Source organism: Allobosea sp. LjRoot9 (assembly GCF_964252745.1).
Lineage (GTDB): Bacteria > Pseudomonadota > Alphaproteobacteria > Rhizobiales > Beijerinckiaceae > Allobosea.
The window spans coordinates 1-56,577 of the sequence record NZ_CAXUPC020000008.1 but is presented as its reverse complement, the minus strand read 5'-3'; the positions used below and the strand labels follow the sequence as shown (position 1 = coordinate 56,577).

General features: G+C 64.6%; 51 protein-coding genes (1 of these 51 only partly in view). 24 read left to right on the top strand and 27 right to left on the bottom strand.

Translation table 11 applies throughout. The features are described from left to right. Both ACSQ3P_RS24595 and ACSQ3P_RS24590 read right to left on the bottom strand, forming a co-directional pair. On the bottom strand, window positions 1-128 hold the start of the coding sequence (locus ACSQ3P_RS24595; RefSeq protein WP_436168095.1) for a hypothetical protein. 274 nt of this gene lie to the left of the window's left edge; only the first 128 of its 402 coding nucleotides appear in the window; its start codon is at window positions 126-128; its stop codon lies off the left edge, out of view. A gap of 145 nt (window positions 129-273) precedes the next feature. Then, window positions 274-948, bottom strand: a complete 675-nt coding sequence (locus tag ACSQ3P_RS24590; protein WP_436168094.1) for an alpha/beta fold hydrolase — start codon at window positions 946-948, stop codon at window positions 274-276. Window positions 949-1,064: 116 nt separating this feature from the next. Between ACSQ3P_RS24590 and ACSQ3P_RS24585 the strand changes: the two genes are divergently transcribed. Beyond that, window positions 1,065-1,877: an AraC family transcriptional regulator gene (locus tag ACSQ3P_RS24585; protein WP_436168277.1), complete on the top strand. Its 813-nt coding sequence runs from the start codon at window positions 1,065-1,067 to the stop codon at window positions 1,875-1,877. A gap of 98 nt (window positions 1,878-1,975) precedes the next feature. On the opposite strand, the gene ACSQ3P_RS24580 is transcribed toward ACSQ3P_RS24585, so the two are convergent. Together ACSQ3P_RS24580 and ACSQ3P_RS24575 are read right to left on the bottom strand one after the other, a co-directional pair. Continuing rightward, window positions 1,976-2,278, bottom strand: coding sequence for a type II toxin-antitoxin system RelE/ParE family toxin (locus tag ACSQ3P_RS24580; RefSeq protein WP_436168093.1), 303 nt, complete (start codon window positions 2,276-2,278; stop codon window positions 1,976-1,978). A gap of 2 nt (window positions 2,279-2,280) precedes the next feature. After that, window positions 2,281-2,562, bottom strand: coding sequence for a type II toxin-antitoxin system ParD family antitoxin (locus tag ACSQ3P_RS24575; protein ID WP_436168092.1), 282 nt, complete (start codon window positions 2,560-2,562; stop codon window positions 2,281-2,283). A gap of 334 nt (window positions 2,563-2,896) precedes the next feature. On the opposite strand from ACSQ3P_RS24575, the gene ACSQ3P_RS24570 reads away from it, so the two are divergent. Further along, a complete protein-coding gene (locus tag ACSQ3P_RS24570) occupies window positions 2,897-4,747 on the top strand; it encodes an ABC transporter ATP-binding protein (RefSeq protein WP_436168091.1) in 1,851 nt (616 codons plus the stop codon). A 257-nt stretch (window positions 4,748-5,004) separates the two neighbouring features. Next, window positions 5,005-5,664, top strand: a complete 660-nt coding sequence (locus tag ACSQ3P_RS24565) for an NAD(P)-binding oxidoreductase (RefSeq protein WP_436168090.1) — start codon at window positions 5,005-5,007, stop codon at window positions 5,662-5,664. 130 nt (window positions 5,665-5,794) lie between these two features. Here ACSQ3P_RS24565 and ACSQ3P_RS24560 read toward each other — a convergent pair whose 3' ends face one another. The 11 genes from ACSQ3P_RS24560 to ACSQ3P_RS24510 all read right to left on the bottom strand — a co-directional run bounded on the left by ACSQ3P_RS24560 (window position 5,795) and on the right by ACSQ3P_RS24510 (window position 18,665). Continuing rightward, entirely contained in the window at window positions 5,795-6,238 is a 444-nt protein-coding gene (locus ACSQ3P_RS24560) for a DUF2809 domain-containing protein (protein WP_436168089.1), read from the bottom strand. Next, window positions 6,231-7,784, bottom strand: a complete 1,554-nt coding sequence (locus ACSQ3P_RS24555; RefSeq protein ID WP_436168276.1) for a HAMP domain-containing sensor histidine kinase — start codon at window positions 7,782-7,784, stop codon at window positions 6,231-6,233. Before ACSQ3P_RS24555 ends, ACSQ3P_RS24560 begins: the two co-directional genes overlap by 8 nt. A gap of 86 nt (window positions 7,785-7,870) precedes the next feature. After that, complete coding sequence (locus ACSQ3P_RS24550) at window positions 7,871-8,575, bottom strand: response regulator (protein ID WP_436168088.1); 705 nt, start codon at window positions 8,573-8,575, stop codon at window positions 7,871-7,873. 13 nt (window positions 8,576-8,588) lie between these two features. Further along, on the bottom strand, window positions 8,589-10,208 hold the full coding sequence (locus tag ACSQ3P_RS24545) for a DUF4153 domain-containing protein (protein WP_436168087.1): 1,620 nt from the start codon (window positions 10,206-10,208) through the stop codon (window positions 8,589-8,591). A gap of 456 nt (window positions 10,209-10,664) precedes the next feature. Then, complete coding sequence (locus ACSQ3P_RS24540; protein WP_436168086.1) at window positions 10,665-11,756, bottom strand: asparaginase; 1,092 nt, start codon at window positions 11,754-11,756, stop codon at window positions 10,665-10,667. A 20-nt stretch (window positions 11,757-11,776) separates the two neighbouring features. Further along, window positions 11,777-12,946, bottom strand: coding sequence for an aminotransferase class V-fold PLP-dependent enzyme (locus ACSQ3P_RS24535; RefSeq protein WP_436168085.1), 1,170 nt, complete (start codon window positions 12,944-12,946; stop codon window positions 11,777-11,779). 106 nt (window positions 12,947-13,052) lie between these two features. Next, window positions 13,053-14,354: a serine hydroxymethyltransferase gene (glyA, locus tag ACSQ3P_RS24530; protein ID WP_436168084.1), complete on the bottom strand. Its 1,302-nt coding sequence runs from the start codon at window positions 14,352-14,354 to the stop codon at window positions 13,053-13,055. A gap of 65 nt (window positions 14,355-14,419) precedes the next feature. Beyond that, window positions 14,420-15,214 carry an amino acid ABC transporter ATP-binding protein gene (locus ACSQ3P_RS24525; RefSeq protein WP_436168083.1) on the bottom strand — a complete coding sequence of 265 codons (795 nt, stop codon included), beginning with the start codon at window positions 15,212-15,214 and terminating at the stop codon, window positions 14,420-14,422. Then, window positions 15,211-16,344: an amino acid ABC transporter permease gene (locus ACSQ3P_RS24520; protein WP_436168082.1), complete on the bottom strand. Its 1,134-nt coding sequence runs from the start codon at window positions 16,342-16,344 to the stop codon at window positions 15,211-15,213. Before ACSQ3P_RS24520 ends, ACSQ3P_RS24525 begins: the two co-directional genes overlap by 4 nt. Further along, window positions 16,341-17,537, bottom strand: a complete 1,197-nt coding sequence (locus ACSQ3P_RS24515) for an ABC transporter permease subunit (protein WP_436168081.1) — start codon at window positions 17,535-17,537, stop codon at window positions 16,341-16,343. The genes ACSQ3P_RS24520 and ACSQ3P_RS24515 overlap by 4 nt, the downstream gene beginning before the upstream one ends. Before the next feature lie 66 nt (window positions 17,538-17,603). Continuing rightward, window positions 17,604-18,665, bottom strand: coding sequence for a transporter substrate-binding domain-containing protein (locus ACSQ3P_RS24510; RefSeq protein WP_436168080.1), 1,062 nt, complete (start codon window positions 18,663-18,665; stop codon window positions 17,604-17,606). Window positions 18,666-18,979: 314 nt separating this feature from the next. Here ACSQ3P_RS24510 and ACSQ3P_RS24505 point away from each other — a divergent pair, with 314 nt between their 5' ends. The 4 genes from ACSQ3P_RS24505 to ACSQ3P_RS24490 all read left to right on the top strand — a co-directional run bounded on the left by ACSQ3P_RS24505 (window position 18,980) and on the right by ACSQ3P_RS24490 (window position 23,366). Continuing rightward, window positions 18,980-19,909: a LysR substrate-binding domain-containing protein gene (locus ACSQ3P_RS24505; protein ID WP_436168079.1), complete on the top strand. Its 930-nt coding sequence runs from the start codon at window positions 18,980-18,982 to the stop codon at window positions 19,907-19,909. Window positions 19,910-20,222: 313 nt separating this feature from the next. After that, window positions 20,223-21,008 carry a hypothetical protein gene (locus ACSQ3P_RS24500; protein ID WP_436168078.1) on the top strand — a complete coding sequence of 262 codons (786 nt, stop codon included), beginning with the start codon at window positions 20,223-20,225 and terminating at the stop codon, window positions 21,006-21,008. Between the two features lie 242 nt (window positions 21,009-21,250). After that, window positions 21,251-22,939 (top strand): serine/threonine protein kinase, encoded by a 1,689-nt coding sequence (locus ACSQ3P_RS24495; protein ID WP_436168077.1) that lies wholly within the window; start codon window positions 21,251-21,253, stop codon window positions 22,937-22,939. 304 nt (window positions 22,940-23,243) lie between these two features. Further along, window positions 23,244-23,366 (top strand): hypothetical protein, encoded by a 123-nt coding sequence (locus tag ACSQ3P_RS24490; RefSeq protein ID WP_436168076.1) that lies wholly within the window; start codon window positions 23,244-23,246, stop codon window positions 23,364-23,366. Between the two features lie 424 nt (window positions 23,367-23,790). Here ACSQ3P_RS24490 and ACSQ3P_RS24485 read toward each other — a convergent pair whose 3' ends face one another. The 3 genes from ACSQ3P_RS24485 to ACSQ3P_RS24475 all read right to left on the bottom strand — a co-directional run bounded on the left by ACSQ3P_RS24485 (window position 23,791) and on the right by ACSQ3P_RS24475 (window position 31,344). Continuing rightward, on the bottom strand, window positions 23,791-29,889 hold the full coding sequence (locus ACSQ3P_RS24485; protein ID WP_436168075.1) for a DUF3320 domain-containing protein: 6,099 nt from the start codon (window positions 29,887-29,889) through the stop codon (window positions 23,791-23,793). A 370-nt stretch (window positions 29,890-30,259) separates the two neighbouring features. Further along, window positions 30,260-30,418: a hypothetical protein gene (locus tag ACSQ3P_RS24480; protein WP_436168074.1), complete on the bottom strand. Its 159-nt coding sequence runs from the start codon at window positions 30,416-30,418 to the stop codon at window positions 30,260-30,262. Window positions 30,419-30,450: 32 nt separating this feature from the next. Next, a complete protein-coding gene (locus ACSQ3P_RS24475; RefSeq protein ID WP_436168073.1) occupies window positions 30,451-31,344 on the bottom strand; it encodes a LysR substrate-binding domain-containing protein in 894 nt (297 codons plus the stop codon). 213 nt (window positions 31,345-31,557) lie between these two features. Between ACSQ3P_RS24475 and ACSQ3P_RS24470 the strand changes: the two genes are divergently transcribed. Then, window positions 31,558-32,403, top strand: coding sequence for an arylamine N-acetyltransferase family protein (locus tag ACSQ3P_RS24470; protein ID WP_436168072.1), 846 nt, complete (start codon window positions 31,558-31,560; stop codon window positions 32,401-32,403). A gap of 46 nt (window positions 32,404-32,449) precedes the next feature. Here the strand turns inward: ACSQ3P_RS24470 and ACSQ3P_RS24465 are convergent, their stop codons facing one another. Together ACSQ3P_RS24465 and ACSQ3P_RS24460 are read right to left on the bottom strand one after the other, a co-directional pair. Further along, window positions 32,450-32,629: a hypothetical protein gene (locus ACSQ3P_RS24465; protein WP_092177151.1), complete on the bottom strand. Its 180-nt coding sequence runs from the start codon at window positions 32,627-32,629 to the stop codon at window positions 32,450-32,452. Between the two features lie 300 nt (window positions 32,630-32,929). Further along, complete coding sequence (locus ACSQ3P_RS24460; RefSeq protein WP_436168275.1) at window positions 32,930-33,373, bottom strand: MarR family winged helix-turn-helix transcriptional regulator; 444 nt, start codon at window positions 33,371-33,373, stop codon at window positions 32,930-32,932. A 146-nt stretch (window positions 33,374-33,519) separates the two neighbouring features. Here ACSQ3P_RS24460 and ACSQ3P_RS24455 point away from each other — a divergent pair, with 146 nt between their 5' ends. From ACSQ3P_RS24455 to ACSQ3P_RS24445, 3 genes are all read left to right on the top strand, one after another. After that, the gene (locus ACSQ3P_RS24455) at window positions 33,520-33,963 is read left to right on the top strand and encodes a VOC family protein (protein ID WP_436168071.1); all 444 of its coding nucleotides are present in this window, start codon (window positions 33,520-33,522) and stop codon (window positions 33,961-33,963) included. Between the two features lie 342 nt (window positions 33,964-34,305). Continuing rightward, a complete protein-coding gene (locus tag ACSQ3P_RS24450; protein WP_436168070.1) occupies window positions 34,306-35,517 on the top strand; it encodes an MFS transporter in 1,212 nt (403 codons plus the stop codon). Between the two features lie 119 nt (window positions 35,518-35,636). Continuing rightward, window positions 35,637-36,110 carry a VOC family protein gene (locus ACSQ3P_RS24445; RefSeq protein WP_436168069.1) on the top strand — a complete coding sequence of 158 codons (474 nt, stop codon included), beginning with the start codon at window positions 35,637-35,639 and terminating at the stop codon, window positions 36,108-36,110. 71 nt (window positions 36,111-36,181) lie between these two features. On the opposite strand, the gene ACSQ3P_RS24440 is transcribed toward ACSQ3P_RS24445, so the two are convergent. Further along, the gene (locus ACSQ3P_RS24440; RefSeq protein ID WP_436168068.1) at window positions 36,182-37,255 is read right to left on the bottom strand and encodes a Cj0069 family protein; all 1,074 of its coding nucleotides are present in this window, start codon (window positions 37,253-37,255) and stop codon (window positions 36,182-36,184) included. 640 nt (window positions 37,256-37,895) lie between these two features. On the opposite strand from ACSQ3P_RS24440, the gene ACSQ3P_RS24435 reads away from it, so the two are divergent. Both ACSQ3P_RS24435 and ACSQ3P_RS24430 read left to right on the top strand, forming a co-directional pair. Then, on the top strand, window positions 37,896-38,876 hold the full coding sequence (locus tag ACSQ3P_RS24435) for an NADP-dependent oxidoreductase (RefSeq protein ID WP_436168067.1): 981 nt from the start codon (window positions 37,896-37,898) through the stop codon (window positions 38,874-38,876). A 31-nt stretch (window positions 38,877-38,907) separates the two neighbouring features. After that, window positions 38,908-39,969: an alkene reductase gene (locus tag ACSQ3P_RS24430; RefSeq protein WP_436168066.1), complete on the top strand. Its 1,062-nt coding sequence runs from the start codon at window positions 38,908-38,910 to the stop codon at window positions 39,967-39,969. A gap of 131 nt (window positions 39,970-40,100) precedes the next feature. On the opposite strand, the gene ACSQ3P_RS24425 is transcribed toward ACSQ3P_RS24430, so the two are convergent. After that, window positions 40,101-40,994, bottom strand: a complete 894-nt coding sequence (locus ACSQ3P_RS24425; RefSeq protein ID WP_436168065.1) for a LysR family transcriptional regulator — start codon at window positions 40,992-40,994, stop codon at window positions 40,101-40,103. A gap of 272 nt (window positions 40,995-41,266) precedes the next feature. Then, window positions 41,267-42,304, bottom strand: coding sequence for a substrate-binding domain-containing protein (locus ACSQ3P_RS24420; protein WP_436168064.1), 1,038 nt, complete (start codon window positions 42,302-42,304; stop codon window positions 41,267-41,269). Window positions 42,305-42,470: 166 nt separating this feature from the next. Here ACSQ3P_RS24420 and ACSQ3P_RS24415 point away from each other — a divergent pair, with 166 nt between their 5' ends. From ACSQ3P_RS24415 to ACSQ3P_RS24395, 5 genes are read left to right on the top strand one after another with little or no spacing between them, the layout of a single operon-like run. After that, complete coding sequence (locus tag ACSQ3P_RS24415) at window positions 42,471-43,754, top strand: extracellular solute-binding protein (protein ID WP_436168063.1); 1,284 nt, start codon at window positions 42,471-42,473, stop codon at window positions 43,752-43,754. Between the two features lie 40 nt (window positions 43,755-43,794). Next, window positions 43,795-44,724 (top strand): carbohydrate ABC transporter permease, encoded by a 930-nt coding sequence (locus ACSQ3P_RS24410; protein ID WP_436168062.1) that lies wholly within the window; start codon window positions 43,795-43,797, stop codon window positions 44,722-44,724. A gap of 1 nt (window position 44,725) precedes the next feature. Further along, on the top strand, window positions 44,726-45,574 hold the full coding sequence (locus ACSQ3P_RS24405; protein WP_436168061.1) for a carbohydrate ABC transporter permease: 849 nt from the start codon (window positions 44,726-44,728) through the stop codon (window positions 45,572-45,574). 3 nt (window positions 45,575-45,577) lie between these two features. Then, window positions 45,578-47,086: an argininosuccinate lyase gene (locus tag ACSQ3P_RS24400; protein WP_436168060.1), complete on the top strand. Its 1,509-nt coding sequence runs from the start codon at window positions 45,578-45,580 to the stop codon at window positions 47,084-47,086. Beyond that, window positions 47,086-48,180, top strand: coding sequence for an ABC transporter ATP-binding protein (locus ACSQ3P_RS24395; protein ID WP_436168059.1), 1,095 nt, complete (start codon window positions 47,086-47,088; stop codon window positions 48,178-48,180). Before ACSQ3P_RS24400 ends, ACSQ3P_RS24395 begins: the two co-directional genes overlap by 1 nt. A gap of 24 nt (window positions 48,181-48,204) precedes the next feature. Here the strand turns inward: ACSQ3P_RS24395 and ACSQ3P_RS24390 are convergent, their stop codons facing one another. After that, entirely contained in the window at window positions 48,205-49,005 is an 801-nt protein-coding gene (locus tag ACSQ3P_RS24390) for a helix-turn-helix domain-containing protein (RefSeq protein ID WP_436168058.1), read from the bottom strand. A gap of 57 nt (window positions 49,006-49,062) precedes the next feature. Between ACSQ3P_RS24390 and ACSQ3P_RS24385 the strand changes: the two genes are divergently transcribed. Beyond that, window positions 49,063-49,599 (top strand): peroxiredoxin-like family protein, encoded by a 537-nt coding sequence (locus ACSQ3P_RS24385; protein WP_436168274.1) that lies wholly within the window; start codon window positions 49,063-49,065, stop codon window positions 49,597-49,599. A 2-nt stretch (window positions 49,600-49,601) separates the two neighbouring features. Here ACSQ3P_RS24385 and ACSQ3P_RS24380 read toward each other — a convergent pair whose 3' ends face one another. The 3 genes from ACSQ3P_RS24380 to ACSQ3P_RS24370 form a co-directional block, all read right to left on the bottom strand. Continuing rightward, entirely contained in the window at window positions 49,602-50,228 is a 627-nt protein-coding gene (locus tag ACSQ3P_RS24380; RefSeq protein WP_436168057.1) for a DNA-3-methyladenine glycosylase I, read from the bottom strand. Next, window positions 50,225-50,518: a YciI family protein gene (locus ACSQ3P_RS24375; RefSeq protein ID WP_436168056.1), complete on the bottom strand. Its 294-nt coding sequence runs from the start codon at window positions 50,516-50,518 to the stop codon at window positions 50,225-50,227. Before ACSQ3P_RS24375 ends, ACSQ3P_RS24380 begins: the two co-directional genes overlap by 4 nt. A 75-nt stretch (window positions 50,519-50,593) precedes the next feature. Next, window positions 50,594-51,199: a TetR/AcrR family transcriptional regulator gene (locus ACSQ3P_RS24370; RefSeq protein WP_436168055.1), complete on the bottom strand. Its 606-nt coding sequence runs from the start codon at window positions 51,197-51,199 to the stop codon at window positions 50,594-50,596. 343 nt (window positions 51,200-51,542) lie between these two features. On the opposite strand from ACSQ3P_RS24370, the gene ACSQ3P_RS24365 reads away from it, so the two are divergent. From ACSQ3P_RS24365 to ACSQ3P_RS24345, 5 genes are all read left to right on the top strand, one after another. Next, window positions 51,543-52,340, top strand: a complete 798-nt coding sequence (locus ACSQ3P_RS24365; RefSeq protein ID WP_436168054.1) for a FadR/GntR family transcriptional regulator — start codon at window positions 51,543-51,545, stop codon at window positions 52,338-52,340. A 37-nt stretch (window positions 52,341-52,377) separates the two neighbouring features. Then, the gene (locus ACSQ3P_RS24360; protein ID WP_436168053.1) at window positions 52,378-53,364 is read left to right on the top strand and encodes a sialic acid TRAP transporter substrate-binding protein SiaP; all 987 of its coding nucleotides are present in this window, start codon (window positions 52,378-52,380) and stop codon (window positions 53,362-53,364) included. A gap of 187 nt (window positions 53,365-53,551) precedes the next feature. After that, window positions 53,552-54,130, top strand: coding sequence for a TRAP transporter small permease (locus tag ACSQ3P_RS24355; RefSeq protein ID WP_436168052.1), 579 nt, complete (start codon window positions 53,552-53,554; stop codon window positions 54,128-54,130). Between the two features lie 7 nt (window positions 54,131-54,137). Continuing rightward, window positions 54,138-55,544 (top strand): TRAP transporter large permease, encoded by a 1,407-nt coding sequence (locus ACSQ3P_RS24350; RefSeq protein ID WP_436168051.1) that lies wholly within the window; start codon window positions 54,138-54,140, stop codon window positions 55,542-55,544. A 226-nt stretch (window positions 55,545-55,770) separates the two neighbouring features. Continuing rightward, a partial coding sequence (locus tag ACSQ3P_RS24345) for a mandelate racemase/muconate lactonizing enzyme family protein (RefSeq protein ID WP_436168050.1) occupies window positions 55,771-56,577 on the top strand: 807 nt, incomplete at its 3' end.

The following is a 56,577-nucleotide window of genomic DNA, read 5'->3' as shown; positions in this document are numbered from 1 at the left end:
GCCATGACGAGGGCAAGTTCACGTCCGGTCCCGATATGTTCGAATGGTGTCATGCTCCTCTCCTTTCCCAGCCCTTGGGATCCTTTCCTGGCTCTTCGGATTTCTGGCTCTTCGGATTTCTGGGCCATCGCAGAGGCAACACTTGCTGGCCCGCCTGGTTCCAAGATCGAAAGCTCGCAAGATCGAAAGCGCGCAAAATCGAAAACGCGACAGGGGGAAACCTGGTTTCGTGGCGGCGAAAGGGGCCTGACGCGACTGAGGGGCTAATGCCGACTATTGCATGGCCTCGAGCCTGGTCAGGATTGCCAGGAACTGATCAGGCGCCGCGGCGATGATGTTGTGCCTGGTGGGCATCTCCTCGATCCGCCAGTCCGCGAGCTTTCTGAGGCGCTCGACCGTTGCAGGGAACGGGCTGTCGGCCCAGCCGGTGGCGTAGACAAAGAGCTTCTCGCGAACCTCTTTGCAGCGCCCGGCCAATCGGATCTTCTGGAGAAACGACGCTAAGGGATGCGGCCGGCAACGCGGGTCCATATGCGCGGGCGGTCGAACGCCAAAGCCGTCCTCGTCGGCCCCCTCAATGGCGATCGCCCGGAAGTGGTCGTTGACCAGGCTCCACCAGGTATCGCCATCCTCGGGCACAAGCGCGTCGATGTAGACGAGCGCGGCTATGCGCTCGGGCATGCGATCCGCCACCCCCGTTATCACCATCCCGCCATAGCTGTGCGCGCACAGAACGACATCGGAGAGATCCTCGAATTCGAGCAGATTGGCCACATCGAGAATATGTGTGTCGAGGTTGGGTCGCGCCGCCGCGAGGTGCACCCGTTCGCCCAATCCGGTGAGTGTCGGCGTAAACACCTCATGTCCAAGCGCACGCAGCCTGCGCGCGAAAGGCGTGAGCTCGCAGCCGCCATGCCAGCCGCCCGCCACGATAACGACGTTCGCCATCCGCCAACTCCTCATCAATGCCCGGCTCGATCACGCCGCATTCGGGGAATTTTAGCGCTTTTGGGCATGCAGGAATTTGGATATTCTGCCAATTCATTATCAAAATCAGTCAATCCATGCGGCAGCCACTTCACTATCCATGGCCGGATTTCGATGTGGACGGGACCATCGCTCCGGCGATTGCGGTACGCGTCGACGTCAGCGAAACGGGAGCGGAGGTTGCCGCTCACCAGCACCGCAAGGGCCAGCTCGTCTTTGCGCTGACTGGGGGCGTAAGCTGTCGCGTTCCCAGCGGCTTATGGATGGTGCCGACGCATTGCGCGGTCTGGATTCCAGGCGGCATGAAACACAGCAATATCGCGACCGCCAATGCGAAGCTGTTCTTCGTTTACATCGAACCCGGCGCTGCCGATCTTCCGGTCCGATGCTGCACCGTTTCCATCTCGCCATTATTGCGCGAACTCATCGTCGCGCTGTCCGAACGCTCCGATACGGATGACGCTGACGCGCTTCTGGCCAGGCTGTTGCTCGCCGAATTGCCGCGCATGCCTGTCCAGCAGCTCTATCTGCCGATCTCGTCGGAACCGCGGCTGCGCCGGATTGCCGATGCCTTGGCCGCAAACCCTGCCGACCGGACCGGCTTAAGCGCCTGGGCCAGTCGCGTCGCGCTCAGCGAGAGCAGCCTCAGCCGCCTGGTGATCAAGGAAACCGGGTTGAGCTTCGGGCGCTGGCGACAACAGCTGCACCTGATCGTCGCCATCAGGGAGTTGTCCAACGGCGCGACAGTCCAGCAGGTTTCGGCCGAGCTGGGCTACGAATCCGTCGCGGCCTTCATCACCATGTTCAAGAAGGCGCTGGGCAAGCCGCCGGCGAAATACCTTGCCAGTGTGAAATACCCGGCAAGCGTTATGCATGATGACCGCACATAGAGCATTTTCGAGCGAAGTGGACACCGGTTCGCGTGAAGAAAACGCGTTAAAACAAGGAGCTAGAGTTATTGAACGATCTCATCAGATCGAAAACTGCTCTAGCCGCCTGTCTCTTCCGGCAATGCCCGCCCGCCATAGAGAACGTTCGACACGACAACTTCGTCACCCTCCACCAGGAAGGCGATCGTCACGCGGCGCTCGAACCCGATGATGCGCAGACCCGGGCGGATGTCGTCGCGGCGCGTTCCGCGCTCGGGGAAGGTATCAAACCCTGCCAGATAGGCCATGATGCGCTGGACATAGCCTTGGGCAATGGCCTGCGAGGCTTGATCCCGGATGTAGTCGTAGATGGCGGCCAGGTCGGCCTCCGCCTCCGGCAAAAGCCTGATGCGGTAGACCATGGTCAGCGCGCTTTGTCGGCGTCTGCGTTCATCCTGGCGCTGAGGCGTCCGAACGCCTCGTCGAGCGGCGCGCCCCTGGTCGGATCGGCGCGGTAGCGGTCAAGGGTCGGCCCGACCTCATCCTGCAGCCACCGCTCCACCACGGCGTCGCGTTCCTGCAGCGCCCGCAAGCCTTCGCGGATGACCTCGCTCTCGGAGGCGTAGCCGCCTGCCTCGACCTTGGATTTCACCATCCGCGCCAGTTCCAGCGGCAGGGTGATGCTCATTTGCTGGGTGGTTCTCATGGTCGCAGCCTTTCCTTAGCCCTCTTATAGCACGCAGTAGGATTGCATCCTATCGGCTTGCCGGCATGACCTATGTCGATCCCCCCTCACCTGCGCAAAAAACCGCCCGAAACCGGACTGGGCCGAAGACAGGAACGAGTGGAATCCGGGTTTGTCGAGGTCTGCAATCGGCCAGACCCAGACGCTCGTCATGCTCCAGCAAGCAGACATTGCGCGAAAGGGGCGCCAATCATTTGGGCGGCCAGGTGGAAACGCGGTCGATCAGTCTAGAACTCGCCTCTGACCGCGACCATTCGCGGTTGCCACACCGACACCCTAGCAACCATAAGGACTGATGTTCAGCTTCTTCGACACTCTCGTTGATTCGACAGCATCGCCTCCGGGCGAGCCTCCCAGCGGACTACGGACATTCTATTGGCATTTCATCCGCCAGGCGAAGGGCCTGTTCGCAGCGCTGTTCATGCTCGGCTTTGCGCTTGCCGTCGTTGACGCCGTGGTGCCTTATCTTATCGGGCGCCTCGTCTCCATCCTGTCGTCGGTACCGCGCGAGCGCGTTTTCGACGCTGCCGGCCATCTGCTCCTGATCTTGGCGGCGATCGTGCTCGTGGTGCGGCCGCTGGGCGCGATCCTGTTTCGCCTGCTCGTGAACCACTCGATTGCCGTCTCTTTCACGACGCTGATTCACTGGCAGAATTACTGGCACGTCGTGCGCCAGCCGCTCGCCTTCTTTCATGACGACTTCGCCGGGCGCTTGGCCAGCCGGGTCATGCAGACGGGCCGGCCGCTGCGGGATACGATCGTCTCCTTCGTTCGCGCGGTCTGGCAGATCCTCATTTTCGGCGCGACCGCGATCGGTCTTCTCGGCACGCAGGACATTCGCCTGGCCGCACCGATGATGGCCTGGTTTCTGTTCTACGGCTCGCTCCTCGCCTACACGCTGCCGAAGATGCAGGTCCGCTCGCGCGAGACCTCGGAGATGCGCTCGGCCATCTCCGGCAAGGTCGTCGACACCTTCACCAATATGATGACCGTCAAGCTGTTCGGGCGCCGGAGCGATGATGACGCCTATATGCGCGACGGCTTCCAGCGCTTCCAGGCCGCTTTCGCGCGCCAGCAGCGGCTCAATACCGTCTATGTGTTCTGCCTGGTCTGCCTCAACGCGATCCTCTTGGCGACGACGGGCGGTATCGGCGTCTGGCTGTTCTCGCAGGGACGCGTCGATGCGGGCACGCTGACGACCGCCGTTCTTCTGACAACCCAGATCATCGCCATGTCAAATTGGGTGGCGTTCGAAATCGCAGGCATTTTCGAGAATATCGGCGTCGTGCAGGAGGGCATGAAGACGATCGCGCAGCCGCTGAGCCAGCTCGACAGGCCCGGCGCGCGTCCGCTCGCGGCTTCGCATGGCGAGATCCGGTTCGAGGATCTGCATTTTCACTACACGCAGCCGCACCGCGTGGTGGACGGGCTGTCCCTGACCGTCGGCGCCGGTGAAAAGGTCGGCCTGGTCGGGCGCTCGGGCGCGGGCAAGTCCACGCTCGTCAATCTGCTGCTGCGCTTTTACGAACCGCAATCGGGCCGAATCCTGATCGACGGTCAGGACATCGCCGGCGTCACCGAAGAGTCGCTGCGCGCGCGGATCGCAGTGGTGGCTCAGGATTCCTCGCTGCTGCACCGCTCCGTCGGCGAGAACATCCTCTATGCCCGCCACGACGCCGATGAAGAGATGATGCGTGACGCGGCCCGGAAGGCGCAAGCCGACAGCTTCATCGACAGACTGGTGGACGGCAAGGGGCGCCAAGGTTTCGAAGCCTTCGTCGGCGAGCGCGGCGTCAAGCTCTCCGGCGGACAGCGCCAGCGCATCGCCATTGCGCGGGTGATCCTGAAAGACGCCCCGATTCTCCTGCTCGACGAGGCGACATCATCCCTCGACTCGCAGGTCGAGGCCGCGATCCAGGATGCGCTCTCGGACCTCATGCACGGGAAGACCGTCATCGCCATCGCGCATCGCCTCTCCACGCTGCAACTCATGGACCGGCTTGTGGTGATGGATGGCGGGCGCATTGTCGATCAAGGCTCCCATGCGGAGTTGCTTGATCGCGGCGGGCTCTATGCCGAGCTGTGGGCGCATCAATCCGGAGGCTTCATCGTGCCACAACGCCCGCAGGGTTCCCGGAAGCCGTAAACCTCCCTGCCGGCGCAACTCCTGCCGGCTTGCAAGCGAGCCTGTCCGAAAGCCGGCTTTCGTGGAGTCCGCACGGGGTGGCAAGCGGACATTCCGCAGCTGGTCGCCGGATGGTCCAGCTTTAACCCAAGCTATTGCTTGACTGGGTGGGATCAGCGCGCTGATGAGATCAGGCTCTGGACTCGCGCCGCAGAAATGGAACAGAGGGCCATACGACGTATGGCACGGTTCCTCGGCCATCCCATCAGGAGAGCGCCATGCAAAAGGTTTTCGTTGTTGGCGCAGCGGGCAAGATCGGGCGCTCGCTGACACGTCAGTTGAGCGAGCGCGGTCATCAAACAATGGCGCTGTACCGCAAGCCGGAGCAAGCGGATGAACTCATGGCACTGGGCGCTACTCCGGTGCAGGGTAGCCTTACGGAACTTGATGTGTCCCAGTTAGCTCGGCTCATGGCTGATAGCGACGTGGTGGTTTTTTCTGCCGGAGCTGGCGGGAAGGGTGGCACGGAGATGACCAATGCAATCGACGGTCGTGGGTTGGAGTTGTCAGTGGCGTCTGCCCAAGAGGCCGGCATCAGGCGCTTTCTTTTAGTCTCGGCTTTCCCCGAAGCGTTCCGTGGCAAACAGGTATCCGATACCTTCGAAAACTACATGGCTGTGAAGAAGCTGGCCGATGTCCATCTGGCGGAAACGGATATGGATTGGGTGATCCTCCGGCCGGGGACATTGTTAAGCGACCCCGGCACCGGCATGGTGCGAGCGGGTTTGGCAATTCCCAATGGTGAGGTCACGCGAGACGACGTTGCGACGGCGCTCGTCGAGATTATCGAGAATCCGGCAGTCAACCGCATCATCATTGAGCTCACAAAGGGTGATACGCCGGTCGGCCAAGCCATACAGCGGTTGGCACAACCATAATCGCAGCGACCCTGGATGGTCAGCGACAGAATTCGTGTTCAGAGAATGGACCGCTCTTGGTTCACCGCGAAGTGGCTTAACGTCGAGCCCTAGACGCCCCGAAAGTTCGGAACGGGCCGCACTCGGGCCGTCAACGGCCCGCATCCCTGGGACATGACGCGCCCGCTCGTCGCAGGAGACGGTCAGCCCCCCAGCCCAGCCCGATCCCAACCCCATAAGCCACGAGGTTCCATGGCGAGAAGACGCGCCCGAGCAAGAGCGCGCCTGGCGTCGTCAGCCTGAAGGCGTCGAGCCAGGGCGTGTGCCAGAGGCGAAACAGCTCGACACTGAGCGCGGTCACGGCGGCAAGGCCTGCAAGCTGCGCAGCAGGTCGCCGCATGGCGATGCTGGCCAGCAGCGCATAGACCATCGTGCCCCAAAGCAGCGAGCCGCCATATTTCACGACGATGAAGGGCAGGCTGAGACCGGGGCCGAAGCGCCGCAGCAGCAGGCCCGAGATGATGATCGCGAGGCAGAAGGCGATCATGACCCGGCGTGAGCGCGGGCCCGTTTCTGGCGAGCTCGTTTCAGCCATGAACCTCGCCTTCGGCGGCGCGCTGAAAGGCCAGGCTGAAGGCAGCCCCGGCCGCGGGATCGAGAAGTTCGATCGACCCGCTGTGCGCGTTGAGCATCGCGCGGACGATGGCGAGCCCCATGCCGGTTCCGCCGCTGTCACGGCGCGTGGTGAAGAAGCTGTCGAAGATCCGCGCCCGGTTGTTCGGCGAGACGCCGCTGCCATTGTCGGAGACGGTGACGTGGAGCCGGTCCGCCTCAGCCGCCGCGCTGATGGCGAACTCGGTCGCGCCATGGCGCAGCGCATTGTCGGCGAGATGGGACAGGATGATGCGCAGATTCTCGGCGGAGATGCGGATCGAGCCATCGAGATCGCCCTCCGCGCGAATGGCGAGCTCCGGGACATCCCGTTGGAGAGCGGCGATGGCGGGCGAGAGGCTGGTCGCGCCCCCGGTCGGCGCGCTCTCGGCGCGGGCAAGCTCGCGCAGGCGGTTGGTGATCGCGGTCAGGCGATGCGTGTCGGTGATGATGTTGCTGAGGAAGCGGCGACGTTCCGCGTCGCTCATCGCGCGGCCGTCGCCGGCGATATCGTCGCGCAGCAATTCGGCCGCGCCCTCGATCGAGGTCAGGGGCGATTTCAGCTCATGCGAGACATGCGCCGCGAAGGTCGCGATGAAGTCGGAGCGGTTGTTCAGATTGCCGGCCATGTCGAGGAAGCTCTGCGACAGTTTTGCGAACTCGGCGGTGCCGTGATTGCTCAATGGGCGCATGGCGGCGCGGTCGCCATGGCCGATCGCGACCGTCCGGGCGATCAGTTCATGCACCGGGCGGGTGATGGTGCGGTGGAAGGCAAGGCCGATCAGCAGCGTCAGCGCGGCGACGGACAGGCCGGCAAGCACGACCTTGCCGCGCTCCTCATAGAGATGGCGGAAGACGTTGCTGGGCGTGCGCGAGGCGTAGAGCACGCCGGCGACGCGGCCGCGCAGGATGATCGGCGTCGCCGCGAAGATGCGGATGCTGGTGCCGCGGCTGAGCGAATAGAGCGGCGGCGGCGCATTCTTCGAGACGCGCTGGCGCAGCGTCGTGGTGAAGCGCCCGCTTAGCGCTGTCGCGACCTCCTCGACATGGGCCAGCGACAGGCCGGTCTCCTCGCGCCCGGCGATCACCACCCCCCACGGATCGAGCAGGCGGAAGCCCGCCAGCGTGACGCTCTGGGTTTCCGCAAGCAGCGGCGACAAGCGCTCGCCCGCCGCCCTGAAGGCTGCGCTGGCGGGCTCGCGTGCGGGCTGCGCATCGGGCCTGCGGCCGAGCATGCCGTCGCGCGTCAGGTCGAGCCTGGGCAGGATCGGCCTGAAGGGCTCGTCGCGAGCCGAGGCCGGCTCGGCTGGAGCCTGCGCGCCCAATGCGGCCTCAGTGGGCAGATTGCTCTCGAAATCCTGTCGGATCACGGCGGCGAGGACCACGCTTTGCGCGATCAGCTCCGCCTCGGTCTGATGAACCAGCTGGTTTTCGTAGATGCGGAAGAAGAACAGGCCGATGAATGGCAGGGCGAGCACCGCCGTCAGCATCAGGAAGACGATGAGGCTGAGATTGGGCCGCCATTTCGCGGCGACCCGGGCCGCAGGCGCGCCGGGGGTCTTCACGGTGCTCGTCTTCAAGTCCTTGCCTCGCAGCGCCCGAGCCGGAAGCCGACGCCGTGCACGGTGTCGATCGCGCTGTCGCAGCCCACAGCCGCGAGCTTGGCGCGGATGTTGCGGATATGGCTGTCGATCGTCCGGTCGGCGACATGGACGGCCCCGGCATAGGCGCTTTCCAGGATCTGCTCGCGGCTGAAGACCTGGCGGGGACGCGCGGCAAAGGCCTTCAGGATCGCAAACTCGATGCCCGTCAGCGCCAGGGCCTTGCCCGCGAAGCTCGCCAGATGGGCTTCCGGGTCAAGCTGCAGCGCGCCCTGCGACAGTGGCTCGGCTGGCGCCGCAGCGGTGACCCTGCCGGGGCGCGTGCGTTTCAGGATCACGCTGACGCGGGCCACCAGCTCGCGCGGGCTGAACGGCTTGGTGACATAGTCGTCGCCACCGATTTCGAGCCCCAGGACCCGGTCGATCTCCTCGTCCCGCGCCGACAGAAAGAGGATCGGCGCATCCGAGGATCTGCGGAGTTGCCGGCAGACCTCGAGCCCGTCCATTTCCGGCATGCCGATGTCGAGAATGACAAGGTCGGCGGGCTGCCGCCTGAAGCTCTCCAGAGCCTGCACGCCATCGCGCGCGATCACCGTCGCCATGCCGGCCTTCTCGAGCGCGAAACAGATGACCTCGCGGATATGGCTGTCGTCATCGACCACGAGTATGCGGGGCGCCATTGTCGCGTGCCTGTCACTGGCCGGGCGTGGCCGGGCTGCGGTTGACCCCTAAAGGGGCATCGGGAGTGTTAGCCAAGTATCGCGACAGGCGCCACGCGCGAAAGCCCCAGGCCCGCCAATCCCCCTGTTCTGCGTGATGCTCGCCCGCCATGCGGTCGCGGATGCCCGGTAGCCTGTTCACGTTCCAGCTCCAGGACGAGCCCGGAACGGCGCGCTCGACGGCTGCGATGCGCGGCGCGTAGCGGTCGAGCGCGGGGATGGCCTGGGGACCGAGCGAGGTCAGATAGAGGACGTCGAGACGCGGGCCGGTTCCGCGCAGCTCCTGGGAATGGCGGAAATTGTAGTTCGCGATCACGGCTGGCGTGTTGACGAAGCAGAAGCCGTAAAGCGTCAGCGCCAGCGCGGCGGCATTGGCCGAGACGAGCCAGTTCGTCGATTTGCGGCCGCTGATCTGGATGACGATCAGCACCAGGCCGATGGCGACGAGCAGCATCCAGATGAAGGCGACAAGGCGCAGCCAGGTCAGCGAATAGGCGGCGACATAGAGGTCCAGCCGCAGCAGCGACGAGACCATCAGCATGATGTTCTGGCCGACCCAGGCGAGCACCAGCGGCCGGATCGCAGCCTTGCGCGCGGCGGGGCCGGCCGGGCGCATCGCGATCATGACGAAAACGGCAGCCAGCAGCGCGGTGACGACGAGCGGATAGGCGCCGCGATGGGCATAAGCCGCATAGCTCATGCCGTCGGGCAGCGCCACACCGCCCCAGAGATAGGCGATATCGAGGCAGGTCTGCACGGCGAAGAGCGCGTTGAACAGGACCAGCGAACGCAGGATCGCCGCGTCGCCGAACAGCCCATAGGGATCGTAGGTGATCGCCTTGGCCGCCGGCGCCGCCGTCTCCTGCTTCGCCAACGCTTGCGCCTTGCGCTTGCGGGCCGCCCGGACATGCAGCATCGGCCAGATCAGGCACAGCATCAGGAGCCAGAACAGGGTCCGCCCCGGCGAGAGCAGGTTGAAGAGCAGGCGTGGATCGATCCGGCTCAGCCAGCTTTCCAGGAGCGGATTGGCGGAGGCAAACAGCGTCGCGAAGACGCTGAGGAAGATCAGCGGGATGATCCAGCTCGTCACCCAGCCGAACCCGCCCGGGGCCCTCCTGCGCAGCGCCGAGAGGCGGCTGACGCGCCCGATATCGCCGAGCAGCCTGAAGGCGCCGGCAAGCAGCATCCGCCTCGCCTCCCGGATCTGCTCCTGCCAGCGGGCCTGCCGTTGCTGGCTGATCATCACGGCAAAGATCATTGTCGAGAGGATCGCCAGCGAGGAGGACAGCAGATCGACCGCCTCGACGATGACTAGCAGCCCTGCCCCCAGCAACAGCAGCGCCAGCGCGCGGCTGCGGCCGCTCGCCCTGATCGGGTTCGCCCAGAGCGAGGCGGCGGCCAGGGCCGCGAGGAAATAGGCGAGCGAGATGCCGAGCTCATGGCCGTAGAACAGGAGATCGGCCAGGAGCACCAGGCCGCCGGCGAGCCCGAGCCGGGTTTGCAGCCAGCGCCTTGGCCGGGGTGAGGACGGGCCCGCCGTCATTCCTGCCGGGATCGGGATGGAGTTTGAGATCGGGATAGATGGGACGGGCATGGATCTGGGGCCTCGCTGAGGGCGGTTTGCGGCGCGCGGGAGCGGCGCGGCGGAGCGGGAAAAACGGAAATCGCGGTCTCGGCAGGGAGCGCACTCGCCAGGAGCCACCAGCCATCCCGGGCCAGCCGGCGCGGCAAGGTCGGTGTGAAAGCGCGGGGAGCGATGATCTCTGCCATGCCGCAGTCATGCGCCCGCCGCTTGCAGCGCCAGCCGGGGCAAGGATCAGGATTTCAGGATTATTGTGCAGATTTCGTGCAGCGCCGCGCGGCGTAAGCCGTTGCGCGCGCATTCGTCCCGGGAGCGTCACCCCGGGAGGACTGGTGCGTGGCGTCTGCCGGAAGACGAATAGCGGCTCATCCTGACGATCGAGCCGCGCGCTTGCACCGGGTCCTGATCAGTCAGGACCAGACAGCAGTCATTCGCGCATGAAACAGCAGCGGCTGCCCCCCGGACAGGTCAGTAACGCCGGAACATCCCCTCGATCCGGTTGACGTCATCCGATCGCGTCAGTGCGAGCGCCAGCAGGATTCGCGCCTTCTGCGGGGTCAGGTCATCGGCACTGAGGAAGCCGCTTTTTTCAAGCCCGCTGGTCCCGGGGACACGCCCGCTCCCTGCGCGTGAGGATTGGACGATGATGATGCCATTCGCGGCGGCCTCGCGTAGCGCTGCCTTCTCCGCCTGATTGGTTGCTCCGGGCGCGAAGCCCGCCGAGACGATGCCTCTGGCACCGGCCCCGATCGCGGCCCGGGCCAGCACATCGTCCCCGCCGACATAGGCATAGAGGATGTCGACGCGCGGCAAGGCCTCGATGCGCTCGATTTCAAATTCCGTGTCGGGCGCGTGCGCGCGCAACGGGCGGCGGTAAAACGCGATCCGGTCCGAATCGACCTGCCCGAGAAGGCCATGGACAGGAGACTGGAAGGCTTGCACGCGGGAGTTGGAGCATTTGGTCACGTCCCTGGCCGAATGGATCTCGTCGTTCAGGACAACGAGGACGCCGAGACCGACAGCGTCGGGGCAGGCTGCGACGCGGATGCCGTTTCGCAGGTTCAGCGCCCCATCGCTCGACAGGCCGTTCGACGGGCGCATCGACCCGACCAGGACAACCGGGATACTCACCTTGACGGTGAGATTGAGGAAATACGCCGTCTCCTCCAGGGTCGAGGTGCCATGCGTGATCACGATCCCCGTCAGCTCCGGATCCTCCGCGACGAGCGTGGTGCAGAGCTGGGCAAGCTCGCGCCATTCCGCAAAGCCGATGCGCGTGCTCGGCACGGCGCTGAACGGAACCGCATAACAGACGGGGTCATCGTCCCTGCGGGGCAAGGCTTCCAGCAATTGCGCGGCATCGAGGATGACGCCGTTGGCATCGTAATCATGGAGGTCGAAGACATCCCGTCCGACCGCACCGATCGTGCCCCCCGTGCCGATAACCGCGACCCGCCCCCTGCTCATACGCTTGTCCCCTTCCGCTCGCGCACCAAAGCTAGAGCAAATTGCTCTAGCTCTTTGTTTTGACGCGTTTTCTTCACGCGAACCGGTGTCCACTTCGCTCGAAAACGCTCTTGCTAGGCCACACTCCGTGCCCGCGGCAGCATAGCGCCGCGTTCAGCGAGAATCTGGGCGAAACGGTCGACATCCCCGGCATTATTGAACAGGCCGAACGAGACGCGGATGCCGTCGCGCTCCGGCGAGACCCGCACCTGCCGGCTCGCGAGATAGTCGGCCCAGTCCTGCGCCGGCAGATCGAGCACATAGATATGGGGCGAGCGGTCGGCACGGGCGCGCGGCCCCACGAGCCGGATTCCAAGCGCGTCGATATGCTCGATCAGGCGGTCGCCGAGATCCTGGAGATGGGCTTCGATCGCGGCGACGCCGATGCTTTCGATCAGGCTCAGCGAGGCGTCGAGCGCGTGGATATCGGGCAGATTGACATTGCCGATCTCGAACCGGCCCGCTCCCGGCTTGAGCGCCATATTCTCGGCGCGCGCGATGTAATCGCCCGGCGGATCGGCGAGGCTCGACATCGCCATATAGGCTGGCTGCAATTCCGTGAGGTCCTGCCGGCAATAGAGGATGCCGAGGCCCTGCGGAACCAGCAGCCCCTTATGGCAGCCTGAGCCAATCAGGCTTGCGCCGCTCGCCTTGACGTCGAGCGGCACGACACCGGTCGACTGCATCGCATCGACGACGAAATACAGGCTCATCTGCGCGCAGAGGGCGCCGATCGAGGCTAGGTCGAAGCGGTGCCCGGCATGGAAGGTGACGTGGGAGAGCGAGATCGCCCGCGTCCGGCCATCGATATGGGGGGCGAACATCTCGGCCCGCGCCGTCGTGCCCGAGATCGGCACGAAGCGCACCTCGACGCCTTTCCGCCGCAGATTGAGGAAGGCATAGGCATTGTTGGGATGGTCGCCCTCGACGAGGAGCACATTGTCCCCGGCCGCCAGCGGCAGGGCGTTCGCGGCGATGTTCATGCCTTCCGAGGTGTTCTTGGTGAAGGCGATTTCGGCAGGCTGCGCGTTGAGGAGCTTGGCCACCCGGGCACGCACCTGTTCGACCCGGTCGAGCCAGACGGGCTTGGGCCCGGCGGTTTCGCTGCCTTCCCGGTAGAAGCGCATGAGCGCGTCGCGGACGCTGGTGGCGAGCGGCGTCTGATGGGCGGAATCGAGATAGAGCATGCGCTCGGTCACCGGGAACTGGCGACGGATCGCGGCGACATCGTAATGGCTGGTCATGTTCGGCTCCGGCAATCAGGCGGCAAGGTTGAACGGCAAGCCGGCCAGCGCTGGTGAAGGCTGCCATCGCGGCTGTCCTTCGCGCTCGCGCCGGCGGCGCGGCATCTCAGTCGACAAAGGACGGGATCGGGTGGGCGGCGGCCAGCTCTTGCAGCCGGCGCAGCCGCGCCGGGTCCACGGAAGCGGCGGGACCGGCGCGCAGGATGCCGGCGACCTCATGGCCCAGCCTCATGGCCTCGTTCGGGCGCAGACCACGGATCGTCAGGGCGACGCTGCCGAAGCGGAAGGCGGTGCGCGGCTCTCCCCCCTGCCCCGGCGCGCGCATGGCATTGCCGAGAATGCCATGGGCGGCGAGCCCCGCAACGAGCTGGGCTTGCGTCCAGTTCTCGCCGGTATAGGCCATGATCATGTGGGAGTCGGTGCCTCCGGTGTAGAGCTCGATCCCGCCGTCCTGAAGGCCCTCCGCGAAAGCCTTCGCATTCGCCACGATGTCGCCCATCAGCTGCGCAAAGGCGGGCCGGGCGATCATCTCCATCTGCACGGCACGGGCCGCGATCATGTTCGACGCCGCCGGCCCCTGCAGCCCGGGGTAGATGGCCGCATCGATGGCGGCGCCGAAGCGCTCCCTGGCGAAGACGAAGGCGCCATTGCGCGGCCCGCACAGCGTCTTCTGCGTCGAGGTGGTGGAGACGTCGGAGAACGGCACGGGGTTGGCGTGGAGGCCGGCCGCGATCAGGCCCGCCACATGGGCGATATCGCTGAAGAGCAGCGCTCCGACCTCGTCGGCGATGCTCCGCAACGCGGCAAAGTCGATCTCGCGTGGATAGGATGAGGGGCCGGCGAGCAGGACATGCGGTCTCGTCTTGCGCGCAAGCTCGCGGGCCTGGTCGAGATCGACCGCGCCGGTGCCGGTCACGCCGAAGGAGACGACCTCGCGGTTGGCTCCCGTTATGTGGCGCAGGGCGCCGTGGCTGACATGGCCGCCGGCGAGCTCGTCGAAGGTGAGCAGCCGCGCGCCATCAGCCGGCAGGATCGCGCGCAGCACCGCGACATTGGCGATGGTCGAGGACAGCGCCTGGGCGTTGACGTACTCAGCACCGAAGATCGCCTTGGCCCGGTCGATGGCGAGATTTTCGATCGCGTCGAGCTGTTCGCAATTGGCGACGCTGCGGCGGCCGGGCAGGCCCATCGGCGCGCGGTTGACGAGATGGCTTCCCTCGATCTGGCGCAGGCCCAGCGGCGCGTAGGAGGCCGAGGCGATCATGTTGAGGGATTGCATCTCCTGCTCGCGATCCCTGTCGATCAGCGCGACGACGTCGGCGCCGAGCTGCCGGGCATCGGCGTTGAAGAAGCCATGCCAGTCGGCATCGGGGAAACCTGTCTGCAGGGCGGCCGTCGTCGGTGACATGTTCGTGTCCTCTTTGAAGGGGGTGGGCGCTCGCGGCGCGGGCGGGACGGACAGTGAGCGTTTCGTCAGTGCCGCAGCACGCGCGACAGGAAGGTCCGGGTGCGCTCATGCGACGGCCTGTCGAAGATCTCGGCCGGCGTGCCCATCTCGAGGATGCGACCGTGGTCGATGTAGACGACGCGGTCCGCCACCTCGCGGGCAAAGCCCATCTCATGCGTCACGATCATCATGGTCATGCCTTCGCGAGCGAGTTCGCGCATGACGTCGAGCACCTCGCCGACCATTTCGGGGTCGAGCGCCGAGGTCGGCTCGTCGAACAGCATGATGTGCGGCTCCATCGCCAGCGAACGGGCGATGGCGACGCGCTGCTGCTGGCCGCCGGAGAGCTGGCCCGGGAATTTATCGGCGTGATCGCGCAAACCGACCCGCTCCAGCAGGCGCAGCGCGGTGGCCTTCGCCTCCTCGCGTGTCCGGCCGCGGACCCTGACCGGCGCGATGGCGACATTGTCGACGGCGCTCATATGCGGGAACAGGTTGAACTGCTGGAACACCATGCCGACGCCCCGGCGGATCCTGGCCAGCTCCTTCTCCCCGCCGATCTCGCGGTCGGCCTGGGTCGGCATCTGGAAGCCGTCGACCGTCAACCGGCCGCTCTGATACATCTCGAGCCCGTTGACGCAGCGGATCAGGGTCGATTTGCCCGAGCCGCTGGCGCCGATGATCACCAGGACTTCGCCGCGCCCGACGGCGAGATCGACATCCCTGAGGACATGGAAGGCGCCGAAGGATTTGTTGAGACGGGTGATGCTGACGATCATGTCGCGCGCAGGAGCGGCGGACAGGTTCTGGATGGCGCTCATCGCGACCCCCTTGCGAGATGGGCTTCGAGCCGGCGCGAGGCGTAGGTGATGGCCCCGCCGATGGTGAAGTAGACGGCGAACAGGAAGACGTAGATCTCGTAGGTCCGCCCGCCATTCTGCGGATCGGCGAGGATCATCTGGCCGGCGCGCAGGAAATCGGTCAGGCCGATGATGAAGACCAGCGTCGCGCCGTTGAAGATGTCGAGGATCTGGCCGACCAAGGAGGGCACGACGACGCGCAGCGCCTGCGGCAGGACGATGTCGCGATTGAGCGTCCAGGTCCCCATGCCGAGCGAACGCGCCGCCTCGATCTGGCCCTTGGGCACGGCTTGCAGACCGCTGCGGACATATTCCGCGACATAGGCCGCGAAGAACAGGGCGTAGCCCGCCATGCCGCGCAGCAGGCTGGGAACCGCGGTATCCGGCGCGAGCAGTGGAACGATGATCCAGATCCAGTAGACCACGAGGATCAGCGGCACCGACCGCATCGTCTCGATATAGGCTGTCGAGATCAGGCGCAGGCTGGCGATGCGGCTCTGCCGCCCGAGCGCGAGCAGGATGCCGAAGGGCAAAGTCAGGATCGAGACGGTGATCGTCAGCACGATGCTGAGCAGCAGGCCGCCCCAGACCTCGAAGCCCGGCGCAGAGAGCACGGCGAAGATCGCGGCCACCCCGGCAAACAGCCCGGGCAGGACGAGGCGCTGGGCGCGCGCGAAATGATGGACAGCGCTCCAGGCCGCGATGCCGAGCGCGGCGCTGCCTGCCGCGAGCCCCCCGGCGCCTGCGCCGATCACGGCCGCAACGCTCGCCGCGATCAGTATGCCGACCGCGGCGACGGCCGTGAGCGCAACGCGGCCGGGGCGCATGGCGAGGCCGAGGCCCGCCCCGAACATCGCGCAGAGCGTCGCGGCCGCGAACCAGGCCCGCCAGATCTGATCGACGGGATAGATGCCGACCATCAGCACCTTGAGGCTGCCGCCGATCACCTCCCAGCGCGCCTCGACCAGCACCCAATGGAGCGAGGCATAAGCTACCCAGGCCAGCACTGGGATGACGACGAGCGAGAGCGCGGCATCGAACGGCTTGGCGAAGAGATTGCGGTGCAGCCAGCGCAGGGCGACAGCGGTCATCGCGTCCCTCCCTGCGCGTTGATGCGGGCGTTGAGGGCGTTGACGCAGGCGCTGATGATCCAGCTCAGGGCGAGATAGGTCAGCATCACCACGATGACGCCTTCGAGATTCCGCCCGGTCTGGTTCGAGACGGTGCCGTAGACGTTGAACAGGTCGGGAAAGCCGATCGCGATCCCCAGCGAGGTGTCCTTCGTCAGGCTGATATAGCGGTTGGCGAGCGAAGGCAGGACGATCCGGACGACCTGGGGCAGGATGATGTCGCGCAGCGTGTGGGAGCGCGACAGCCCCAGCGAGGCGGCGGCCTCCCACTGCCCCTTCGGGAGCGCGTCGATTGCGCCGCGCACGATCTCGGCGACATAGGCTGAGCTGTTGACGGTGATCGCGAGCAGGATCGCGGTCATTTCCGGCGAGAGCGCAAAGCCTCCGCGCGCGCCGAAGCGGGTCGCGACCGGCAGGTCGGTGCTCAGCGGGAAACCGAGCGCAGCCGCAAGCGCGAGGGCAACAAGCGCCGCGGCCAGGCAGGCCAGCTTGCGCCGCCCTCCCCGCATCACGAGCGCGGCGATGGCGCAGGCAATGGCCGCGACCAGCAGCGCCCAGGATGCGAGGCCGGCATCCTCGGACACCGCCAGGCCCGGCAGGAACAGGCCCGAACGGCTGGCGATGACGCCACTGAGCCAGCCGGAGGCGGCATTGGCCGGCGGGAAGCGCAGCACGACGGCGAAGTACCAGAACACGATCTGGATCAGCAGCGGCGTGTTGCGCACGCACTCCACCAGCCCAAAGCACAGGTTTCGCACCAGCCAGTTGGTCGAGAGGCGGCCGATGCCGAGCAGCGTGCCGGAGACGGTGCACAGGAGGATCGCGGTGAGCGCGACCTTGAGCGAGTTCCAGAGGCCCGCAAACAGCGCCTGCGCATTGCTATGGGAGGGGCTGAACGGCTCCAGGACCGGCCAGACGCCATCGAGCGACAGGGCAAGCCCCTCGCTCAGGCTGATATTGGCGGCATTCCAGAGATAGCCGAACGAGAACTGGATGCCCTTGCGCGCCAGCGCTTCACGAACCGCAAGGCCAAGCCAGATCGCGAGGCTCGCCACCACGGCCACGATCGCGGCCTGGAGACACCATCTGGACGCCACCAGAACGCGCCGGCGCCTCGGGGTGATGTAATGAGCTTCGGCGATCTGCATCGTCATGACCCGCTCTCCCGATCGGGGCGAGCCGGACGGCCCGCCCCTGCTCTCACCTGGATGAGAGACGGCTCAGTTCCACGGCGGCGAGTATTCGGCGCCGCCCTTGACCCAGGAGGCGTTGGGCGTGCCGGCGCGATCGATGAAATAGGGCGTCTTCGGTCCGAGGCTGCGGTCGTAGATCTCGCCGTAATTGCCGACGGACTTGATCATCGCGGCGATGAAATCGTCGGAGACGCCGAAATCCTTGCCGAAACCGCCCTTCGCGCCCAAGAACTTCTGGATGAAGGGATTCTCGTCCTTCAGCTTCTCCATGAGATTGGCGGAAGTGATGTCCCATTCCTCGGCCTGGAACAGCGCATAGCTCGCCCAGCGCAGGAGGTTTCGCCATTTCGAGTCGTTTGCGACGACGAAGCCGGCGAAGGGCGACTTGTCGAGCGTGTCCGGCAGGATCGTATACTCGGACGGATTGGCCGAATTGCCGCGCCAGGCGGCGAGCGCCGATTTGTCGGTCGACATCGCGTTGCAGCGGTCGCCCTGCAGGGCGGCGAACAGCTTCTCGAGATTCTCGAAGGTCAGCACCTTCGTGCCCTTGAAGCCGCGCTGCCGGATGACGCCGGCAAGCGTGCTCTCGGTGCCCGAGCCCTGCGTGGTGCAGATCGTGGCGCCATCCAGCTCGGCGACCGATTTCACGCCCGACGCCGCCTTCACCATCACGCCGGTGCCGTCATAGAAATTGATCGGCAGGAAATCGATGCCGATGGCGGATTCACGCACCGGCTTGACCGTGGTGTGGGCGAAGACGACATCGACCTGCCCGGTCTGCAGGGCGTTGAAGCGGCTCTTATCGGTGACGACGACGAAGTTGACCTTGCCGGCGTCGCCGAGCACGGCGGCGGCCATGGCGCGGCAGAAATCGGCGTCGAGCCCCTCGATCTTGCCCGTCCGGGTGTTGAGATAGCCGAAGCCCGGCGCGGTGTTGTCGGTGCCGCAGTTCAGCACGCCGCGCTGCTTGACGGCGTCGAGGACGGTCGCGGAGGCGCTGGTCACCAGGAGCCCGGTTGCCAAGAGTGATGCCGTGGCAGCGAGCGCTGCGATAAGAAGTTTTGAGCGAGACAGTTTCAAGCAGGACATAGGAACACCCCTCTTTTTCGTTGTCGTTGAGTTCAGTCGTCGTTGAATTCAGTCGTGGCAGGCAGCCGAGATCACAGGCGCAAGGCATAGGCTGGCGGGACCGCTCCGGAACCGCGCTCCGGTCGCGCATTGCGCGCATCTCCCGAAGCTGCGGCCGAACCTGGCGAAGCGCTCCTCCCGCTCGCGAGGCATCGATCGCGCTCTCTGGAAAAGAGGCTACAGCCGGAAAACAATTCTGGTCTACTTAATTAACTTTGAGCTATACATTAGAAAAAATGCATGATTGCGCTTCAGGCAGAATGGAGTTCCCTGCGATGGATCTGGCCCGGCTTCGCACGCTCCGTGAGCTGTCCCTGCGAAAAACCATGGCATCGGTGGCCGAAGCCCTGCTGATCTCGCCATCGGCGGTTTCGCAGCAGATCGCCCTGCTCGAGGATGAGACGGGGATCGAATTGGTGGAGCGTCGCGGCCGGGGCGTGCGGCTCACCCCGGCCGGGCAGCGCCTGGTCGAGCATGCAGGCCGCGTCATCGGCATTCTGGAGGAAGCGAAGACCGATCTCGCGGAGCTGAAGAAGACCGTCGCCGGCGAATTGCGCGTCGCGGCCTTTCCCTCCGTCGCGGCCTCGCTGATCCCGCCGACGATCCGCGCCTTGTCGGCACGCTTCCCCGATCTGATGACGACCTTCGAGGAGCTGGAACCAACGGACAGCCTGGCCGCGCTGCGGGCCTGGCAGACGGATGTCGCGATCGTCGACGACCTCACCACGGCGTCGGGTCTCGCGGAAGCGCAGGTTGAAACGCTGCATCTGCTGGACGACCAGCTCCATGTCCTGCTGCCGCCCGGCCACCGGCTTGCCGATCGGGCCCATGTCACGCTTGAGGAACTGGCAACCGAACGCTGGGCGCTCGACACGAATTCTTCCACCTATTCGGACGTCATCGTCGGAGCCTGTCGCGCTGCCGGCTTCGACCCGATCATCAACGGCCGCTGCCACAGCTTCGAGGTGGTCCGGGCCATGGTGGAGGCAGGCTGCTCGGTTTCGATCAATCCCGGCCTGCGCGGGCGCGACTATATCGGCAGCCTGCTGCTCAAGCAGATCCGGCCTGCGATCATGCGACGGATCTTCGTCACCTTCCGCAGCGGCGAGCGGCGCAATCCGGCCGTGGCCGGCTTCGTCACCGAACTTCAATCCGTGGTGGCGGCGATGAACAGCCTGGCCGAGGCGGCTCCCGCACCAGGCTGAGGCTTAGGCGATGGAGGTGAGCACGCGGCCTGCGGCTCTCGTCGCATTTGCGCCAGTTGCGGACGTTGGCACCTTGCGTTGAAGCGGACATAGATCGCCGATCGACATGTCCGTTTGGTATGGGGTCTTGTCAGGGGTCGGGCTGTACTCGCCCAAGAGAGGATCAGCAGCGCGGACTGGCGCTTGATGCTCTCGTCCCTGAGATCAAGGTGAATGCAATGGTCCAAGCGGGCGCCCCTTCGATGTGGACGATGCTCGGGAGGTCAGGATCGGAAAAGCTGCTTACAGTGCAATATTAGGAGGGGCGAATCGGATGGAACGCATTACCGCGAAGCGCAGGGACGAGTTTATCGCCGCGCTCGAAGAAGCAGGTGGAAGCTCCGGGAACGGAGCCTTGCGTAGGGCCCTGGACTGGAATGAGGAATTCTACTGGAAGGTTCAGGGGCACCTGATCGAGCAGGGCCTCATAGTTGCCGGCCGCGGAAAGGGCGGCTCAGTGCGGCTGACCGAGGCCCAGGTCGCCATGTCGGATGAGCCGACTGAGGCGGCCATGGAACTGCCGGCCGTTCCGGCGAAGGAACGAGACCTCTACGCGGACCTGAAGGCAACGATCGAGACAAAGTGGATTAACCGTTTCGCACTTGACGATGTCCTGGTGGACGAGACGCACTCGCGTGGTTCCAGAAACACAGGCGGAACATTCACCAGGCCTGACATTACGGCGGCCGGTGTCCGGCGTTACGTCTATCTGCCGAAGCGACTTGAGATCGTGACGTTTGAAGTCAAACCCGCAAGCAACCTGAGCGTGATGGGAGTGCTCGAAGCTATCGCCCATCGAGAGGCCGCTCATCGGGCCTATGTCATCTTCGCAACCTCGCGAGCCAAGTTCGAGGCTTCCACGGAGAGCGAGCGCATCCTCGAACTATCGCAAAAATACGGCATCGGGCTGCTGCTGAGCGAGCAGCCGAAAAACGTCGAAACTTGGGAGGTGTTGTTGGACGCGGTCCGACACGAACCCGACCCTTCGCGCCTGGATCGCTTTCTTATTGACCTGCCAAACGAGCTGATGAAAAAGCAGCTGTCTAAGTGGAAGGAATAGGCCCGGTTGTCGGCCAGCCTAGGTCAGAAAACGCCCGATTTGGCCGGCCTGCGCCATTTGCAGACTCTGGGTCATTGCCCGATAGCGGATATTCGGCTCAGCGCCTCCAAGTCGTTGTTCGCGATGGCTCCCTTCTTCGATAATAGGCGCATAGATGAGCGAACCCCATTCGCCGACCTCGGTGTCGAGCCTGTAGCATGGCGGGTTATGATATCGGGCCCTTTTCTAACTAGAATTTGACAATGACGATTTTGCAGTCTGCTTGGGTTGAAGTCGCGAACTGGAAAGCTCGCTGGGAAATCGTCGAAGAGATCAAAGCCGGCGGTCAGGGCGAAGCTTTCCAGGTCCGCCGCATTGGCGATCACCACCCCGGTTTCCTCAAGGTCATTAAATCAAGGAAAGACCTCGAGCGCCGCGCCCGCTTCTCGCGCGAGGCCAATGCTTACGACACAATCCGGATCGACGGCGTACCGCGCTTGATCGAGAGCAACGCGCATCGGCACGGCGATCTGACCGTTATTCCCTTCATCGTGACTGAGTTTGTCGAGGGAAATACCCTCACCGAATGGCGCGCGAAGCAGACGCAGGTCTCGTTTGAAGTGGCGGTCGCTCTGACACGCCGCCTTGTCGATATCCTCGACGCCTGTCACGGCGAAGGCGTGGTCCACCGCGACGTGAAGCCTGACAACATCATTCTACAGGCCGATGACACGACCCAGCCGTGGCTACTGGATTTTGGTCTGAATCACCACGATATGCCAGAGATCGATTTTCGGACGGAGGATTGGCAGGAGGTTGGCAATCGCTTCCTGCGCCTGCCGGAGCTGTCGGCTGGCAGCCGTCTTAAGCAAGATCCTCGGTCAGACGTCTCCTTCGCAGCGGGAATTCTATTCTATTTGCTGACGGCGGAGCATCCAGACGTCCTTCAGGATGCTGAGGGCCGGTTGCCGCATCAGCGATCGGGACCACTGGCTCGCCTTCAGGCCGTCGCAGGGGCACAGCATTCACGTCTAGCCGCCATATTTGACCATAGCTTTGCGCCACACATCGAAGACCGCTTCTCTAGTGCGAACGCACTCCGCGACCGTTTGGATCGTCTTACAGCACGGCTGCCTGCCACCACATCCACAGACGATGACCTTCAGGCCATCACGGAAATCCTCGACACCCCTGCCGAGCGTCGCCGCGGCCAGGCTCAGACAGCGATCCAAGAAGGACTGCGTGCGGTCGACGGCGTGTTCCGGAAAATCAATCAAAGGGTCGGCACGGCACTGACGCTGGCGCAAACAAATTTCACGGTAATTGGCGGCTCAGGCAAGAATACGCTAATCTGGCGTCGCAGCGGTGCCCAGGACAGCCTGCTTTCGATAACGTACGAGATACAGGCGGTTGGCGACGAACTCGTCTTGCGCATGTCTGGCGAGGACGTCTATCGGACGTCGCTGGCCGCGCCCCTTTGGGCTGACACGTTCACGGGCGAGGTCAATCGCAGAGTCGTGTCAAATCTGAGAGACGTCCTCAACAACTCCCATGCGCTGCCTCCGGAGATGCACCGGTTTGTCGAGCAGCGGCCCTTCGCAACTCTCCAGGAAGCCGCCGCCGAAGCTGCGCGCACAGGCCGCAACATCCTTGCCTTCGTCTACGACCCGGCCCAACCGGCGCGCGGTCAGCTAGATTACGCTCTGGGGGCCTTCCTCAGAAATCGGAAGACCCGGGATCGAATGGACGGAGCTTTCGTAACCGCCCTCGTCCCCTTGGCCCAGTTTGCCGAGGCGTCGAACATTCTGAACGATGCCTCGATGGAAACCTCGCGATGGGTGGTCCTCGATGGAGCGCTGCACGCGCTCGAGGAAGCCGTGATTTATGCGAACGCCGAAGAAGCGGAACGGATTATGGATGATCTCGTGACGCGGCACGGTGGGTCTACCTAGCACCGCGGCATGCCTGCTCTCGTTCAAGAGCCAGAAGGTCACTGGAGGGCCCAACGGCCGCAACCGCAGGAACTTCCATTGCGTTGAAAGGCACAAAACGATGTTGCCCGTCGGTCGCACGATGCGCCGGCCCTAGGCAGCGAACGATCGTAGAGAATCTAAACTCGACTGGGGGAGTCATACAGCAGTCGCCGTACGGACATTGCGCTTAGCCACAAAACAGGCGGATCGCCAACCAGCGGACGTTCCAGACGTCGGGAATGGGCCATGAGCCGCAGCTAGGCGCCCCTGGGAAAGCGGAGATTTGCGTTTCGGCTGTCGCAGCGGCGAGCGGCGCAATCCGGCCGTGGCCGGCTTCGTCACCGAACTTCAATCCGTGGTGGCGGCGATGGACAGCCTCGCCGAGGCGGCTCCCGCACCAGGCTGAGGCTTAGGCGACGCAGCTGAGCATGCGGCCTGCTGCTCTCGTCTCGCTTGCGTCATAAGCGGAACTTGGATGCTCGCCAGCAAGCGGATATTCAAGGGACGCTCACCGAAGCCATGCGTCGCTATGTGACGTGCTCCCCGGACGGATAGGGGTACGTCAATTTGGACCAGATCGCGCTCACGGCTCGATCGAGCCAAGATAGGCCGGCCATATCTGCCCGTGAAACGCCAACATCGCATATGGAACCGGGCTCTTTTCGTAGTTATGAAAGTGCTGCCCGACATCGGGTTGGTTGATTTCGCCGTTTAAGCGCTCTTCAACACGCCGGACCCGAACAGTTTATTCATTTGCCGACCTTGTTCTTATTTCGCCTCTGAGCCGGTTGTTCAAGCCATCCGTTACGCGCCCGCATCTATTAATGATCTCACAAGGTAAAATGGTCCCGAACATAGCTGGCGACTTGGCTTAGCGGGATTTCTGGCGACGATGCCCCGGAGCGAACAATCAAGCGCTCGGCTGCCGGGCCATTGCCTTCAGACAAGGCCAGATACACCGGCGTGCGAGAGCGTTTGATGTCGACTCGACAGATGAGCTTATCGCGTAGGACAGGATAGCTGACAGACACGCACCCCGCCCTGAAGCTTTCCGAGAACCGGTCCTTTATGAGGTTCGTCAGGTGCAGTTCAAAGCGATCGCGGATACCGCCCAAGCTGCTCAGATCCGGTTCGAGACCTTGCACGACACCGTCATCACGCACGCCGATTAGCAAGGTTCCGCCCCGATGGTTGCTGAAGCCCGCGATCGCCTTCATCGCCGCATCTTCCAGCTTCTTGTTGACCAGCCCCTGACGCAGATCCCAGCGCAAGGTTTCCTTGAACTCTAGCCTCTCGCCCTCTCCTTCGGCGATCAATCCCTCCAAGGCTGGCTTTTCCGGCTCCCGCCGTGTCTGAGGCGAATTGGGACCGGCCTCGATCAACGTGTCTCGACGGGCTAGAACGCCTCTCAGAAGCGCGGCCTCGAGCACGCCACCCAGCACGTCTCGCAATTGGGAGCTCGTGGCCTTGAATCCGAAGGCTCGCGCCACGGCCTGCACGGCCTGCTCCTCGGTGGCGCCGAAGTTGCGCGACACCACGTCGATCAGCGCCGTTTCGATCTCGACCGGCGGCAGCATGTCGGGCCTGCGCAAGGTCGGCGACATCGCCTCGCTGCGGTCGCGCACGACGACGTTGGCTCCCGGAGCTGAGAAGAACTCCCCTTGCGCCACGATCCGCCCTTGGCGAGCCGATGTCTCGACCGCGCGACGAACAGCATCGCGGATTCGGCCGCCCGCGCGACCGGCGCCCCAAGCTGTGCGGATCCGAACGACGATCTCGTCGAAGTGGATCGGCCCCTCGGCCTGCACAACTGCCTCTGCCAGTTGGGACAGCACACCTGTCGGCGTCTCATGGATGTCGTCGAGGATGTGAGGCGGCCGCGTCACCAGAGCTTCCGCATAGGGGCGCGAGAGGGCGAGGTCCGCCTCAGCGAACCCTGCCAGACCCATCCCCGTGACATCTTCCCGCTCGACCGTGACGATTTCGTACGGAGCCAGGCGCGCCGCAGCGGCGCCGTCCCGTGCCAGCTCCACCTTGGTGGCTTCGATCACGGCGATGGTCCGCTCGAGCTGTTCCTGGGGCCGCTTGAACCAGTCGCCGCTCCAAATGCGATGAACGATCCAGCCCTGATTTTCCAGGACGCTGCGGCGCAGGCGGTCGCGATCGCGGGCCGAGCGCGCCCCGCGATAGGACGGTCCATCGCATTCGATCGCCAGAAGATAGCGATCCGGATGATCGGGCGAGGCGACCGCGATATCGACGAACAGGCCCGACACGCCCACGTCCTGATGCACCTGATAGCCGCGATCATGCAGCGCCCGGGCGACCTGGGCCTCGAACACCGAGTGACGGTCACGGCCGATCGATTCGGCCAATGAGATCCGACCGGTGCGTGCGAAATGCATGAACAGCTTCAGTGCAAACACGCCCTTGCGGGTCGAGGCGAAGTCGGGATCGATATCTTCGTCGCTCAGGGACGCGAAGACCTCGCACCGACGCTTGGCCCGGCTGATCAGCACGTTGAGCCGGCGCTCGCCGCCCTCTTGTCCAACGGGTCCGAAGCGCATCGGCGGCTTCGCGCCGACCGCCGAGGGTCCATAGCCGACGGAGATGAGAATAACATCCCGTTCGTCGCCCTGAACGTTTTCCAGATTCTTCACGAAGAACGGCTCGGTCGGATGAAGCTGGAAGAAAGCCTCCTCGGCCGGAGCCAGCTGGCGACGCAGCAGCTCCAGCTGTTCCAGGATCGCCTTGCGCTGACCGACGGAGAACGCGACCACGCCGAGGGAGAGCTCCGGCGTGGTTTTGACATGATGGACGATGGCGCGAGCGACGGCCTTGGCCTCGGTCGGATTGGTGCGTGTCGTGCCGGTCTCGAAGACGCCGTCCTGGATGTGATGAAAGCGCAGCCCCAGCCCCGATTGCGCTGTGAAAGGGCTGGGCACGATCACTAGCTTGTTCTCGTAGAACTGACGGTTGGAGATGGCGATCAGCGACTCGTGCCGGCTCCGGTAATGCCAGCGGAGCATGCGCATCGGCAGCCCGCGCGCCGTGAACAAGCCCAGGATGCTCTCGATATCGGCGACCTTTGCGGCGCCGTCATCGTCGTCGCCATCGGTCTGTCCCGTCATCTTCGAGAAGAAGGCGGTCGGCGGCAACTGCTGGGGATCGCCGACCACGACCACTTGGCGGCAGCGCGCGATCGCCCCCAGAGCGTCGATCGGCTGGATCTGGCTGGCCTCGTCCATCACCAGGAGGTCGAAGGTCATCTCGCCCGGCGGCAGGAACTGGGCCACCGAAAGCGGGCTCATCATGAACACAGGCTTCAGCCTTTGCACCACCGGCCCGGCCTTCTGCATCAGCTGGCGAATGGGCATATGTCCCTTCTTCCGCGCCATCTCGCCTTTCAGGACGCCGAGCGGCCCAACGGCGCCGCCCATGAACGGCGGGATCTTGCGGTGATGGGCGCGCGCCACCTGCATGGCAGCGGCGCGAATCCGCTGCTGATCCAGATCCACGAATTCCCGCACCCGCCGCCCATGGATTTCCCCGTCGAAGGCTGCCAGTTCCGGTTCGGCCTCGAGTTGCTGCTCTAGGACAGCCTCGAAGAAGGCTTGCTCGAAGTCGTCACGCGCTGCGACAGGTGCCAAGCGCCCGTCGTGCAAATGCGAAACCACATAGCTCAGGCCCAGTGCTACGGCCTCCTTGGCACGCGCTCGATAGCTGGCCCACGATGTCAGCGCTTCTCCGCCATCGCGCCACGCCATCAGATCGGCGGCCAAGGCCGCCATGGGCGTGGCCGCTAGGTGCTCGGCGACGACGGCCGCCTCGGCGTTGGCCTTCAGGTCGGCCAAGACCTCCTTGACGTCGGCGATCCACTGATCGCGAGCGACCAGGCCTGCTTCGACATGTGCCGCCAGCACGGCCCGGTCGGCGATCTGGGACGCCAAAACCCGGATGTCTCCGTTCGCCTCGAGCCAGGTCGCTGCTTCAGACAGTGCTACCCAGTCCGAGTGCAGGTCGCGCCAGGCTGGCCCGAAGGCCGCTCGCCCTTGCGGCCCACCGGCGTTCAAGGCCGCGCCGCGGGTCTGACCTCTGGCCAGATCGTCGAGCGCCTGCACACGCACAGCCAGTGAGGGCTCGACCTGCAAGCTCAGCGCAGCCACGTCGCGATGCGCGCTCGCGACAACGGCAAATGTCTCCGCCAAGACCGACAGCTTGGCCGTGCCCGACTCTTCTGCAGCGCCGAAAAGCGCCTCGCGGCCGCTTCCCGCATCGTCCCAGACGATATTGAGCTGAGGCCGTAGCGTGTCGAGCCCACCGGTCAGGGTCAAGGTCAGATCGGCGATCCGCCGCCGATCCGGACGCAAGCCGACGATGAGCCGAGGCTCCGCGCCAAGGCCACGCAGGCTGCGCATCCATTCCACGAGCGCCAGCAGCGGCGCCGAGACCGACCGCTCTCCCCGCCAGTCGCCGGCGAAGGCGCTTTGTCCGAACGCCGCGTCGTCGCGAATGAGCTTCAGCGCGCCCTGACCTCGGCCCAAAGTGTCCAGAAGGGCTAATCGACGCGACAGCGGCGTCTTCGGATCGGCCAGGAACGAGCGCACCAGACGGTCCGCAGCGCGCCATTCGGCGCTGAACAGCCGCAGGAAGGACGCGCCATGCGCAGCGAGCACGCCGCGCGCCGCCGACAGGTCCGCCGCCCAGGCCGCTTCACTCAAGGCCGCGCCGATCTCCCGGCGCGCTTCTTCCAACGCCTTGACCGCAGCGGCGAGGTCGGCGGCTCTCTCGACGCCGTTGTCCCAGAGATCCTGGGCGAAGGCGGCCGGATCCGCGTCCGGCGCCGTCGCCACCCGTTCGCCGACCTGCGCTAGGCGGCCCAAGGCCTCAAGATCGGTCGGCGGCGTGTCTCGGCCGATGGCATCAGCGAGGCGACGCCCCTGTTCCAGCAGCGACGGCACGCGCTCGGCGATGTCGCTCGTTAGATCCAGGGCCTCGATCGATGTCGCCGGATCGAGTGACGCGAGAACTGCGCGCAGCGGCGTTAGGTCGGCTGACCAGGCGGCCTCCGCGAAGACCGCGGCCAGCTGCCTTCGCAGAGCCGTGTAGTCGGCACCCGCGGCCAGGATGTCGCGCACAACCTCAGGCGTTGTCCAGATGTCGGCGGCCAGGGCCTCGGATGCGAGTTGGGGCGCTTGCGCAAGGCGATTCGCCAGAGATGCCTGCTGCTCGAGCCCAGCCAGTGACTCGGGTTCGTCCATCTCCAGGATCCCGGCGCTCTTGGCGTGATCCTCCCGGATCGCGGCCAGACGCGCGCACAGGGCGGCCAGCCTTTGCTCGAACCGCGCGACATCGGTCGGCATCGCACGATCCAGCTCGATGCCCCGCCAGAGGTGTTGACCCGGCGCGCCGAGGTCTAGGACGCGCTCGGACAGTTCGCTGAGCAGCCGCGAGCGCTGATCGAACGCCGCCTTGGTCCAATTTTCCACGCCGTCCAGGCGCAGATAACCCGGCTTGACCCCGGCCTGTCTCAAGCGGACCAGATGGCCGACGACGTCGTAGGGGGTATGCAACGAGGCGCCCAGTGGCGCGTGAAGCCGCTCCGCATGAATGTTCAGCTGGTCGCGCGCATCCATCAGACGCGCGTTCAACGCATCCAAGTTCTCACTCTTCGGCGCGCCGAGTTCCCAGGTCCGGCGGAGCTCCTCAAGCACGGCGCGCTTATTGGCTTTATTACTGTGAAGTTCCAGGCAGGCGCCGCCGACGCCGGTGGAATCCAGGCGACGTTTGACGACCTCGAGCGCTGCCATCTTCTCAGCCACGAACAGCACAGTCTTGCCGTCGGCAATCGCTGAGGCGATCACGTTGGCGATCGTCTGCGACTTGCCGGTACCTGGCGGACCTTGGATGACCAGATCGCGGCCGCGACGCACCTCCTCCACCGCCAGGGTTTGGGAACTGTCGCTATCGACGATATGGACCGTATCGAATGGCGAGATGTGGGCGTCGATGGACTCGTCGTCCGATAGCAGCGGCTCGCCCTCGGGGAATCCATCGGAGACCAGTGGCCGGATCAGCGGATGGTCGGCGAGCTTTGCGCCTGCCGGCCAAGTCTGCGGGTCGAGGTCGCGATACATCAGGAATTTGGCGAAGGAGAAGAAGCCTAGGACGATGTCGTCCTGATTCACCGCCCAGGTCGGCTTGGACGAGACCGCTTCGGCCACCGCTGCGGCATAGGCAGAGGGATCGAAGTCGTCGCCCGCCTCGAAGGTCGGCAGCTTCAGGCCATGGACGCGCTCCAGATAAGCCTCGAGCGACAGGTTGGCCGCAAAGTCCTCCGGCCGTACGCGCAGCTTGAACTTTTCCGCAGCATTGCCACGCTCCAGCGCGACCGGGATCAGGATCAGCGGCGCGTAGCGGACGGAAGCGGCGTTATTGGGATCGACCCACTTCAGCGTTCCGATGGCCAGGAACAGAATGTTGACGCCTTGCTCCTCCTCCAGAGTTCTGGCGTCGTAATAGAGATCGAGCAGCTTTTTCTGAAGCCCGGCGGGCGTTAGTCTAGTCTGGAGACGGGTATCGGCATGGCGGTTGGCCACGCCCCGCGCGTCGACGCCGTCATCCTCCGGCTGCGCCAGTTCCCCGATTTCGGTCTCATCGTCATTCGCCTCGACCGCCGCGGCCTTGCCAGGCAAGAAGGTGAAGGCCTTGCCGCCGCCAATAAGCAGTCGGAAGACTTCAGCCCCTCGCTCGTCGGTGATTTCGAGCGTCTTCGCACTCTTGGCGGACCGTGGAATATTGAGAAGCCGGTTACGTGCGGAGAGATCGAGAAGTTCTGTCCTTGCCCGTTCCAGCTTCACGTCGAGCGGCAAATCGCTCTCAAAAACGGACGCCTGCTCGCGCGCGCTAGTTGTGATCGTATCGGTCATATCAATCCCCCGTTGAGATCAATCTACGGGGGCAGCGGACTTCGTCTAGAAATATCTGGCGCGGTTACATGAAGCGACGTGGGAGATCCCGTCGTTCATCGCCTCGGACGCTGGCCAAGGAACCAAAACCGGACTTTGCCAAGGTCAGCAAAGGGCCATGAGCGGCAGCTAGGCGCCCTGGGAAAGCGGAGATTTCGGCTGCCGCAGCGGCGAGCGGCGCAATCCGGCCGTGGCCGGCTTCGTCACCGAACTACAATCCGTGGTGGCGGCGATGAACACCCGGGCCGCCCCTGCGCCAGGCTGAGGCTTACGCGACGCAGGTGAACAAACGACCTGCTGCTCTCGTCTCGCTTGTGCCGCTCGAAAACGCTCAACGGAGCTTGGCGATCGCGATGCCATCGGGTTTGGCGCGGTCCTTGATGGATTCTTCGCTGCGGGTCATCGCTGGCACTCTTGGCGCCTCGGTCGTCGGAGCGGCCCCCTGGTCGTAGAAGCCGCCGCGGTCGACATTGCGATCAGGCCTTGGCACGGCCGTCCTGATCCACTCGCCTCCTTCGTGCGTCACGGCCGCAGTTTGCCCGCTAAGAACGAGACGAAGCGTCGGACCTTCACTGCAATATGGCGGTTGGCCGGATAGACCGCTTGCAGCTGTATCGTGGTGATGTCCCAGCCGGCGAGAAGGCGTACCAACCGACCCTGCTTGATATCCTCGCCGACAATGAAGTCGGGCAGAAGGACGATCCCAATCCCGAGCAATGCGGCGTCGCGCAGGCCCAGGCTGTGATTTAACTCCAGGCGGGGCACGATCGGGATACGAAGCTCTTCGCCGTTCCGGCTGAACGGCCAGATCCGGCCCCATCGCAGTTCGGCAAAATGGAGGCAGGAATGGCGGCTGAGATCGTAAGGCGTCTCCGGCGCGCCATGGTCGGCTAGATAGTCCGGCGAGGCGGCGATCACGATCGACGAGGTGGCGAGCTGTCGCGTGATGAGATTGTGGTCGACCGACAGACGCCCTCGGATGGCAAGATCGAAGCCCTCCTCGATCAGGTTCACGGTGCGATGTGAGAGATCGAGCTCAATGGAGACAGCCGGGTTGAGCTTAAGGAACTCGGCGACCGCCGGCACGATCACCATCTGCCCGAGGTCGGGCGGCGCAGAGACCCGCAGCCTGCCGACAGCCTCCTTCTGAAACGAGACTGCCGCGCGTTCCGCCTCCCGTATCTGCGGCAGAATTCCCGAGAGCGCCTCCCGATAGGCCGCGCCCGCCTCAGTCAGAGCGATCTTGCGCGTCGATCTCTGAAAGAGGCGGATACCGAGGCGATCCTCGAGCTGTCTGACCTGCGCCCCTACCGTTGCGCGCGACATGCCGAGCTCGTCCGCCGCCTTTGAGAAACTCAGATGTGTTGCAACCATCAGAAAGGCGGCAATCCCATCAAGTGGATCCAGCGTCTTCATGAGATAAAATATCCATACAATGATGCTAATTTATCGATCTTATCATAGGACACGGCACGGCGTAGGCGATGGGCGTCCCCAAGCAGGTGGAGGCCCAGAATGACGAGATTCACGCAGCCGGCATCACCCAGCGATGGCGAAACGCCCGCGGGACGCCCCCTGAAACACAGCGCCGAGAACCGCACCAACGCTCCATAGAGAGGAGTCCCAGGGATGACGCACGTGCCTTCAAACCAAAACGGAATGACCCTGACAGCCAGCCAGCTGGACGCCTATCTCGCAAGGATCGGGGTCGACCAGCCGATCTCTCTTGACCTTTCCAGCCTGTCGAAACTCCACCGCGCCCACCTCATGAGCTTCACCTGGGAGGCGCTGGACGCCTTCATGGGATGGCCATCCTCGGTCACTCCGGCAGCCGCCTTCGCCAAGATGGTGGAGGGCCGGCGCGGCGGCTGGTGCTACGAGATGAACGGCCTCTTCGGCGCAGCGCTCGATGCGCTCGGCTTCCGGGTGGCCCGTCTCTGCGGTGGCGTCGACCGCGAAAAATTAGGCGACATCGCCATCGGCAATCACCTGACCCTGCGTGTCGATCTCGACCGCCCCTATCTCGCGGAGGTCGGCGTGGCCGACGCCATCATCGAACCCGTGCCGCTTGCGGTGGGACCGATCCGTCAGCGCGGTTTCGATTTTTCGATCAGTCCGACGCAGGACGGCTGGCTGCGCTTCAACAATCACACGCACGGCATCGCGCGCAGTTTCGATTTCCGGGCCGACCACGGCGACGAGGCCGCCATGGCCGCCACCCATCGCTGGCTGACACAGGATCCCGGCTCGCCATTCACAAACGCGTTGGCGGTCCTGCGTCACACCGCGGATGGCTATGTCGCCTTGCAGAATGATCGCCTGCGCAGCGTGACACCCGGCGGCATTCGCGAACAGCGCATCACCAGCGCGGACCATCTCGCGGACACGCTCGAGACCGTTTTCGATCTCGATATTCCCGGGCACGAACATGTCTGGGACAAGATTCAGGCGGTTGGCCGCGATAAGGCGGCCTAGGACGTTTTCTTTATGCGAACCGGTGTCCACTTCGCTCGAAAACGCTCTAACGGAGCTTGGCGATCGCGATGCCGTCGAGTTTGGCGCGGTCCTTGATGGATTCCTCGCTGCGGGTCATCGCTTTCGCAATCGCCTTCAGTGCCATGCCCTTCCTGGCGAGCAATTTCAGCTTCTCGAGTTCCTCATAGGTCCAGGGCTGGCGATGCCGTTCAAACCGCTCGGTCATGATCTGCTCCTGCTCTGCGGGGCATCTATAGCAGTGCTGGCGACGAATTGGGCCGCACATATCGATGGGTGCCGAGCCCATCGGGGCGCTCGGTACCATAAGAGGCCGTTTGGAAACTCTAGCCCTCATCCTGAGGAGCCGCGAAGCGGCGTCTCGAAGGATGCTCCAGCGTGCACAGGAGCCTCCTGGAGCATCCTTCGAGACGCGCTCCTGCGGAGCGCTCCTCAGGATGAGGGCTCGCGGAGTGTCCAAACGGGCTCCAAGCTGACACCGGCTCAACTCCAGTCGGCAGAGATTCGCTCATCGGGACAGCAGCACCAGATCGGAACGCAGGCGGCCTGAGTCTGACAATTCGGCTTCGATGACCGCGTGGAGCTGCTTCCAGATCGGCACGGCTTCGGTCAGCACGGCCCTGCCGGCTGGTGTCAGGGACAGCAGGCGGATCCGCCGGTCCGCTCCGTCATGACTGGTCTCGACGAGGTCGCGGCGCTCCAGCGGCTTGAGGTTTGCGGTCAGCGTCGTCCGGTCCATCGCCAGCAAGCTGGCGACGCTGCCGAGGCTTGGTGGCTTGGGACGGTTCAGCGACATCAGGAGCGAGAATTGGCCGCTGCTGATACTGAGCGGCTTCAGCGCCAGATCGAAGCGCCGTGCAAGCGCGCGGGCCGCCCGTTGTGCATGAAGGCACAGGCAGGCATCGCGCACCAGGAGCGTCGTCTCAAAAGAGGGTTCGGTTTCAGCGTGCATCAGGCGGGTTGACATCGGGATACTATATAGGTTGATATCAACTAAATAAAGCGGCCATCGATCGATACCGTGCCGATCCGCATCGACGCTTGGATCGAACACGGGCTTGGATCGAACAAAAACGTGGATCGAACAGGGAGAAGACCATGAAGATCGTGACCAGCTTGAGCTTTCAGGGGCAATGCCGCGAGGCGTTCGAGTTCTACGCGGCGGTTCTCGGCGGCAAGATCACCGCCGCGTTTCCTTATGGCGACGCGCCTCCCGGCATGCCGATCACCGGCGAGAAGTATAAGAGCTGGCTGATGCATTGCTGGCTGGAGGTCGGTGATCAGGCCCTGATGGGCGCCGATATGGATGCCGCCTGGGCGCCCAACATCGAAAAACCGAAGAATGGCTTCGACGTCACCCTGCACAGCACGGACAAGGCACAAGGCCAACGCTGGTTCGAGCTGCTCTCGGCGGGCGGCAAGGCGGTCATGCCTTTCGGCGAGACCTTCTGGTCACCGGGCTTCGGCTCGCTGATCGACAAGTTCGGCATCCCCTGGATGGTCAACACCATTCCCTCCGCCGATTGGAAGCCGCAGGGCTGACGCATGCGGCAGGCGCGGCTCGATGTCAGGGCCGCGCTTGCTGCCAGGGCCGATCCGTCATGCCTGGAGCAGGATGCGAAAGAGTGGGAACCGGTTTTTTGCAATCGATCCTGCTCCAGAGCCATTTTCGATCTGAGTGAAACACGGCCCCGTCATTGCGAGCGCAGCGAAGCAATCCAGGAGCGGCAGAGCTCTACGTCCTCCTGGATTGCTTCGTCGCTTCGCTTCTCGCAATGACGGTTCAGCCAGGTCGAAAACCGCACTAACTCTTGGATGAGAGCATCTTCGGGCGAAACGGACAGCGGTTCGCGTGAAGAAAATGCGATAAACACGGAGATCAGGATGGACCGTCCTTATCGATGGGTGATCGTCGCCGCCGGTGGATTGCTCGGCTGCGCGGCGGTCGGAGCCATGTTCTCGCTGCCGGTCTTCCTGCGGCCGATGGCACAGGACACAGGCTGGTCGGTTACCGGCATTTCCACGGCCATGACGATCGGCTTTCTCGCCATGGCAGCCGCCAGCATGGTCTGGGGCGGCCTCTCCGACAGGTTCGGGCCACGCCCCGTGGTCCTGACCGGATCGATCGTGCTGGCGTCGAGCCTTGCCCTCGCCAGCCAGGCGGATTCGCTGATCGAATTCCAGCTGCTGTTCGGCCTGCTGGTCGGGGCGGCGACGGCGGCCGTCTTCGCGCCGATGATGGCCTGCGTCACCGGCTGGTTCGATACGCAGCGCGGCCTGGCGGTCTCGCTGGTTTCTGCGGGCATGGGCATGGCCCCGATGACCATGGCCCCGCTCGCGGCCTGGCTGGTCACGATCCACAACTGGCGTGGCGCCATGCTGATCATGGCCGGCATCGCGGCTGCGCTGATGATCCCGGCTGCGCTGCTGGTGCGCCGGCCGCCAGTGCAGGACGATGAGCCGGCCCAGGCCTCCAACGACGCGGCCGAGCCTGGCATGACGGTTGGCCAGGCGGTGCGCTCGCCGCAATTCATCACCCTGATGCTGGCGAATTTCTTCTGTTGCGCCACGCATTCCGGGCCGATCTTCCATACCGTGGCCTATGCCGTGACCTGCGGCATCCCGATGGTCGCGGCCGTCTCGATCTATAGCGTCGAAGGCCTGGCCGGCATGTTCGGCCGCATCGGCTTCGGCCTTGCAGGCGACCGGCTCGGGGCACAGCGCGTCCTTGTCGCCGGGCTGCTGGCCCAGGCCTTCGGCGTGCTCGCCTATGCCTTCGCAGGCCAGCTCGGCAGCTTCTATGCGGTGGCCGTCCTGGTCGGCTTCATCTACGCCGGCACGATGCCGCTCTACGCCGTGATCATCCGCGAGAATTTCCCGCAGAGGATGATGGGCACGATCATCGGTGGAACCGCGATGGCCGGCAGCCTCGGCATGTCGACGGGGCCTGTGCTCGGCGGCCTGATCTACGACAATTTCGGGAGCTACGCGCCGCTCTATGTCGCGTCCTGGGGCTTAGGCTTGGCGGCAACGCTGGTGCTGGCCACCTTCAGGCCGTTCCCGGCAAAATCTCCGCTGCAACTCGCCACGGCGTAACGGAGTTGCCCGGGCAAGACCGGCGCTTGGGTCGAAACATGCGCCTGGCTACCTGACTCAAAAAGACGGCGGCTGGGGATACAAAGCCAGAACTCGGCTTCACAGCGAAAGGACGCATCATGGCAAAGAACACGATCTGTCTCTGGTTCGATAAGGACGCCGAGGCTGCTGCCCGCTTCTACGCGGCAACCTTTCCCGACAGCGCGGTGGGCGCCGTCCACCGTGCACCCAGTGACTACCCCTCCGGCAAGGCGGGCGACGTGCTGACGGTCGAATTCACGGTTGCCGGCGTCGCGTGTCTGGGCCTCAATGGCGGTCCCGCGTTCAAGCCTGACGAAGCCTTCTCGTTCCAGATCGCCACCGACGATCAGGAGGAGACCGACCGCTATTGGAATGCCATCGTCGGCAATGGCGGCCAGGAGAGCGCCTGCAGCTGGTGCAAGGACAAATGGGGGATTTCCTGGCAAATCACGCCGCGCGCCCTGATCGACGCCCTGGCGGCTGGCGGCGACGGGGCAAAGCGCGCGTTCGATGCCATGATGACCATGGGGAAAATCGATGTCGCCGCGATCGAGGCGGCGCGGCGCGGGTGAGGCTCCGTCGCGTCTGGCGGCCCAATTGCCGCGCCACCTGGCCAGCGGTCACAACCGCCGGCCTCTCCCGTTCAGAGCTTCGATCGTAGCCGATCGGCGACGCGGCTGGCGATCTCGGCAGGCGCCTCGTCAGGGATCGGGAACACCGAACTGACGTTGATCTCGCCAAGCACGTAAGCATCGGCGCCGTCCTCCCCGGGCGGGCCGAGCATGAAGTCTGCGTCCCAGATCATCGGCAGGTCGCACTGCTGGATGCCCAGCAAAGTGGTGAGCTGTGGTGTCCACTCGTCTTCCATCAACCGGCGGAGACGCTGAAAGCGCGGCTCGGCATTGGACGTGTAGAGCCGCGGCCCGGCCTGCGCGCGCGCCGCTGGCGCCTCCACCAAAGCCTTGACCTTCTGATGCCCGAAGCCGGCGCAGCGATCGCCTGCCATATAACAACGCACCACGCCTTCGCTCAGACGCGCCTGGAAAACCTGATCGATCACACAGCCGTCTTCGAAATACGCGACGCAGCGTTCCAGAAACGCATCCAGCGCCAGCTCCTCCGGCACATCCTTGGTGGCGTCCAGCACGCGCGCCATCGGCCGATTGGCGGGACTTACCTGCATCTCAACACTTGCCTGCATCTCAACACTTGCCAGCATCTCGACCTTCCAGACGCCCTGGCCGCCATTGCCGCGATTGCGCTTGATCACGCGCGGTCCAGCGGCAAGCCGGGCCGGAAATTCGGCGCGCATCGCTTGGGCTGTTCGATAAAGCGCCGTGTCGCCACCCCAGCTCATCATCCGGGTTCGATGGAGAACCTCCTTGACGCCCATCTTGAGGATGACATCGGGATGAGCGCTCACCCAGACGCCACGCGCTGCGACTTCGCGCAGCAGCGCGTCGAGGTTTGAGCGGTTGCGCCCCTCATGAATCGGATTGACCCAGACGAGCACGCCATCGACCGTGGCGAGCTCTGCGCGAACGGCGTCCAGGCATTCGTCCTCGTAGACGACGGGTTCTGCCTTGACGCCGACATCGGCGAGCGCCGCGAACACGGCCTTGAACCGGCTGGTCGCGAGCGTGGCGCTGCGGCGTTCCGCTTCATCACCCCGCCACAGAATGGCGACGCGGCCAAGGTGAGTTCTGGATTCGGACATGAAAAAACGGCTCCCATTCAATCGTGCTCCGGCCGCGCGCGAACGCGCCGACCGCGAGCAGGACTTGGACGGGGAACCGTCTTGAGGCGCCGGGAGCCTGCGACGCCCCGACGCTCGATAGATAGATCCGACAGGCCGCGCGAGCAAGCTTCAGCGTCCTCAAGCCCGGCTGGAGCGTTTTCGAGCGAAATGGATACCGGTTCGCGCAAAGAAAACGCGACAAAACAAGCGCTTAGAGCAAGTTCCGATTCAGTTGGATCGGAAATTGCTCTAAAGCCGCCAGCCACGCGAAATCGGCACTGGCCGTCGCGTTTCCAGGCCGCCGCGTTTCATGGTGCAGGCCCGCCGCCATTGCGTCTCTCGTCGAGCACGACCCAGTAGCCGGGACGATAAGGCAGCGGCTCCCGGCCCCAGGCCGACCCAGCCTCCCCCGGGAGCGAGCGCGCCCCAATTGCCGCCGGTCGCGATGACGACCTCAGGATTGCGGGCGAGAAAGCGCCGGGTGGGCGAGGACAAATACGAAACTGAAGACGTCCGGGACGCTCCAACAAGTGTCTCTCCAGTGAGACGGACCGTCTAATTTCGACGGCTTATGGCGCGAATTGCGAACGCATACCTTCTGACAAGAAGGAGAGCCCAGATGACCCAATCCGCTGACTTCAAGCGCGGCGATTTCACGTCCGCCCCCCTTGCCGACGGGCGGGCCTTACGCCTGCAAGCCTATGGCGGCCCCGAAGCCCTGACAGTCGATCGCGTAACAGCGCCCGAGCCGGGTCCCGGCAAGGTTCTGGTCCAGGTCAAGGCTGCAGGAGTGAACGGCCTCGACTGGAAGATCCGTGAAGGCTACCTCCGCAATATCTTCATGCTTGAGCTGCCCGCGACCCTCGGCATCGAAATGGCCGGCGTCGTGCTGCGGACCGGCCCCGGCGTCGAAGGCCTGAAGCCAGGCGATCGCGTCATGGCCGCGCTCGGCGGCTGCGGCGCCTATGCCGACCATCTCGTCATCGACGCCGAAAAACTCGTCGCGACGCCGGCAACCCTGTCGGACATTGAGGCGGCGGCCATTCCGGTCGCGGCGATGACGGCCTGGCATGTCCTTCAGGCCGCGGATTTCGGCCTCTCCGGACGGCGTGTGCTGATCCATGGCGCGGCCGGCGGCGTGGGGGGCTTTGCCGTCCAGTTCGCCAAGGCGGCCGGCGCGAGCGTCTATGCCACGGCCTCGACCAAGAGCCTGCAGCATGTCCGGGCCCTCGGTGCGGACGAGGTGATCGATTACAAGCAACAGACGTTCGAACGGCTTCTGAGCGACATCGATCTCGTCGTCGACCTCGTCGGCGGCGATATCATCGACCGATCCTGGTCGCTTCTGTCGCCGGACGGCCTGCTCGTGAGCATCGCCACGCCGGACGTCGTTTCGCGAGCACCGCAGGGTCGGCGCGGCATCTTTGTATCGAACAAGCCCGACACCGCGCGCCTGGCCGCAATCGCCCAGCAGGTCGCCGCCGGCACCCTGCAGTCGACTGTTGCCGAAGTGGTGGGTTTCGATGATCTGCCGGCGGCGATCGAGCGCAACCGCACCGGCCACGCTCCCGGCAAGATCGTTGCCGACCTCACCCGCTGATCTCCGCCCTTCAAGATGCAAGGATTTTAACATGACGACGATCTGGAACCCGATCCGCCTGGGCCAAATGGACATGCCCCATCGCCTGGCCATGGCCCCGATGACGCGCAGCCGCGCCGCGTTCAACGGCGTACCGGGCGAGCACGCCGCCGAGTATTACGCCCAGCGCGCCTCGCTGGGGCTGCTGATCACCGAAGGTGTGCAACCTTCGGCCGATGGCCAGGGCTATTTCGCGACGCCGGGAATCCATGCGCCCGAGCACGTCGCCGGCTGGCGCAAGGTTACCGACGCGGTTCATGCGAAAGGCGCGAAAATCTTCGTGCAGCTCATGCATGTCGGGCGCATGTCTCACCCGGACAATACGCCGCATCACCGTCAGCCTGTCGCCCCCTCGGCGATTGCACCCGGCGAGCAGATGTTCACTGCGGGCGGCATGAAGCCAATCCCAGAACCGCGGGCCCTGACGACCGAGGAGGTCGCTGCCACGGTGCAGGATTTCCGGCGGGCCGCGCGGCTTGCCATCGATGCCGGCGCCGATGGCGTCGAGATCCATGGCGCCAACGGCTACATCGTCCACCAGTTCTTCGCCCCCAACGCCAATCACCGGACCGACGCCTATGGCGGGCCGATCGCCAACCGCATCCGGTTCGCCGTCGAGGTGGCAAGCGCTGTCGCCGAGGAGATTGGCGCGGATCGCACCGCTATCCGGCTTTCGCCGGGCTTGCCTTTGGGCGGGCTTGATGAAGGTCCGGAGAGTGCTGCGCTCTATCGCGAATTGGTCGCCGCGCTGGCACCGCTGAAGCTGGCCTATCTCCACCTGATGTACGGGGGCAGCGATGAGCAGCTCGCCGACATCCGCCGCCTCTGGCCTACGACCCTGATGGTGCTGCGGCTCGGGCGCACACGCGAAGCCCTGGACCAGGACATCGTCTCGGACCAGGCAGACATGACCTCGATCGGCCGCTGGGCTTTGGCCAATCCCGACTTCGTCGAGCGTCTGCGGTCGGGCGCGCCCTTCAACGAACCCGATCCAGCCACCTTCTATGGCGGCGGCGCGGCCGGCTATACCGACTATCCGCGGCTTGCGGGCTGATGCGCCGGCTGCTGCAGTTCATTGGACTGCAGCAGCCGCGACCGCGCCGTCGCCGCTTGCGCCCGCGGATGAATCTGGCCCCGCGACAGAGGTAGCGGCGTTGGCCGGCAGCAAGCTGACTGCGGCGTTTTTCAAATCCGGATGAAGGCTGCCAGTTCGTCGGGAGTGCCTTTGGGGAACGCTTCTCTCAGATGGTCGAGGAAGGCGGAAACGCGGGCGTTCAACAGGCGCCGCGACGGGTAGAGCGTCCACAAGGCAGTATCCGGGCCATCCACGTCCGCCCAATGCACCAACGTGCCGGCGCTCAGATCATGACTTACGAGCGATACCGGCAACCGTGCGGCACCCACGCCCATGATGACGGCATCGCGAACCATGATGAGCGAGGACAGGCTGAGCACCGGGGTGAACGCGATCGTCGTCGGCCCCGTCTCCGATTTGATGTTCCACGACGACAATCCTCTCTCCGAGCCCCGCACCACAGCCGCAACGGCATCTCCGTCTCGCGGTCGCGCCATTTGCGGGCTCGCCACGATCACAAGCCGATCACGCATGAAGATCCGTCCGACCAGGCTTTCATCGGAACGCGGATTGACGCGAATGGCCAAGTCATACCCTTCTTCGACCATGTCGACTGCACGGTCTTCAGTCGTGGCCTCCAGGATTACGTCGGGATATTTGAGCGAGAAGCCAGCCGCCAGCTTACCCATTGCAAGCTGAGAGAAGAGCAATGGCGCGCTGATCCGCAAATTTCCACGCGGCGGCCCGTCTCCCGACGCAATCGCTGCGGCCGTCTCCTCCACTTCCGTCAGCAAGGGACTGGTTCGCTCATGCAGGGCCTTTCCCTCCTGAGTGAGCTTCAGCGCACGCGCTCCACGCTCGAACAAGCGCAGGCCCAGGCTATTCTCCAGTTCGGCGACACGGCGGGAGAGCGTCGCCTTGGGGCGCCCTGCCGCGCGTGCGGCGCGCCCGAAACCGCCATGACGTGCGACCAGATTGAAGTCGGCTAAGGCGAGCAGGTCCATATGTTCCACCGGTGAGACAGCGCGCCTATGGATGGCAGCTACTGGGTCGTTTGTGGACTCCTAAACAGTGGCTGTCGATGTTTGCGACCGGAACAGTCGGGTGCCAGGCTGCTGCCAGGAGGCTGCCCGCACAAGATGGAGAGGTAAGTCATCCGGCAGCGGACCTCCTCAAGATCCGCCAGGGCCGGGAGCGGAGCTTGCAGTTCTGCCAGGCCCTGAAAACCAGGTTGAAGAGACGACCTTGTTCCCGCGCGGGCCGGCCTGCACGCCTGTCACGCGCTCGGCTTCGCAAGCCCGACCGAATTGCGCAGGACGAGCTCGAAGGGCAGGATTTTCTGCACGGGAGCGGTCGCCTTCCGCTCGATCAGATCGATCAGGATCAGCGCGATCTCCTCGCCGGCGCCCCGGATCGATGTCGCCGTGGCGGTGAGCGGCGGCGAGAGATCCATGGCGCTGCAGCCCCTGACGCCATCGTCATGGCAGGCGACGGAGATATCGCGCCCGACCGCCAGCCCGTGCTCGGCGAGCGCACGATAGACGCCGCGCGCCTGGAAGACCGAGCCGCACAGAAAGGCCGTGGGCGGCTCGGGATCCGCCAGCCGCCGCATCGCGGTCTCGTAGCCGGTCGCCTCGGTCATGGAGACGAACTCGATGGCGTCGAGTGGCGCTGCAAGCCCGCGCGCGGCGAAAGCGCGCTCGAAGGCGGCAGCCCTCGCGGCGACATAGCGAAACTGGGCGAGACCGTTGATCACGACGATGTGGCGATGGCCGTAATCGAGGAGCAGATTCGTCAATCGCTCGAAGGCGTTGTCGTTGTCGGTATCGACGAAGGAGAAGGGCTCCTGCGCCTCCGTGCGGCCATGGACCACGAAGGGCAGGCGCAAGGCATTGAGCAGGGCGATGCGCGGATCCCTGACCAGGGGGCGGGTGATGATCACGCCGTCGACCGATTTGGACGAGGCGAGCTTGCGCAGGACGCCGGCCTCGTCATCCTCGAAAGGCGACAGCAGCAGGTTGTAGTTGCGCGCGGTGACAGCCGTCGAGATTCCGGCCAGGACATCGACGAAGTTCGTCTCCGGGAGCTGGAGGCGCTGGAGCGGGAAGACCAGGCCGATGGTCTCCGTCCGGCCCGTCGCGAGGCTGCGCGCGCGCGCATTGGGGCGATAGCCCGCAGCCTCCGCCGCCGCGACCACGCGGCGCCGCGTCGCTTCGGGGATGCCGGGATGCGCACGCAGGGCACGGCTGATGGTCGATTGCGAGAGCCCGAGCGCAAGCGCCAGGCTTTTCAAATCCGCGGCATTCTGATGCAAGCGCTTGCTTTCCGTCATCGCGAGGCTGGGCGCCCAGAGGTAAAAACTCCACTGTCATCGGCAAATCTAGCCTGCAACGACCCCGATTGACAAATGCTATCGGCGTCCTAGCATGCAAGCGCTTGCACAATACACTGGTCAACAGTGAGGTACCGGAGGAATTCTGATGAGGTTTGCGACGATCGCCCACCTGGCGCTGCGCCGGCCGCTGCTTGCCGCAGCCATCGCGCTCGGCATCCTGTCCTCGAGCTCGCTCGGCGCCCGAGCGGTCGAGATCCAATACTGGCAATATGTCTTCGACACCCGCGTCCAGGCGATGAGCGAGGTGATCAAGCAGTTCGAGGCGCAAAATCCGGGGATCACCGTCAAGCAGGTGACCTTTCCCTATGCCGACTATCAGACGCGCCTGATCGCGGCGAAGGCGGCGGGCCGCGGACCCGACGTGATGCAGCTCTTCTATGGCTGGCTGGACACGTTCATCGCCGGCAAGCTGGTGCAGCCGCTGCCGAAGACCAGCTTCAAGGATACCGAGATCGAGCGCGACTTCTTCCCGATCGTCTCGGCGATGAAGCGCGGCGGGCAGTATTACGGCCTGCCGACGGCCGTGCGCAGCATGGCGCTGTTCTACAACAAGGACCTGTTCCAGAAGGCGGGGCTCGATCCGGACAAGCCGCCGCAGACGCTGGACGAACTGGTGGCGGCAGCCCAGGCGATCACCAAGCGCGATGCGGCAGGCAACTTCCAGCAAGTCGGCATGGCGCTCGATATCGCGCGACAGGACCACAACTGGTGGCGCGAGATCCTGCTGCGCCAATATGGCGGCGAATCCTACAGCACTGATGGCAGCAAGGTTGCCTACAACAGCGAAGCCGGCGCCAGATCGCTCGAATTCTACACCGGGCTGCAGAAGCTCCATCGCGTCGGGCAGGAAGGCTTCATGGATGAAGGCCAGGCCGCCTTCCGTGGCGGGCTGGCCGGCATGGTGGTCGACGGCACCTTCCGCGTCGCCTCCTACAAGACGATTCAGGGCTTCAAATGGGGTGTCGCCGAGCTGCCGACGCAGGACGGCAAAAGAGCGAATTTCGGCAGTTATTTCGCCAACGCCATCGGCGCCTCGGCAACCGGCGAGAAGCTCGCTGCGGCCGAGAAGTTCCTGGCTTTCATCTCATCGGAAAAGGCGATGACGATCTGGCTCGACAAGGTCGGCGAATTGCCGGCCCGCCGCGCGGTGGCGCTGACGGAGGCCAACATCAAGGACCCGATCTACGGCCCGTTCATCCGCGGCCTGGACTATGCCGCGACGCCGCCGATGGTCGACGAGGCGGCCCAGCGCCAGGTCTCGATCGACATGATCAACGCCGTGCTCCTGAAGAATACGCCGATCAAGGAGGCGCTCGCAGCGGCCGCCACGCGGGAGCAGGCCATCCTCGACAAGTTCAAGGGCAAGTGAGAGGCGCCGATCGATCCGCGAGCGAACAGGAGGATCGCGCATGACCGCGCTGCCATCGCCCCGGAGCGCCGGCCTCAGTGGTCCCTGGGGAAGGCTGTCGATCGCGACGAAGCAGATCGTCTGGGCCTGGACGTTCCTGGCCCTGCCCGTCCTGTTCTTCGCGGCCGTTCGCTTCTACCCGACGCTGGAGGGGTTCTATCTCTCGCTGACCGACTGGGACCTGCTCAACGAAGCCCGCTTCATCGGGCTCGACAATTACCGCAAGCTCTTCGCCGACCCGGTTTTCTGGCAGGTGTTTCGCAACACCTTCGCCTATCTCGTCTTCGGCACGCCGATCGCGATCGTGCTGTCCTTCGCCATCGCCTATTATCTCGACCGCGTCACCGTCCTGCACGGGCTGATCCGCGCGCTGTATTTCCTGCCCTATCTGACGACCGCCGCGGCGATGGCCTGGGTCTGGCGCTGGTTCTACCAGCCCCCGCCGATCGGCGTGATCAACAGCATCCTGGGCTCGCTCGGCATCCCGGCCCAGCCCTTTCTGCGCTCGATCGAGCAGGCCTTGCCGGCGATCATGCTGACCGCGATCTGGGCGCATCTCGGCTTCCAGATCATCATCTTCATGGCGGGCCTGCGCGCCATCCCGACGAGCTATTACGAAGCCGCGCGCATCGACGGGCTGGGCGAAGGCGCGATCCTGCGGCGCATCACCATCCCGCTGCTGAAGCCGACGACGGTGTTCCTCGTCGTGTTCTCGTCGATCGGATTCCTGCGGATCTTCGACCAGGTCTACAACATGACCAGCAACGATCCCGGCGGGCCGCTGAATTCGACCAAGCCGCTGGTGCTGATGATCTATCAGACCGCCTTTTCCTCCTACCAGATGGGCTATGCCGCGGCGCAGACCGTGGTGCTGTTCGTGATCCTGTTCTCGATCTCGATGGCGCAGCTCTGGATCCTGAGGAGCCGCTGAGATGAGCACGCAGACGCAGTCCCTGCAGGCCTATGGCAGTGTGCGTCCCGGCCGCATCGTCGCCTGGACCATCCTGTTCCTCGGCGGCGTGGTCATGATCACGCCGCTGCTCTTCATGTTCTCGACCTCGCTGAAATCGGCCGGCCATGTCTACGATTTGCGCCTGATCCCGGACCAGCCGACGCTTGCCAACTACGTCAAGGTGCTGTCCGACGGGCGCTTCGTGCGCTGGTTCGCGAACTCGACGATCATCGCCACGGTCGTCACCCTGTCCTGCCTGTTCTTCGACAGCCTCGTCGCCTACACGCTCGCCAAATTCACGTTTCCGGGCCGGCGCCTCGTCTTCCTGGCGATCCTGTCGACGCTGATGATCCCGACCGAGATGCTCGTCATCCCGTGGTATCTGATGGCAAGCAAGCTCGGCTGGATCGACAGCTATCTGGGCATCATGTTCCCGGGCCTCGTCACCGCCTTCGGCGTGTTCCTGATGCGGCAGTTCTTCGAGACCGTGCCCAACGATTTCCTCGAGGCGGCGCGGGTCGACGGGCTCAACGAGTTCGCGATCTGGTGGAAGGTGGCGCTGCCGCTGGTCACGCCCGCCCTGTCGGCGTTGGCGATCTTCACCTTCCTCGGCAACTGGACGGCCTTCTTCTGGCCGCTGATCGTGACGACCGACCCGTCGCTCTACACGCTGCCGGTCGGCCTCTCCAGCTTCGCGGTCGAGCAGTCGATCCAGTGGGAGCTGATCATGACGGGCGCGGCGCTCGCTACCCTGCCGACCCTGGCGATCTTCCTGTTCTTCCAACGCTACATCGTGCGCGGCGTCATGCTCGCCGGAGTCAAGGGCTGATCCATGGGTTCACTGCAGGTCAACGACCACTCGCGCTTTCCCGATCCGGTCTATCGCGAGACGGTGCTGAAGCCGCTCTTCGACGGCGCCCGCCACTTCCACGCGCAGGCGCTGCGCCGCATCGATCGCGCGCATCTCGTCATGCTGGTCGAAACCGGCATCCTCGATGCCGGCCAGGGCGCGGCGATCGCGCGTGCGCTGCAGGCGATGGAGCGGGAGATCGACCCGGCCGCCCTCGCCTATGGCGGCGATGTCGAGGACTACTTCTTCTACATGGAGCGCGAGCTCAAGCAGCGCGCCGGGGCCGATATCGGCGGCCGGCTGCACACCGCCCGCTCGCGCAACGACATCGACCATTGTTTTCTCAAGCTCGGCCTGAAGCCGCGCATCGATGGGCTGCTCGCCGCATGCCGCCGCCTGCTGGCGGGGCTGATCGCGGTCGCGACGCGCGACCGCGACGTCCTGATCGTGGCCTATACCCATGGACAGCCGGCCCAGCCCACGACCTATGGACATTATCTCGGCGCGATCATCGAGGTGCTGATCCGCGATATCGAGCGGATCGAGGCGGCGCGCGCGATCGTCGACCTGAGCCCGATGGGAGCGGCCGCGATCACGACCTCCGGCTTCCCGATCGACCGGCATCGCGTGGCCTGGCTGCTCGGCTTCGCCGCCCCGCTGCAGAATGCCTATTCCTGCATCGCCGCCACCGACTACCTGACCTCGACCTACAGCGCCATCGGGCTCCTGTTCCTGCATCTTGGCCGGCCGATCCAGGATTTCCAGTTCTGGTCGAGCTTCGAGGTCGGCCAGCTCTATCTGCCGAACGCCTTCGTGCAGATCTCCTCGATCATGCCGCAGAAGCGCAATCCGGTGCCGTTCGAGCATCTGCGCCATCTCGCGAGCCAGACCTGCGGCCGTGCACGTGCCGTCGTCGACGTGATGCACAACACCCCCTTCACCGACATGACCGACAGCGAGGCCGAAACCCATGAGATGGGCTATCAGGCTATAGACGCCGGGCTGCGCGTGCTCGACCTGATGACCGCGACGATCGAGGCGGGGCGGATCGATCCCGACCGGGTCGCCGTCAATCTCAGCCGCTCCTGCGCCACGATCACCGAGCTGGCGGATTGGCTGGTGCGCAGCGAAGGCCTGTCTTTCCGGCTCGGCCACGAGATCGCCGCCGATGTCGCGCGCGCCGTCGTCGCGATGGCGGGCGACCTTCCGACAGACGGCTTTAGCGCCTTCAAGACGGCTTTCGAACATCATGTCGGCCGCGCGCCGGCCGCCGATGCGGCGCAATTCGCACGGATGGTCTCGCCCGAGCATTTCGTCGCGGTGCGGGACCGTTTCGGCGGTCCGGCTCCCGTAGTGCTCGACCGCGCGCTCGAGGGTTATCGCGCGGCCTTGGCGGGTTTCGAGACAAAAGCCCAACAGATCGCCGCGCGTGAGGCGCAAGCCGCAGCCGAGCTCGACCGTCGCATCCCTGAGATTGCGGAGGGTGCATGATGGCACGCATCGAGCTGCAGCAGATCGTCAAGCGCTACGGCACCATCACCACCGTCCGCGGCATCGACCTCACCATCGAGGACGGCGAATTCGTCGTTCTCGTCGGCCCCTCCGGCTGCGGCAAATCGACGACGCTGCGGATGATCGCGGGGCTGGAGCCGATTTCGGGCGGCACGCTGCGCATTGGCGGCGAGGTGGTCAACGACCACGAGCCGAAGCACCGCAACATCGCGATGGTGTTCCAGAATTACGCGATCTACCCGCATCTGACGGTGGCGCAGAACATCGGCTTCGGGCTCTACACATCAAAGCTCTCCAAGGCGCAGAAGCAGGACCGCATTCGCGAGACCGCCCGCACGCTCAGCCTCGAACCTTATCTCGACCGGCGGCCGGCCGCGCTATCGGGCGGGCAGAGGCAGCGCGTCGCCATCGGCCGCGCCATGGTGCGCGATCCCGTGGCCTTCCTGTTCGACGAGCCGCTGTCCAATCTCGACGCCCAATTGCGCGGGCAGATGCGCCTGGAAATCAAGCAGCTGCACCAGCGCCTGGGCAGCACCATCGTCTTCGTCACGCATGATCAGGTCGAGGCCATGTCGCTGGCCGACCGCATCGTCGTCATGCGCGACGGCTCCATCCTGCAGGTCGGTTCGCCGATGGAGCTCTACAACCGGCCAGCCGACATCTTCACCGCACGCTTCATCGGCACGCCCGAGATGAACATGATCGACGCCATCGCGACGGGTGGTGGGCTTACGCCCGAGGCCAACGGCGCCGCGGTCGATCTCTCCCGCGTCACCGGGCTGCCACCGCTCTCGCCCGGCCAGGCCGTCATCCTCGGCATCAGGCCCCAGGAGCTGCAGCTGCCGTCTGCGGGCGAGGCCCCCTTCCCCATCCGCATCGAAGGCAAGGTGCGGGTCTGCGAGCCGCATGGCCCGGAGACCTTCGTGCTGCTGGACCTGCCGCAAGGCAGCGCGGTGGCGCGCGCACCCGCGACGGCGTCCTTCAGGCCCGGCGAGACGGTCGCATTCGGAGCCCAGGCGGCAGCTTTGCGTCTCTTCGACAAGCAGACCGGGACGCTGATCGGTAGCGCTTAGCAGGCTGTCGGCGCTGCGGGCACGCTACAGCTGCGCCTCGCGCCCGATGTTGAGATGACCTGTGGCATTGCGCGGGGCATGTCCGAACCGTCGGGAGTAGGCTCGGGAGAACGCCTCCGGGCTGGCGAAGCCGGAGCGTCGAGCGACAGACTTCACGCTTTCGCCTCGCAACAAAGCGCGCTGACCGACCGCAATCCGCCAAGATTGCAGATAGGCGGCAGGTGTCACTCCGACCACCTTCGGAAAGGCAGCCATGAAGGCGCTACGCGACATACCGCAGATATCCGCCAGCTCCTCCATCCGCCAGGGGTGCGAGGGCTGGTCGTGCATCGCGATCAGAGCGCGCTGCAGGCCCGGATGAGAGAGTCCGGCAAGCAAGCCTGGACGGGAGTCGCCTCGCTCGATCGCCTGGCGCAGCACAAGCAAGAGTACGACTTCGCACAGCCTGTCGACGGCCACTTGCCGCCCGCAGCGCTGCCCGGTGGCCTCGGCGACAAAGGCCACCGCGATGGTCTTCAAGATGGGCTGATCGTCGAGATCTACAGCGAAACGCGCAGGCATCGCGCTAAAGAGCGGATTTGCCGTCCCCCCGAAGTCGATCGCGACACTCAGCAGGACGCTTGGAGAAACCGCATCCGGTTGGCGTGTATTCAGCACGATCTGAGTGATTTCGGAGCCGCGCCCGACCACGGACAGGATCGCCCGGCCCTTGGTCGCATCTGCCTCTATGAGCGAAGTCGAGACGGCAAAGGCCTCGAAGAACGCAGCCAGACGGTCTCGACCGCGCCCATTCGGACTATGGATCAGGTTTTCTGTACTCTGCATGCCTCAGAGTCTGGCAGAACAACCGTGCTCGTTCAAGCTAAGAAAAGGAGACGGCATATGTTGTTGCCACGTCAGACCGCCCCCGAGCTCAAAGTCGAGACCCTCAGTCAGAGCGCCTTCGACCTCAGCACCGCAACCCCTGAGCGGCTTACGCTGATCTGCTTCTACCGGGGTCTGCATTGCCCGATCTGTGCGAACTATCTGAAGGAGCTGGAGCGGCTGACACCCGCATTCCAGGAGAAAGGCGTCGAGACGATCGCCATAAGCTCCGATACGCTGGATCGCGCCCAGCAGATGGCTGACAAGATCGGCGCGGCCAAGCTGCGGTTCGGCTATGGTCTGCCGCTTGCGAAGGCTCGGGAATGGGGTCTCTATATCTCAACCTCACGCGGCATGACCTCGATCGGCGTCGAAGAGCCTGCGCTGTTCTCCGAGCCCGGGGTCTTTCTGATCAAGCCTGACCGGACGATCTATTATCTCTCGGTTCAATCGATGCCTTTCGTGCGACCGAACTTTTCCGAGATGCTCCAGGCGCTCGATTTCATCATCAAGCACGACTATCCCGCTCGAGGTGAGTATGTGGGAGCGGTATAGTCCTAAGCGGCTCTTGGAGCTGTTGGTCTCGCAAAGGCCACGCATGCGGCGTTGATCTCAGGGCGGATCACACAGCCTTCGGCATGATCGTTGACGAGGCCCATCGCCTGCATGAAGGCGTAGACCGTCGTCGGTCCGACGAACCGCCATCCGCGCTTCTTGAGGTCCTTCGAGAGCGCGACGGCCTCCGGCGAGGTCGATCGGGTCTGCGCCTCCTCCGGCCGGATGGAAGCCGCCTCGAACCGCCAGATATGGGCCGCGAGTGACCCGGCTTCCCGGACGAGCTCCTCGGCCCGCCGCGCGTTATTGATGACAGCTTCGATCTTGCCGCGGTGACGGACGACGCCGCTGTCGCCGAGCAGCCGCTCGACGTCGCCGGCATCAAAGCGCGCCACACGGGCAATCTCGAAGCCATGAAACGCCCGGCGGAAATTCTCGCGTTTGGCGAGAATGGTGCGCCAGCTCAGCCCGGACTGAAAGGCTTCGAGGCTCAACTTCTCGAACAGGCGGGCGTCGTCTGCGACCGGGAAGCCCCATTCCTCGTCGTGGTAGCGCAAAAACTCCGGAGCGGCGGCGCACCACCGGCAACGCGGGCGGCCGTCCGGCCCCGCTATGGTGACGTTGCTCATGCCGCTACCTTCAGGAAGGCGAGCCGCTCGTCGGCCCGTCCGGGTGCGATCTCGTGGAGCTCGACGCGGACGACGTCCTCGGCGACGAATGGGTCTTGCTGAAGGCGGGCCATCAACTCATCCCGCGTCATCCCATGCGCGAGGATGGCGCCGCCGCCTTCGGGCTTCAGGCTGCCGGCCAGCAGGAAGGCGCCGTCGTCAAAGCCCTTCTTGAGCCAAGCGTTGTGGCCGTCCATCAGACGGGCCGCCTCGGATCTGTTGGCCGAAAACCGTAGCAGGATGACGAACATGTGTTGCCTCGCAGAGAACGCCGCAGGCGGAAGGAGCGCCGCGGCACGATGATCAAAGCGACCGACCAGTGCCGGTCAGGCGGTCTTCGCCGACCTTGCGCTGTCGCCGATTGGGGCGAGGGCTGCGCCGACCCATTCGCGCATGAGCTCGATCTCCCGCGCGGCAAACTGAGTATCGTGCAAGGCATTGAGCAGCGTTGCGATGCCCTGGCTGCGCATCAGCAGATGCATCGCCAGCTGATCGGCCTGCGTCTCCTCGCAGCCAGCCGCGGCGAACTGCCGGGCGAGCCAACTCCGGAAGACCCCGAAGACCCTGTTCGCCTCGCCCCGTGCGGCGTGGTTGAGCTTGGCGAGTTCGCTCGTCAGCGTACCGACAGGGCAGCCGTACTGCATGATCTTGTCGCCGTTGACAGTGAGGATATAGACGAAGCTCAGGATGCGTTTCTCAGGCGTGGCTCCGGCGATCTCCCAACGCTCCATCATCGCCACCCGGTCCGTGACGCGCTTCTCGATCACGGCATCGAGGATTTCGTCCTTGGTCTTGAAGTGATGATAGAAATTGCCACGCGAGATCCCGACTGCATCCGCAATATGGGCAAAGGAGGTGTGGTCGAAGCCGTGCCGATAGAAGAGATCGTCAGCGGCGGCGACAATCTCCTGGCGAGTGGTGTTGCGGCTCATCTTAGCCCTCGCTGCGACGGCGGCCGCTTCAAGCGGCAACGCGCCATGACCACACGATCTGGCAAATCGTGCAGATTAATGGAACCGAACAGGCTCGCCTCCAACCGAATTAGGACGATTGCCCTAATCGTCGATTAGGTCAACCGTCCTAATTCGTCAAGCGCTGCATGACCTCCATTTGCTGCTTGGCCCAGAACTGGCTGCGCAGCGTCGCCGCGCCCCGGCGGTTCAGCTCCGTGACCTTGACTCACGCTCTAACGAATGGTCACTTGGCCACGATTGGCCTGACCAACTGGCCAAAATTCCCGCAACGTCGGGACCAGGAAACGCCGGGAGAGAGTTTTTGCCGCTCGAAGTGGTCGAGTCGCCGCGCCTGTATCGCCAGATCGCCGATCAGCTGCGCGGGCTGATCGAGCGGCGCGAATTCGGCGTGGGCTCGCGCCTCCCGCCCGAGCGCGAACTCGCCGAAAAGCTCGGCGTCTCCCGCCCCTCCGTTCGCGAGGCGCTGATCGCGCTCGAGGTCGAGGGGATCGTGCGGATCAAGATGGGCTCGGGCATCTATGTGCTCGATCAGCCGACCGGCGCGCGCCGCAAGGCCGCCCAGCCCGAGGGCGAAGGCCCCTTCGAATTGCTCAAGGCCCGCGAGCTCATCGAGAGCGGCATCTGCCGGGACGCGGCGAAAGTCATCACACCCAGCGACATCGCCGCACTCGACGCGATCCTGTCCCAGATGGGCACTGGGGGCCTCAGCAGCGACGAACTGATCCGGCTCGACCGGGCATTCCATATCACGATCGCCGGCACGCTGGGCAACGGCGTGCTGGTGCGCTGCGTCGGCGAATTGTTCGATCAGCGGATCAACCCATATTTTGCGCGGCTGGCCCGCTATTTCGAAGACGACCAGTCATGGCGTGAAACCTGGGCCGAGCACGGCGTCGTCCGTGACGCGCTGGCCGCCCGCGATGGCGCGGCGGCCGGCCGCGCCATGCGCCGGCACATCCAGAATTCGCAGGCGCGTTTCTCGCGCAGCTTTGGCGACGGCCAGAGTTCCGAGAAGCATGCCTCCGAGAACCATGCCTCCGGGAACCAGATCTCAAGCGGACGAGCGAGCGTCAGCGCGCGTCCGCCACGGCAGAAATGACGCAACTCGATCGCAAGCGACCCAGGGAGAACGCCACATGAAGACCTTCGTCACCATTGCCGCGCTCGCCGCCGGCATCGGCCTGCTCAACGCACCAGTGCAGGCCCAGACCAAGCTGAAATGGGCCCATGTCTATGAGACCTCCGAGCCCTTCCACACCGAGTCCGTCTGGGCCGCCGACGAGATCAAGAAGCGCACCAATGGCCGCTACGAGATCACCGTCTATCCGGCCTCGCAGCTCGGCAAGGAAACCGACATCAACCAGGGCCTGACGCTCGGCACCGTCGACATGATCATCTCGGGCTCCAGCTTCGCAGCCCGCGCCTACCCGCCGATCGGCGTGACCTACTACCCCTTCACCTTCCGCGGGCCCGACCACCTGCTCGCCTATGTCAAAAGCGACGTCTTCGCCGAGATGGCCAAGGGCTATCAGGAGAAGAGCGGCCACCAGATCCTGGCCGTGAGCTATTACGGCACGCGCCACACCACCTCCAACCGGCCGATCAAGTCCTGCGCCGACATGAAGGGCCTCAAGATCCGCGTGCCCGACGTGCCGGCCTATCTCGCCATGCCGCGGGCCTGCGGCGCGAACACCACGCCGATCGCCTTCGCCGAAGTCTATCTCGCGCTGCAGAACGGCACGGTCGAGGCGCAGGAGAATCCGCTCAACACCATCGAGGCCAAGAAGTTCTACGAGGTGCAGAAGAACATCATCCTGACCGGCCATATCGTCGATCACCTCAACACGGTCGCCTCCAAGCAGCTCTGGGACAAGCTCTCGCCGGAAGACCGCAAGATCTTCAGCGACGTCGCCCAGGAGGCGGCCGCGCGCACCACCAAGAAGATCCAGGCCGACGAAATCAAGCTGGTGCAGTTCTTCAAGGACAAGGGCATTTCGGTCACCGAGATCGACAAGGCCGAGTTCCTCGCCAACGTCCAGAAGAACGTCACCTTCGAGCAGTTCGGCTACCGCAAGGCCGACTGGGAGAAGATCCAGGCGATCAAGGACGGTCAGGGCTCCTGACCCGCAGCGACTGGCCGCGTAGTCCCGTCATGGTCGGGCTTGTCCCGACCATGATTGTCTTCGCTTCATCGATCGAACGCAGTGGCTGGGATGGCGATGCTCGCCATGAGCGCGAGAATCGCGACGGACACTGCGTCGTCTCCCCCCTCGGCTCTTGCCGAGCCCCACCCCGCCGCTGGACCCGTCCATGACACCGACGCCCGAAATCCACACCGAGGTCACCGGCGACGAGCTCGCCCATGTTTTCGACGAAGCGCCACCGCCCGCCGATCTCAGCGGGTATGGTATCGAGGACTGGGTCACGCTCGCCGCCTTCTGGGTGATGGTCGGCTGCGTCATCCTGCAGTTCTTCACCCGCTATGTCCTCAACGACAGCTTCGCCTGGACCGAGGAGATCGCGATCTACGCTCTGATCATCGTGGTCTTCTTGGGCGCGTCGCTGTGCGTGCGCGCCTCGCGCCATATCCAGGTGGATTTCCTCTACCGCTATCTCTCACCACGCGCGGGGCGCGTGCTCGCCAGCTTCGTCGACATCGTCCGCGTCGGCTTCTTCGCCTATGCGACCGTGCTGATGCGCCGCTACGCCTCGCTGATCCCCGACGAGATGATGACCACGATCCAGTTCCCGAAAGCGGTGGTGTTCTATGCCGTCGTCCTCGCCTTCGCGCTGATGACGCTGCGCTCCGTCCATGTCGCCTGGCTCAACTGGCAGCGCGGCTATTCCGTTCTCGAGAGACCGTCGGCCTTCGACGGCTCGGAAGCCTGAGGCCGCCATGCTCATTCTCCTCGGCTCCTTTCTCGGCCTGATGATCCTGGGCGTCCCCGTCGCGATCGCGATGGCCGTCGCCTCTCTCGCCTTCATCCTGATCTCCGGCACGGTGCCCGACGTCATCCTGGCCCAGCGCATGATCGCCGGCGTCGAAAGCTTCCCGCTGCTGGCCGTGCCGTTCTTCATCCTGGCCGGCAACCTGATGAACATCGCCGGCGTGACCGGGCGCATCTACGCCTTCGCCGTCTCGCTCGTCGGCTGGATGCGTGGCGGTCTCGCGCAGGTGAACATCATCGGCTCGGTGATCTTCTCGGGCATGTCGGGCACCGCGATCGCGGATGCCGCCGGCATCGGCACGATCGAGATCAAGGCGATGAAGGACCATGGCTACTCGACCGAGGTCGCGGTCGGTGTCACCGCCGCATCGGCGACGCTGGGGCCGATCATCCCGCCCTCGCTGCCTTTCGTGATCTACGGCATGATGTCGAACACCTCGATCGGCGCGCTCTTTCTCGGCGGCGTCATCCCCGGCGTGGTGATGACCCTGTTCATGATGGCCACCGTCGCGATCTTCGCGCGCATCTACAGCTGGGGCGCCGACGCCAAGTTCTCCCTGCGCGACCTCGGCACGGCCGGCGTCGAGGTTGTCGTCGTGCTCGGCTTTCCCGTCCTCGCCTATGGGCTGGTCTGGCTGGGCCTGTCGGAGAACCTCGCCATCGGGCTGGCGCTCGCCGCGCTCTTGGCGCTGGACTATTATTTCGACTTCTCGGCGGTGATGGCGCTGATGACGCCGGTCATCCTGATCGGCGGCATGACGCTGGGCTGGTTCACGCCGACGGAAGCCGCCGCCGCGGCCGTGATCTGGTCGCTGTTCCTGGGCCTCGTCCGCTATCGCTCGATGACGATGCGCAGCCTGACCAAGGCGACCTTCGACACGATCGAGACCACGGCCTCCGTGCTGTTCATCGTCACCGCGGCCTCGATCTTCGCCTGGCTCCTGACGGTTTCGCAGACGGCGCAGATCCTGTCGGATCTCATACTCGGCCTGACCCAGAACAAATGGGTGTTCCTGATCCTGGTGAATCTGCTGCTGCTGTTCATCGGCTGCTTCCTCGACACCATCGCCGCCATCACCATCGTCGTGCCGATCCTGTTGCCGATCGCGCTCAAGCTCGGCGTCGATCCGATCCATTTCGGGCTGATCATGACGCTCAACCTGATGATCGGGCTGCTGCATCCGCCGCTCGGCATGGTGCTGTTCGTGCTCTCGCGCGTCGCGGGACTGTCCGTCGAGCGGACCACCATGGCGATCCTGCCCTGGCTGATCCCGCTCTTTGCGGCGCTGTTTGCGATCACCTTCATTCCCGAGCTGACGCTGTGGCTGCCACGCTTCATGGGGATGACCCGCTGAGAGCCTGTCCCGAAACTCTACTCCGGCGGCCGTCTGACGCGGTTTTCTGCGCTTCCGGTGCTCACGGACATGAAGTCCGCTGTGCTCCGGTTCTCGAAATCCGCGCCAGCCGACGCACCGGAGCGAGTTTCGAAACAGACTCCAAGGGTCTTCGCTGCCGCCCGCGCCGAATTCGAAATCAGGGGCCAGGAAATCTTGGGCCAAGACATCAAGGGACAGGAACAGGATGAAGATCGTCGCCGTCGAACCGTTCATCATGCATCTGCCGTTGACGCAGAGCTCGATCTCCGACTCCACCCACAACGTCACGCATTGGGGCGTCGTGGGCACCCGCATCCGCACCAATGACGGGCTGGAGGGCTACGGCTTCACCGGGACGCATTCCCACCTGGCCTCGGACAGGCTGATCACCAGTTGCATCTCGGACTGCTATGCGCCGCTGTTGATCGGCGAGGATGCGAACGACCGCACGCGGCTCTGGACCAAGCTCGCGCGCCATCCCGCCCTGCAATGGGTCGGACGCGCCGGCATCACGCATCTCGCGCTGGCTGCAGTCGATGTCGCGCTCTGGGATCTCGCGGCCAAGAAGGCTGGGATGCCGCTGTGGAAGTTCCTGGGCGGACAGGGCACGCAGAGGCTCGAAGGCTACAATACCGATATCGGCTGGCTTTCCTTCACCCAGGACGAATTGGTCGCCGGGTCGCGGCGCGCCGTCGAGGTCGACGGCTTCACCCGCATCAAGCTCAAGGTCGGCCATGACGATCCGACGACGGATATCGAGCGGCTGACCGCGGTGCGCGCGGCGGTCGGCCCGTCCGTGCGCATCGCGATCGACGGCAACGGAAAATGGGACCTGCCGACCTGCCTGCGCTTCTGCGCGCGGGCAGCCCCGCTCGACATCTTCTGGTTCGAGGAACCGCTCTGGTATGACGACGTCGCGAGCCATGCCGCGCTGGCAAGGGCGACCTCCATTCCCGTCGCGCTCGGCGAGCAGCTCTATACGCTCGACGCCTTCAAGGCCTTCCTCTCGGCC

Bases quoted from the DNA above. Each gene is read 5' to 3' on its own strand.
- ACSQ3P_RS24385 (WP_436168274.1), top strand. From the start codon at position 49,063: ATGTTGTTGCCACGTCAGACCGCCCCCGAGCTCAAAGTCGAGACCCTC.
- ACSQ3P_RS24555 (WP_436168276.1), bottom strand. From the start codon at position 7,784: ATGCTGACGGCGGTGCTCGCCCTGCCATTCATCGGCCTGTTCTTCTTC.
- ACSQ3P_RS24395 (WP_436168059.1), top strand. From the start codon at position 47,086: ATGGCACGCATCGAGCTGCAGCAGATCGTCAAGCGCTACGGCACCATC.
- ACSQ3P_RS24465 (WP_092177151.1), bottom strand. From the start codon at position 32,629: ATGACCGAGCGGTTTGAACGGCATCGCCAGCCCTGGACCTATGAGGAA.
- ACSQ3P_RS24435 (WP_436168067.1), top strand. From the start codon at position 37,896: ATGACCCAATCCGCTGACTTCAAGCGCGGCGATTTCACGTCCGCCCCC.
- ACSQ3P_RS24575 (WP_436168092.1), bottom strand. From the start codon at position 2,562: ATGAGAACCACCCAGCAAATGAGCATCACCCTGCCGCTGGAACTGGCG.
- ACSQ3P_RS24500 (WP_436168078.1), top strand. From the start codon at position 20,223: ATGGAACGCATTACCGCGAAGCGCAGGGACGAGTTTATCGCCGCGCTC.
- ACSQ3P_RS24545 (WP_436168087.1), bottom strand. From the start codon at position 10,208: ATGCCCGTCCCATCTATCCCGATCTCAAACTCCATCCCGATCCCGGCA.
- ACSQ3P_RS24510 (WP_436168080.1), bottom strand. From the start codon at position 18,665: ATGTCCTGCTTGAAACTGTCTCGCTCAAAACTTCTTATCGCAGCGCTC.
- ACSQ3P_RS24355 (WP_436168052.1), top strand. From the start codon at position 53,552: ATGACACCGACGCCCGAAATCCACACCGAGGTCACCGGCGACGAGCTC.
- ACSQ3P_RS24415 (WP_436168063.1), top strand. From the start codon at position 42,471: ATGAGGTTTGCGACGATCGCCCACCTGGCGCTGCGCCGGCCGCTGCTT.
- ACSQ3P_RS24430 (WP_436168066.1), top strand. From the start codon at position 38,908: ATGACGACGATCTGGAACCCGATCCGCCTGGGCCAAATGGACATGCCC.
- ACSQ3P_RS24580 (WP_436168093.1), bottom strand. From the start codon at position 2,278: ATGGTCTACCGCATCAGGCTTTTGCCGGAGGCGGAGGCCGACCTGGCC.
- ACSQ3P_RS24390 (WP_436168058.1), bottom strand. From the start codon at position 49,005: ATGCAGAGTACAGAAAACCTGATCCATAGTCCGAATGGGCGCGGTCGA.
- ACSQ3P_RS24560 (WP_436168089.1), bottom strand. From the start codon at position 6,238: ATGGCTGAAACGAGCTCGCCAGAAACGGGCCCGCGCTCACGCCGGGTC.
- ACSQ3P_RS24445 (WP_436168069.1), top strand. From the start codon at position 35,637: ATGGCAAAGAACACGATCTGTCTCTGGTTCGATAAGGACGCCGAGGCT.
- ACSQ3P_RS24440 (WP_436168068.1), bottom strand. From the start codon at position 37,255: ATGTCCGAATCCAGAACTCACCTTGGCCGCGTCGCCATTCTGTGGCGG.
- ACSQ3P_RS24475 (WP_436168073.1), bottom strand. From the start codon at position 31,344: ATGAAGACGCTGGATCCACTTGATGGGATTGCCGCCTTTCTGATGGTT.
- ACSQ3P_RS24455 (WP_436168071.1), top strand. From the start codon at position 33,520: ATGAAGATCGTGACCAGCTTGAGCTTTCAGGGGCAATGCCGCGAGGCG.
- ACSQ3P_RS24590 (WP_436168094.1), bottom strand. From the start codon at position 948: ATGGCGAACGTCGTTATCGTGGCGGGCGGCTGGCATGGCGGCTGCGAG.
- ACSQ3P_RS24425 (WP_436168065.1), bottom strand. From the start codon at position 40,994: ATGGACCTGCTCGCCTTAGCCGACTTCAATCTGGTCGCACGTCATGGC.
- ACSQ3P_RS24450 (WP_436168070.1), top strand. From the start codon at position 34,306: ATGGACCGTCCTTATCGATGGGTGATCGTCGCCGCCGGTGGATTGCTC.
- ACSQ3P_RS24350 (WP_436168051.1), top strand. From the start codon at position 54,138: ATGCTCATTCTCCTCGGCTCCTTTCTCGGCCTGATGATCCTGGGCGTC.
- ACSQ3P_RS24485 (WP_436168075.1), bottom strand. From the start codon at position 29,889: ATGACCGATACGATCACAACTAGCGCGCGCGAGCAGGCGTCCGTTTTT.
- ACSQ3P_RS24460 (WP_436168275.1), bottom strand. From the start codon at position 33,373: ATGCACGCTGAAACCGAACCCTCTTTTGAGACGACGCTCCTGGTGCGC.
- ACSQ3P_RS24375 (WP_436168056.1), bottom strand. From the start codon at position 50,518: ATGTTCGTCATCCTGCTACGGTTTTCGGCCAACAGATCCGAGGCGGCC.
- ACSQ3P_RS24525 (WP_436168083.1), bottom strand. From the start codon at position 15,214: ATGAGCGCCATCCAGAACCTGTCCGCCGCTCCTGCGCGCGACATGATC.
- ACSQ3P_RS24570 (WP_436168091.1), top strand. From the start codon at position 2,897: ATGTTCAGCTTCTTCGACACTCTCGTTGATTCGACAGCATCGCCTCCG.
- ACSQ3P_RS24360 (WP_436168053.1), top strand. From the start codon at position 52,378: ATGAAGACCTTCGTCACCATTGCCGCGCTCGCCGCCGGCATCGGCCTG.
- ACSQ3P_RS24380 (WP_436168057.1), bottom strand. From the start codon at position 50,228: ATGAGCAACGTCACCATAGCGGGGCCGGACGGCCGCCCGCGTTGCCGG.
- ACSQ3P_RS24565 (WP_436168090.1), top strand. From the start codon at position 5,005: ATGCAAAAGGTTTTCGTTGTTGGCGCAGCGGGCAAGATCGGGCGCTCG.
- ACSQ3P_RS24370 (WP_436168055.1), bottom strand. From the start codon at position 51,199: ATGAGCCGCAACACCACTCGCCAGGAGATTGTCGCCGCCGCTGACGAT.
- ACSQ3P_RS24400 (WP_436168060.1), top strand. From the start codon at position 45,578: ATGGGTTCACTGCAGGTCAACGACCACTCGCGCTTTCCCGATCCGGTC.
- ACSQ3P_RS24495 (WP_436168077.1), top strand. From the start codon at position 21,251: ATGACGATTTTGCAGTCTGCTTGGGTTGAAGTCGCGAACTGGAAAGCT.
- ACSQ3P_RS24550 (WP_436168088.1), bottom strand. From the start codon at position 8,575: ATGGCGCCCCGCATACTCGTGGTCGATGACGACAGCCATATCCGCGAG.
- glyA (WP_436168084.1), bottom strand. From the start codon at position 14,354: ATGTCACCGACGACGGCCGCCCTGCAGACAGGTTTCCCCGATGCCGAC.
- ACSQ3P_RS24535 (WP_436168085.1), bottom strand. From the start codon at position 12,946: ATGACCAGCCATTACGATGTCGCCGCGATCCGTCGCCAGTTCCCGGTG.
- ACSQ3P_RS24470 (WP_436168072.1), top strand. From the start codon at position 31,558: ATGACGCACGTGCCTTCAAACCAAAACGGAATGACCCTGACAGCCAGC.
- ACSQ3P_RS24410 (WP_436168062.1), top strand. From the start codon at position 43,795: ATGACCGCGCTGCCATCGCCCCGGAGCGCCGGCCTCAGTGGTCCCTGG.
- ACSQ3P_RS24585 (WP_436168277.1), top strand. From the start codon at position 1,065: ATGCGGCAGCCACTTCACTATCCATGGCCGGATTTCGATGTGGACGGG.
- ACSQ3P_RS24515 (WP_436168081.1), bottom strand. From the start codon at position 17,537: ATGACGATGCAGATCGCCGAAGCTCATTACATCACCCCGAGGCGCCGG.
- ACSQ3P_RS24505 (WP_436168079.1), top strand. From the start codon at position 18,980: ATGGATCTGGCCCGGCTTCGCACGCTCCGTGAGCTGTCCCTGCGAAAA.
- ACSQ3P_RS24405 (WP_436168061.1), top strand. From the start codon at position 44,726: ATGAGCACGCAGACGCAGTCCCTGCAGGCCTATGGCAGTGTGCGTCCC.
- ACSQ3P_RS24520 (WP_436168082.1), bottom strand. From the start codon at position 16,344: ATGACCGCTGTCGCCCTGCGCTGGCTGCACCGCAATCTCTTCGCCAAG.